Here is a 53,939-nt window from a genome sequence, read left to right on the forward strand (position 1 = left end):
ACTCTCCAGTATCTTGCACTCGGGCTCGACGCCTAACGCCCGAGCGCGCTCGCCGGCCTGCCCCAGCACCTGCTCGCCGGCCTGCTTGATCGACTTCTGCAACTCGGTCGCATCGAGAAACTCGGTGCCGCCCCAGCCGAACTGGGCCAGATCGACCACGTGGACCAGCTTGATCGACGAGCCGAAGATCTTGGCCAGCTTGCACGCCTCGTTCAACGCCAGGTTGGAGGTATCGCTGTCGTCCACGGGAACAAAGATTCTCTGGTACATGATGTTCCACTCCTATGAAAGAGGGCATGTCCTCAGTCTATCAAATCCTGCCGGCCTGCGTTTGACAGCCGCCGGCTTTGTTTGACATAAATGCCATGTCGCACTCGGAGAGCCCATATGGCCCGCATCGAACTGGCCCTGCCGGAACGCTTCGTATTCGAGACCTGTCTCGATGTCGGCATCGGCGACATCAACTACGCCGGCCACCTCGGCAACGACGCCATGCTGCGCCTGGCTCACGAGGCCAGGATACGGTTGCTGAAACACCTGGGCTATCCGCACGAATTGCAGGTCGAGGGACTGGGCCTGGTGGTGGCCGACATCGCCGCCTGCTACAAGGCGGAGGCCTTTCACGGCGACAGACTGCGCTTCCGGATCGGCATCGCCGACCCCAGCCGCCACGGACTGGATCTGATTTATCAGGCAGTCGATGACAACAGCGGTACAGAAGTGGCAAGATTGAAAACAGGTATCGTCTTTTTCGACTACCGGATACGCAAGATCGCCCATATGCCGGAAGCCTTTTCCGGGAAGCTCAGCCAATAGCAAACAAGGAATGGCGCCATGAGACACTACCCGCCCAACAGCCCGGAGGCGATGGCCAGACTCCTGGCCATGTTCATGATCACCGATGGCAACATGGATCCGCGCGAACTGGAGTTGCTGGAAAAACTGCATGTCTACCATTTGATCAATCTGCCTCGCAAACAGTTCTCCCAGGTGTTCCGAGACCTGTGCAACGACATTTCCGACGAGGCCGGCGACGACGGTTCGATCCGCCTGCTCGACCGCGAACGGATAGACAATCTGCTGGCCGAGGTGACCGACCGCCGCAAACGCATCCTGACCTGCGTGCTGGCGATGGACATCAGCAAGTCGGACGGCACCATCAGCGACAGCGAAATGGCGCTGCTGAGCCATATGATGAAGAGCTGGGGCGTCACGCTGGACGACCTGGCGCGGGAATTCACCCGCTAATTTCCCGGGCGGCCCGTAGCCGGCGCCGCCCTTTCGATCACTCACAATCCCGTACCACAGCCTATCCCGATGACTACCCGCTTTACCGGCACCGAACGCTATATCGCCACCGACGATCTGATGATGGCCGTCAACGCCTCCATCGCCCTGCAACGCCCGCTGCTGATCAAGGGCGAACCGGGCACCGGCAAGACCATGCTGGCCGAAGAAGTGGCCGCCAGCCTTGGTCGGGAATTGATCATCTGGCCGATCAAATCCACCACCAAGGCTCAGCACGGCCTGTACGAATACGACGCGGTATCGCGGCTGCGCGACTCGCAGCTGGGCGACGCCAAGGTGCACGACATCGCCAACTACATCGTCAAGGGCAAGCTGTGGCAGGCCTTCGAGGCCGACACGGCGCCGGTGTTGCTGATAGATGAGATAGACAAGGCTGACATCGAATTCCCCAACGACCTGCTGCGCGAACTGGACCAGATGGAATTCTTCGTCCACGAGACCCAGCAGTTCGTCCGGGCGCGCCAGCGCCCCATCATCATCATCACTTCCAACAACGAGAAGGAGCTGCCGGATGCCTTCCTGCGCCGCTGCTTCTTCCATTACATCCGCTTTCCCGAGCCGGAGACGATGCAGGCCATCGTCGACGTGCACTTTCCCGACATCCGCCAGCAGCTGGTCAAGCAGGCGCTGGAAGTGTTCTTCTCCATCCGCGAGCTGCCCGGCCTGAAAAAGAAACCTACCACCTCGGAACTGCTGGACTGGCTGAAACTGCTGGTCGGCGAGGCGGTCGCGCCGGATGAGCTGGCCGCTCGCCATGCGCAGAGCGCGCCGCCGCCGCTGGCCGGCGCGCTGCTGAAAAACGAGCAGGACCTGCAGTTGTTCGAGCGGCTGATGCAGATGGCGCGGCTGCGCCGGGGCTGACGTGGGCGATGAATGGGTCGACCGCTTCGCCGCCCACCTGACGGTGGCCGGCCGCAGCCCGCACACGCTGGCCGCCTACCGCGCCGATCTCGCGCTGCTGCAGGACTTGCTGCAAGCGGTGCCGCTGCGCGACGCCGGCGCGACCGATCTGCGCAAGGCGCTGGCCCGGCTGCACGCCCAGGGCCTGGGCAGCCGCAGCCTGGCGCGGCGACTGTCCTCCTGGCGCAGCTTCTACCACTGGCTGCAGCAGGGCCTGCTGCGCGACGACAATCCCGCCGCCGGCCTGCGCCCGCCCAAGCGCGACAAGCTGCTGCCAAAGGCGCTGCCGGTCGACGGCGCCGCCGCGCTGCTGGACCGGATCGACGGAGACGGCGAACTGGACGTCCGCGACCGCGCGCTGTTCGAGCTGGTCTACAGCTGCGGCCTGCGGCTGTCGGAAACGGTGGGTTTGAATCTTCAGGATGTCGACTTTTCCGATCAGCTGCTGCGCATACATGGCAAGGGCGGCAAGACCAGACTGGTCCCGATAGGCGCCGAGGCGGCGCTCAGGCTGCGGCAGTGGCTGGCGTTGAGGCAGGCGTCCACCGACGAGGCCGCGCTGTTCACCGGCCGCCATGGCAGGCGACTGGGCGGGCGCCAGGTGGAAAAGCGGCTGCGCGACTGGGCGATCAAGACCGGTGCCGATCAGCATGTGCATCCGCACATGCTGCGCCACTCCTTCGCCTCGCACCTGCTGCAGTCGTCGGGCGATCTGCGCGCGGTGCAGGAGCTGCTCGGCCACGCCAATCTGTCCAGCACCCAGATCTACACCGCGCTGGATTTCCAGCACCTGGCCAAGGTGTACGACAACGCCCATCCGCGGGCGCGCAAGGGGCGCAAACCCGATGACGAGGACTAGGCCGCCCTGACGTGGCCCTGGATTCGCTCGATCAGCCGCGACAGGGCCTCCGCCGCGGCCTGCTCCCGCACCTGCTGGCGGTCGCCGGCGAAACGGCAGCTCCAGGCCTCGGTCTGGCCGCCCGGATGGGCGATGGCCAGCCAGACCAGGCCCACCGGCTTCTCCGGCGTGCCGCCGTCCGGTCCGGCGATGCCGGACACCGCCACCGCCCAGTCGGCGTCGGCCAGCGCCTGGCCGCCGGCCGCCATCTCGTGCACGACCAGCTCGCTGACCGCCCCGTGGTTCATCAACGACGACGCCTGCACGCCGAGCAACTGCTGCTTGGCCTGATTGCCGTAGCTGACCACGCCGTGGCTGAACCAGGCGGAGCTGCCCGGCACATCGGTGATCGCCGCGGCGATCAGCCCGCCGGTGCACGATTCGGCGGTCGCCACGCTCTCGCCGCGCGACAGCAAGGCCGCGCCCAGATCGGCGGCCAGTTGCCTGTTATTTGACATGGCGCTCCCTGTAATGTCGGATCAGACCGTTGGTAGAACTGTCGTGCGCCAGCTCGCTGGCATCGCCGGTCAGCTCGGGCAGGATGCGCCGCGCCAGCTGCTTGCCGTACTCGACGCCCCATTGGTCGAATGAATTGATGCCCCAGATCACACCCTGCACGAATACCTTGTGCTCGTACAGCGCCATCAGCATGCCCATGCTGTAAGGCGTCACCTTGTCCAACGCCAGCGTGTTGGACGGCTGATTGCCGGGAAACAGCTTCTGCGGCAGCAGCATGTCCAGCTCCTCGCCCGACAGCCGACTCAGCTCCTGCATCACCTCGGCCTCGCTCTTGCCTCGCATCAGCGCCTCGGTCTGCGCCAGGCAATTGGCCACCAGCACCTCATGCTGGCTGGCCAGCGGATAATGGCTGTTCAGCGGCAGGATGAAGTCGCACGGCACCAGCCGGGTGCCCTGATGCAGCAGCTGGAAGAAGGCGTGCTGGCTGTTGGCTCCCTCCTCGCCCCAGATCACCGGACCGGTATCGAAATCCAGCGCCTCGCCCAGCCGTCCCACCCGCTTGCCGTTGGACTCCATGTCCAGCTGCTGGATATGGGCCGGCAATCGGCGCAAACCGTGATCGTACGGCATGATGGCATGAGTATGCGCCCGGTAGAAGGTGTTGTACCAGATGCCGATCAGCGCCAGCAGCACCGGCATATTGGCGGCGAACGGCGTCTCGAAGAAATGGCGGTCCATCGCGTGGCCGCCGTCGAGGAAGGCGCGGAAATGGTCGTAGCCGATGGCCAGCATCACCGGCAGGCCAATCGCCGACCACACCGAGTAGCGGCCGCCGACCCAGTCCCAAAAGCCGAACATGTGCTTGGGATCGATGCCGAAAGCCCGGACCGCCGGCTCATTGGTCGACACCGCGACGAAATGGCGGGCGATGTCGGCCTCCCCGCCCGCTTGCAGAAACCAGCCGCGCGCCGCCTGGGCGTTCAGCAGGGTCTCCGGCGTGGTGAACGATTTGGAGGCGACGATGAACAGCGTGCTGGCCGGATCCAGCCCTTCCAGCGTGCGCGCCAGGTGCTGGCCGTCGACATTGGACACGAAATGGACGTTCAGCCGCCGGTCGGCGTAGGCCGACAGCGCCTCCTTCACCACCAGCGGCCCCAGGTCGGAACCGCCGATGCCCAGATTGACCACGTCGCGTATCGGCTGGCCGGTGAAACCGAGCCAGCGTCCGTCGCGCACTTGCTCGCTGAAATCCTTGAGCCGGGCCAGCACCCGATGGACGTCGGCGACCGCGTCGCGGCCGTCGACGCTCAGCCGCGCGTCGGCCGGCAGCCGCAGCGCCGTGTGCAGCGCCGCCCGCCCCTCGCTGACGTTGATGTGCGCGCCGGTGCGCATTTTCTCCATCCAGCCGGCGAGATCGGCCACCCGGGCCAGCTCGAACAGCAGCTCCAGCGTGCGCTCGGTGATGCGGTTCTTCGAATAGTCGAGCAGCAGGCCGTCCAGCTCCAGCGAAAAACGCTGGAAGCGCTGCGGATCGAGATCGAACAGCTCGCGCATGTGCATATGGCGCGTCGCGCGCTGATGTTGGTGCAGCTTGGACCAGATCTGGGTGGAATTGATGTCGGTGTGGCGTTGAGAAACCATGTTTCCTGCCAAGAGGGATGAGGTGAACGCCGAAAAGGGCCGCCCGGATCCGGCCGGCCCTGCCGTCGCGACGATGGCCGCGCTTGTCGCTTCTTACAACTTCAGGAAGTGCTCGCGGTAATAGCGCATTTCCTCTATCGATTCCATGATGTCGGCCAGCGCCTCGTGCTTGCCGCGCTTGACCACGCCTTTGGCCACTTCCGGCTTCCAGCGCTTGCACAGCTCCTTCAGCGTGGAGACGTCCAGGTTGCGGTAATGGAAATAGGCTTCCAGCCTGGGCATCCAGCGCGCCATGAATCGGCGGTCCTGATGAATGGTGTTGCCGCACATCGGGCTGCCGCGCTCCGGCACGTGCTGCGCCATGAAGTCCAGCAGCCGCTGCTCGGCCTCGGCCTCGTTGACGGCCGAGTTCTTCACCTTCTCGATCAGGCCGCTCTTGCCGTGGGTGTTCTTGTTCCAGTCGTCCATGCCGTCGAGGACGGCGTCGGACTGGTGGATCACCAGCACGGGGGATTCGGCCACCACGTTCAGGTTGCTGTCGGTGACAATCATCGCCACTTCGATGATGCGGTCGCTGTCCGGACTCAGCCCCGTCATCTCCATGTCGAGCCAGATGAGGTTATTGGTATCTTGTGCCATACTAGTCAATCTTTGGAAAACCCTGCCATTTTCCTTCATTGCCGCCCGCGCGGCAAACCCGATACCTGCACGGACACCCATGACTGAAGCATTCTCCCTGCTATTCGCCGCCGCGCTGACGCTGACGCTGTGCCTGAAGCTGTGGCTGGGCTGGCGACACATCCGCCACATCGGCCGCCACCGCGACCAGGTGCCGGCCGATTTTCGCGACAGCATCACCGCGGAACAGCACCGTCACGCCGCCGATTACACCATAGCCAAAACCCGGCTGGGTCTGCTGGGCACCTGGGTGGACACCGCGCTGATCGCCGTCCTCACTTTCGGTGGCGGCCTGCAATGGCTGGCCGAACGCTGCATGCAATGGCTCCCGCAGCCGCTGCCGTCCGGCGTCGCGCTGATCGCCGCCGTCGCCGTCGTCTCCAGCCTGGTGTCGCTGCCGCTGACGCTGTACGGCACCTTCGGCATCGAGAGCCGCTTCGGCTTCAACAAGACCACCGTGGGCCTGTATCTCGTCGACCAGCTGAAGGGCATCGCGCTCGGCGTGGCGATCGGCCTGCCGCTGATCGCGCTGATCCTGTGGCTGATGGACGCGTCCGGCCCGCTGTGGTGGTTGTGGGTATGGCTGGTCTGGTCCGCCTTCCAGCTGTTGATGGTGGCGCTGTATCCGACGCTGATCGCGCCGCTGTACAACAAGTTCAAGCCACTGGAAGACCAGGCGCTGAAGGCCAGGATCGAAGCCTTGCTGCAGCGCGCCGGCTTTCAGAGCCAGGGCGTGTTCGTGATGGACGGCTCGCGCCGATCCAGCCACGGCAACGCCTATTTCACCGGCTTCGGCGACACCAAGCGCATCGTGTTCTTCGACACGCTGCTGTCCCAGCTGAGCCACGCCGAAATCGAAGCGGTGCTGGCCCACGAACTCGGTCATTTCAAGCGCCGCCACATCGTCAAGCGCATCGCGGTGATCTTCGTCCTGTCGCTGGCGCTGCTGTGGCTGCTGGGGCAGTTGCTGCATGCGCCGTGGTTCTACGCTGGACTCGGCGTCGCCGCGCCCAGCACCGCGATGGCGCTGATCCTGTTCTTCACCGCGGCGCCGGCCTTCGCCTTCCCGCTGACGCCGCTGTCCAGCCGCCTGTCCCGCGTGCATGAATACGAGGCCGACGATTTCGCGTCCGAGCAGACCCGCGCCGACGACCTGATCGCCGCGCTGGTCAAACTGTACCGCGACAACGCGTCCACGCTGACGCCCGACCCCATCCATTCGACTTTCTACGATTCGCACCCGCCCGCCACGCTGCGCATCCAACACCTGAAAGGAAACCGAGCATGAATCTGCTGGAACTGTCCTGCACCCCGCAACACGGCCGGGACCCGCTGGCCGACAACACCGTCACCCAGCTGCTGTCCGGCCTGCCCGGCTGGCAGGTCGACGGCATCGAGCTGAACAAGACCTACCATTTCGCCAACTACCACGAGACGATGGCCTTCGTGAACGCGCTGGCCTGGATCGCCCATCGCGAAGACCATCATCCGGACATGTCGGTGCATTACAACCGCGCGGTGGTGAACTTCAGCACCCATGACGCCGGCGGCCTGACCCTCAACGACTTCATCTGCGCGGCCAAGACCGAAGCGCTGATGCGCCGCCCATGACCGCCAGCACCGGACAGATCATCCGCAGCCACGGCCGCCGCTTCATCGTCGAAGCCGCCGATGGCCGCGTTTACGATTGCACCACCCGCGGCAAGCGCGTCGACTACGCCTGCGGCGACCATGTCGACATCCTGATCCAGAACCAGGAACAGGCGGTGATAGAACGCGCGCAAGAGCGCCGCAGCCTGCTCTACCGCCAGGACGACTGGAAAACCAAGGTGATCGCCGCCAACGTCAGCCGCATCCTGTTCGTGGTCGCCGCCGTGCCCAGCCCCAACGAGGAGTTGCTGGGCCGCTGCCTGATCGCCGCCGAGGCCGGCGACATCGAACCCATCATCGTCGTCAACAAGTCCGATCTGCCGGAAACCGCGCCGCTGCTGAAAAAACTGCAGCTGTACGCCGATTTGGGCTACCAGTTGCTGGTCCTGTCGGCCAAGCAGGACTTCTCGCCGCTGCGGCCGCTGCTCAGCGGCCATACCAGCGTGCTGGTCGGCCAGTCCGGCATGGGCAAGTCCACGCTGACCAATGCGCTGCTGCCGGACGCCAACGCCCGTATCGGCGACATCTCCACCGCGCTGGATTCCGGCCGTCACACCACCACCCACGCCGCGCTCTACCATCTGGACGAGGACAGTCATCTGATCGACTCGCCCGGCTTGCAGGAGTTTGGCTTAAAACACTTGCAAGCAGCTGATTTGATCCGTTATTTTCCGGAAATGCGCCAGTATATCGGCCAGTGTCGCTTCCATAACTGTTCGCATTGCGTCGAGCCGAATTGTGCGATTATGGCCGCAGCGGACAAAGGCGGCATCGCACGGCATCGGCTAAGCTTGTTACAGAGGCTGACGCATGAACTGACGCCGGCTAGATTGTAAATAAGAAAGCACACACTCTTTATTTACTTTTCATGGCTGCCTGAATATGCTGTAACAAAAGGGATCAAGCATCACGCAAGCATAAAACTTCAAAATTCAACTGAGGAGCCAGCATCATGACGAAACGGATTGCGCTTGTCACAGGCGGCATGGGCGGTATCGGAACCGCCATCTGCAGGGCCCTGGCCGAAGCGGGACACGTGGTGGTGACCACCTACAGCCGGCCCGGCCGCGAGCAGGCCTGGCATGCCGACATGAAGGGGCTGGGTTTCAACGACATTCACAGTTATCTGTGCGACGTCACCGACTTCGCCGCCTGCCAGGAAGTGACGGCCCGGATCGCCAAGAACATCGGCCCGGTCGGCATCCTGGTCAACAATGCCGGCATCACCCGCGACGCCAGCTTCAGGAAGCAGAGCAAGGACGATTGGGACGCGGTGATCCGCACCAATCTGGACTCGGTGTTCAATATGACCAAGCCGGTGCTGGACGGCATGCTGGACTCCGGCTTCGGCCGCATCGTCAACATCTCGTCGATCAATGGCCAGAAGGGTCAGTTCGGTCAGACCAATTACTCGGCGGCCAAGGCCGGGATGCACGGCTTCACGATGGCGCTGGCCCAGGAAGTCGCCAAAAAGGGCGTGACGGTCAACACCATCTCCCCCGGCTACATCGCCACCGAGATGGTGATGGCGGTGCCGGAAGACGTCCGCAACAAGATCATCGCCCAGATTCCGGTCGGCCGCCTCGGCAAGCCGGAGGAGATCGCGGCGCTGGTCGGCTTCCTCTGCTCCGACAGCGCCGGCTTCATCACCGGCAGCAATATCGCGATGAACGGCGGCCAACACATGATGTAATGCCTTCGGGCTCCCTCAGACTCCATTGACGCCGCCCCGCTCCGGGCGGCGTTTTCTTTTCGCCGAAGCCGTGTATGCTGTCAGGTCCACAATCCCGAAATATTGCGATACCGATGGCAGAACACCTGATCATAGAAGGCGCCAGCAAGGCGGAAAAATACCAGACACTGCTGCCGCAGGCCCACGCGCTGATTCAAGGCGAGACCGATCTCGTCGCCGCGCTGGCCAATCTGTCGGCCGCGCTGGCGACCACCTTCGACTGGCTGTGGACCGGCTTCTACCTGGTCAAGAACGAACAACTGGTGCTGGGGCCGTTCCAGGGGCCGATCGCCTGCACGCGCATTCCGCATGGCCGCGGCGTATGCGGCAGCGCCTGGGCGCAGAACCGCACCTTGCTGGTCGACGACGTCGACGCCTTCCCCGGCCATATCGCCTGCTCATCCAGCGCCCGTTCCGAAATCGTGGTGCCGATCCGCGACGCCGCCGGCAAGGTCGTGGCGGTGCTGGACGTGGACTCCGACCAGCTCGCGAGCTTCGACCAGACCGACGCCGACTATCTCGAGCGCATCGTCGCGCCGCTGGCGGCGCTGCTCCCCGCCGGCTGAGGCCCGTCCCCATGAAAAAAGCCCGGCTTGTCCGGGCTTTTTTTGCTCATGCGCTTCGCACCTTACTTCTGGATGTCCAGCAGCTCCACCTCGAAGTAGAGGTCGGTGTTCGGCGGGATCGCGCCCGGCGCGCCGCGGCTGCCGTAAGCGGTGGCCGCCGGGCAGAACAGCTTAGCCTTGCTGCCGACTGCCATCAAGCCGACGCCTTGCGTCCAGCACGGAATCACGCGGTTCAGCGGGAAACTGATCGGACCGCCGTTCTTGTACGAGCTGTCGAACTCCTTGCCGTCCTTGAAGGTGCCGCGATAGTTGACCTTGACGGTGTCGGTCGGCTTGGGCAGCGCGCCCTTGCCGGCGACGAGGGTCTCGATCCTGACGCCGGATGGCAGCGTCTTGGTGACAGGGGCGGCCTGGGCGGCCGCGCCGCCGGCCAGCAGGGCCAGCGCGACGATGATGCTGAGTCGGGACATGATTCTTTCCGTGGGTTGGATGAACGGCGGGCCGAAACGGCCCGCCGGTGCGAATACGGCGCTACTGTATGCTGCCGGACTCGGCAAGGTCTTCCAGCAGCCGCTCGGCGCCGGCGCCCGGCATCGTGAATGGCTCCAGCATCGGCAGCGGGGAATGACGCAGGATCAGCGAGGCGTTCAGCTTGTCCAGCGCCACCTCGGCCATGCTCCAGTTGGCGAACTTGCGCTGCTCGATCTCCTGGAAGGACAGCAGCGTCAGCGAGTGATGGCGGGCATCGTGGGCCAGCTTCAGATACAGGCGGTTGACATGGGCCCTGCTGCCTTCCAGCACCTGCATGAAGATGTCCTGGCTATAGCACAGCAGCCCGGTGATCCCCTGCGCCGGATTATTCCGCCTGGCGGCGCCGAGAATCTCATCGACCAGCGCCTTGCTGACCGGCTCCTGCGCCCTGCTACAATAAATCAGGCGAACCAGCATGGCCATGCCTCCGTTACGGTTTGTGCATCAGCGACAGGAATTCCCGACGCAGATTGGCATCGGTCAGGAACGATCCGCGCATGACGCTGTTGGTCATCTTGCTATTGCTGTCCTTGACGCCGCGCCAGTGCATGCAGAAGTGGTCGGCCTCCATCACGATGGCCAGGCCGTCCGGCTGCAACTTGCGCATCAGCAGATCGGCGATTTGCGACACCGCCTCCTCCTGGATCTGCGGGCGCGTCATCACCCAGTCTATCAGCCTGGCATACTTGGACAGGCCGATCAGATTGGAATTCTCGTTCGGCATCACGCCCACCCAGACGCGGCCGATGATGGGGCACAGATGATGCGAGCAGGCGCTGCGGACGGTGACCGGGCCGACGATCATCAGTTCGTTCAACCGTTCCACATTGGGAAACTCGGTGCTGGGCGGCATCTGCACATAGCGGCCGCGGAACACCTCGCGCAGAAACATCTTGGCCACCCGTCTGGCGGTATCCTGGGTGTTGTGATCGTTCTCGGTGTCGATCACCAGGCTTTCCAACACCCCCTTCAGCTTGGCCTGCACCTCGTCCTGCAAGGCCTCCAGCTCGCCGTCCTCGATGAAATCGGCGATATTGTCATTGGCGTGAAAACGGGCTCCCGCCTGCTGCAGGCGGTAACGAATCTTGTGAGAAACGGCTTCCTGCTGGTTCTGCTTGTCGATTTTGCTCATTGTTTATTACGTGTTCGCAAGAAAATGGAAATCATTCCGGGTATGTGACAACCGCGCGTGGCGGCTGCAAGAGCCTGGTCTGCCATCAACATGCCGGAAGCCTGACATGGTGCGCCGATGGTAGAACAGCCGGCAATTCGATGCAAACGCTAGCATCGCCGCCCTTCCCGCACCCGCGGGCATCGGGCGCAAACCATTAATGCTATATAATTGAAAGCGTCGCAGCAATACCTGACATTGACATTACCACAAGCAAAACTAAAGCGGCATTCCCCTTGCGAAGAATGCCGCTCCATCCTAAGAGCCTACGTTAGCCCACCAGCAGGCACTCCTCGCGCTTGGGCAGCGCGATCTGGTGGTCGCGACTGTACTGGTAATCATGGAACACGTGCTCGGCGCTGAGCAGCTGATAGCTGCCGTCGACGCGGCGGTGGGACGTGTCCTTCAACCTGTAGGCGTAATGGCCGCAGGTCCAGCAGTCGAAATTGCGCATATGGGTGCACAAACAGGTCTTTTCCCACACCGGCACGCGCTTGACCCCCGGATTTTCCGCCTGGGCCTTCTGGTAGGCCTCGATGTAGGAGCAGCTGCCCTTGGCGTCCAGCAGATAACCGTAGGCCTCGCAATTCGGCCGTATGCTGTCGCCGATGGCCGGGCAACTCTTGATCATCCGCATCGGATAGCCGGTCGGCGACAGCTGGTTGACCTCGATATCGTCCTCGCTGGCCTTGAAGTATTCCTGCTGCACTTTTTCCGGCAGGCCGCATTCGCGGGCCACGGTGAAGCGGGTCGCCACCTGCACCGCGCCGGCGCCGGCTTCCAGGAAGGCGGTCGCGTCGCTGCCGGTGAAGACGCCGCCGGCAGGAATCAGCGGGATGTCCAGCTGCTCGGCGCGCAGCCAGTCGCGAATCTCGGCGAAGATGGTGCCGAGATCGTACTGGGCCCAGTCCATGCCGAAGCCCAGGTGGCCGCCGGCCAACGGGCCTTCCACCACCACATAGTCGGGCTGGCGGCCGCTGCGGCCGTTTTTCTTCAGGAACAGCTGCAGCGCGCGCAGCGACGAAACGATGATGCCGAGCTTGGCGTCGTGAAAACGCGGATGGTCCTCGATCAGCGAGAACGAACCCAGGTGCAGGCCGGCCGCCAGCGTGATGCCGTCGATGCCGGCGTCCAGCGCCGCGCGCATCCGCGTCCGCAGCGTCTCCTTCGGCGCGTTCATCGTCAGTTTTTCCATGCAGTTGATGAATACCAGGCCATCGCCCTGCTTCTGCTGCATGGTGTTGCCGACGTGCAGGCGGGTCGCCTCTTCCAGCACGCCGAGGTCGAAGCGAACCACGGACTTGTCCGGGTTCTCGACATTGAATTTGTATTGGGCCAGCTTGCTCTTGACGAACTTGGTATTGAAACGGCGATCGGTCACCGTCGGCACCATCGCGTCGGAAATATGGCCGACGCCGCCCAGCCGCGCGGCTTCCAGCGCCAGTTGCGCGGTGGAAATATCGACGCCCATGCCGCCAATGACGACAGGCACCAGTTCATGCTTACCCAGCTTCAGGCGAAAATCATCAACACACTTCATCGTGACGGGTCTCTCCGTATAACTGGGCCGAATTATCACCTGCGGAACGATGGAAATCCATATTTTTAGAGTTTTTGCTCATGCCCGCGCCAAACGCGCCAAACTATCTCGCCAACACCTCCCTCACCCGCCTGCGCAGCGCCGGCAGCAACTCGGTTTCGAACCAGCGGTTGCGCGCCAGCCACATCTGATTGCGCGGACTCGGATGCGGCAGCGGAATCACGGCCGGCCAATACTCGCGCCAGGCCGCCACCGTCTCCGTCAGCGTGCGCTTGCGCGCAGGCAGGTGGCAGGCCTGCGCGTAAGCGCCCACCGCCAGCACCAGCTCCACCCGTTCAAGCAGCGGCAGCAGGCGCGGATGCCACAGCCGGCGGCATTCCGGCCTGGGCGGCAAATCGCCGTTCGGCCCGGTGCCGGGGTAACAGAAACCCATAGGCACGATGGCGAAGCAGGCCGGATCGTAAAACGTATCGACATCGATGCCCAACCACTCTCTCAAACGCTTGCCGCTGGCGTCATCCCAGGGCACTCCGCTCTCGTGCACCTTGCGTCCCGGCGCCTGGCCGGCCAGCAGAATGCGGGAGGCGGCGGCGGCCCGGAACACCGGCCGGGGCCCGCAGGGCAATGACGCCTCGCAGGCCCGGCAGTCCGCGATCTCCGTCAGCAAGACCTCCAGCACGCTCATTCGACGGCGCCGTCCAACCATTCCCGCCAGGCCGGCGCCTCGTCGTCGCTCCACGCCGCGCCATCCAGCATCAGGCCGCAGGCGCCGGTGATCATCGCCGCGCGCGCCAGCGCCACGCCCCCCGCCATCGGCGCGGCGACGATCAAGGGCAGATGGGTCCGCCTGCGCAGACTGGCCAAACCGCCGACGTCCAGGCTGACGGACTGGCCGTCGCCGCCGCATTCGCACAACACGATCTGGTGATTGCCGCCGAGCGCGACATGTTCCGCCGCGGCCAGCCACTCGTCCAGGGTCAGACGATTGTCCCGCTGCAAGATGACAGCTTTATTGATGCGGCCGACTTCCCGCAACAATTCGACATTGCCAAGCGATTGCGGCGGCAGCAGCAGCGCCTCCGTCTGCCGCTCCAGGTGCGCGTCCAACAGGCGGACGTCGCGCAATTCGGCCACGGCGTCCAGGCCGGCCTCGCCGGCGACGTCGTGCAGGCGGTCCAGCTCGGACACGCCCAGGGTCCGGTAATGGTAGGGACTGGCGTGGCTGCGTCCGCCGCCGGCGTACAACAGCTTGCCGCCGGCCGCCGCGACCTGGCGCGCGACGGCGCGCAGCGCGTCCTCGCTCCAGTCCTGCGCGCTGCCGCCCAGCCATGCCGTCCCGCCGGCGCCAAACACCGCCCGCCCCATTCTGACCCGCGTGTCCTGCGGCTGCGCCGCCCTCGACACGATGCGGTAATCGCCGACCACTCTCAGCGCGCGCTCGACGCCGGCCATCGATTCGAACGAGGCCGCGTCCATTCCCCTCTCCTCGCCCACCGCGCCGATCACCGTGCGCTCGATGCCGCGGGACACGTGGGCTGCCAGGCCGGCTCCCTCTATTCTGGACACCACGTCCCGCACTTCGGCCTCGCTCGCGCGAGCACTCATCACGACAATCATCTATCAGTCTCCTTGCCCTCGAGCGCCGAGGACACGTTCCGGCGCAGGCGGTCGGCCAGCCGCCGGGCAAGGCGGGTCAGCGGCGACGGCTGCGCCCAGAAGCGGCGCGCCCGCATTTTCGCCAGCCTTGCCCAGCGCCATGGCAGCGAACCCCGCAACCGTTCGAACACCCAGGCGCGCAAGCGGCCGAAACGCTGATACCAGCGCACGAACCACGGCACCGACATCAGCGCCGGCCGGGTCAGCGTGAACAGCCAGGCGGCCAGCGCGGTGCCGCCTACCTTGGCCAGCAGGATCACCGCCAGGCCCAGCAGCGCATGGCCCTGCTCGATCAGGAACAGCGCCGCCAGCTTGACCGGCAGCAAGGCCAGCGCCGGCACCAGGAACAGGGCCAGCGCCGTCTTCGGCTGACGACTCGCCACCCAGCTCTCCAGCGCGGCGAACGGCGGCCAGCGCCCAAGCCTGGCCAGCGCCGCGGCCAGCTCGTCCCACGCGTACTCTTCAAAAACGATGATGGCCGCCAGCAGCAGCGCCAGCGGCCAGGCCATCGCCCGTCGCGCGCGCAGCCATGGCGACGCCCGCATGTCAGCCTTTCCCATGGCTATCGCTCAGGTGCGGGTCAGGTCCAGCCACTTGGCGACGTGGCTGGGTCGGTATTGCCGCATCCAGTCGAGCAGCGCCGGCAGCTCCCGCTCGATGCGGAACAGGTCCAGATTGCCCTTGGGAACGAAACCCTCGCCGACCGCGTGTTCCACCAGCGCCCGCAACGGCCGGTAGAAATCGCCGGCGTCGAGCACGCCTACCGGCTTGTTGTGCACCGACAGCTGCGCCCAGGTCAGGATCTCGAACAATTCGTCGAAGGTGCCGAAACCGCCCGGCAGCGCGATGAAGCCGTCGGACAGCTGCGCCATCATGGCCTTGCGCTGATGCATGGTTTCGGTGACATGCAGCTCGCTCAGTCCCATATGGGCCACTTCCTTGGCTTTCAGGAACTCCGGAATCACGCCGATCACCCGGCCGCCGGCTGCGAGCGCCGCGTCGGCGGCCACGCCCATCAAACCCACCTTGCCGGCGCCGTAGACCAGGGTGATGCCCTGTTCGGCCAGCGTGCGGCCGAAATCCCGCGCGGCGGCCTCGTACTCGGGCCGCGTCCCCTTGTTGGAACCGCAGAACAGACAGATCGATTTCATTTTGTTTATCCGTTTCAAAAAATAAGAGCCTGCTCATGATCCTTTTATCAGCGCCCCGGGGCCGTTTCTGCAAATGGCCGCTGCCGGGAAAAGATCGCGAGCAGGCTCCAGGGGCCGGAAGATCCCGGCCCCGGATCATGCCGGACGGCTCACAACACCGCCGTCGGGTAGGAGCCCAGCACCTTGACGAAGGAGGTGCGTTCGGACAGCCCCTTCAGCGCGCGCTGCACGTTTTCGTCCTGGCGGTGGCCTTCCAGGTCGATGAAGAACACGTAGTCCCACAAGCCGGCCCGGGACGGCCGCGATTCGAACTTGCTCATCGACACGCCGTTGGCCGCCACCGGCTCCAGCAACTGATGCACCGCGCCCGGCCGGTTCGGCGCCGACACCACGATGGAGGTCTTGTCCTGGCTGGTGGCGCCGACGTCCTGCAGGCCCAGCACCAGGAAGCGGGTGGTGTTGTTCGGCTCGTCCTCGACGTTTTCCGCCAGTTTCAGCAGGCCGTAGCGCTCGGCCGCGGCCTGGCCGGCGATGGCGGCGGCCGATTCGTCCTCGGCCGCCAGCCGCGCCGCTTCGGCGTTGCTGGCCACCGATACCCGTTCGACATCGGCGGGCAGGTTCTTGTTCAACCACTCATGGCATTGCGCCAGCGCCTGGGCGTGGGCGTAGACGCGGCGGATGCCGTCCAGGCCCTCGGTCTGGCGCAGCAGATGGTGGTGAATGCGCAGCACCACCTCGCCGCAGATCTTCAGCGGCGAGGTGACCATCAGGTCCAGCGTCCGGCCGACCGCGCCCTCGGTGGAGTTCTCCACCGGCGCCACCACGTAGTCCAGCGCGCGCGACTCGACCAGGCGGAACGCTTCGTCCACCGAGGAACAGGCGACGGTGCGGGCGGCGTGGCCGAAATGCTTGATCGTGGCCAGCTGGCTGAACGTGCCCTCCGGCCCCAGATAGGCGATGGACAGCGGCTTTTCCAGGGCCAGGCACTCGGACATCACTTCGCGGAACAAGCGGGCGATGGACTCGCTCGGCAGCGGCCCCGGGTTTAAGTCCTTCAGGCGGCGCAGCACATGGGCCTCGCGCTCCGGGCGGTAGATGACGCCGCCGCCCTTGATCTCGCCGATCTCGCGGGCGTGGCTCGCGCGTCGATTCAGCAGGTTGAGGATTTCGACGTCGATGGCGTCGATGGCGTCTCGGTGTTGCTTCAGCAGGTGTTCCATCGTCACAGGCTTCGGTCTTTCATGCAGGCTGGAGTTAGCCTTAGTTTCCGCGAGAACACCATCCGTCGCAAGCCTTGTCGCGCCGCAGCAAGGCCGGCGGTCAGCCGCGCGGCAGCCGCTCCAGCAGTTCGAGGATGTGATCGGCGGCTTGCAGCGGCCGCTCCAGCGGAAATAGATGGCTGCCGGGATGGTATTCGACCTGGATGCCGAACTGTCGGCGCATGAAGCGGATGTCGGCCCCGCCCAGCACGTCGGACGCCTCGCCGGCGATGACGGCCGCCGGCACTTTCAACCCTCCCTTGTGGCGCGGGAAGTCGTGCGGCAGCGTCGCATAGATGTCGTGCTCGACCTGGGGGCGGAACTTCAGCCGTCGCCCGCCATGGCCGTCTTCCTGCGTGCCGAGTTCGGCATAGTCGGCCAGGCAGTCCGGATCGAAGCGCGCGAACATGGTCTTGCGGGCGAAATAGTCGCGCGCCATCGCCGCCGAGGCCCAGTTGTCCCGCCGCTTCAGCGAGTTGCCGCCGGGCGTCACCCGCTGGATGAAGCCGAAGCGCTTGGCCAGCCAGATGCCGAACGAGCGCGACGGCCCCATCAACGGCGAATCGAGAATGACGATGGCGCGAAACAGCTCGGGCCGCTTCAGAGCGGCGTAGAACATCAGGAAGCCGCCCAGCGAATGGCCGACGCCGACCACCGGGCCGGCGTAATTCCGCTCGATGTAGGCGATGCTCTCGTCCACCAGATGCGGCCAGCAATCGGTCACCGGATAGGCCGGATCGTGGCCTATGGTGTCCAGAAAGCCGACCTGGTGATGCTCGCCCAGCCGCGACAGCAGCTTGCGATAGACCGACGCCGGAAAGCTGTTGGCGTGGGCGAAATGGATGGTTTCCCTCATAAATCCCTCTGAAAACCGGCTCAAAGTCCTTGAGCGGGCTTGATATACTCATTCTTATTTTTCACAAGCCGGGCGCTGTCGCCGTCCCGGTGGCGGGGCTATACTGGCCCCCTGGCGCGCATCGCCGTTTGCCGGATCGTGCCATTTGATGCATATTGCATCACGATTCGGCGGCACGGAACCGATGCCGAGACCGCCGCGTCAGAACCCTATCGCCAACCCCAGAACAGAGTCTGCAAGTGCAAGCATACCTCAACTCCCTTTACCGCTCGGCCTGGCGCTGGCTGGCGGCGCTCGTCGCCTGCCTGAGCATCGCCCTGCCCGCCCACGCGGTCAATCAGGACGACCTGCTGCCGCCGGAGAAAGCCTTCGCCGCCCAGGTCAGCCGCGACGGCGACAAGCTGCAGCTGACGCTGGACGTCGCGCCCGGCTACTACCTGTACCGCAACCGCATCCACATCAGCACCGTGCCGGCCGATCTGGCGGGCAAGCCGGAACTGCCGGCCGGCCAGGAAAAGTCCGACCCCTATTTCGGCAAGCAGACCATCTACCACGGCAAACAGCTGATCACCATCCCGCTAACCGCCGGCGCGCCGGCCGACTTCCGGCTGGACGTGAAGCTGCAGGGCTGTGCCGAGGCCGGCGTCTGCTATCCGCCTTACACCCACAAGCTGCAAGTCGGCGGCGCCGGCGGCAAGCTGGGCGCGTGGACGGGAGGCGCCGACGCCGCGGGAAAAGCGTCGGCCGGTAACAGCGAGTTGGCCGGCCGCGGGTGGCTGGCCACACTGGGCACTTTTCTGCTGGCGGGACTGGGCATGGCGTTCACCGCCTGCATGTATCCGCTGCTGCCCATCGTTTCATCGCTGATTGCCGGCCAGGGCGCCACCATCACCCGTCGCCGCGGTTTTCTGCTGTCGCTGTTGTATGTGCAGGGCCTGGCGCTGACCTATACCGCCGTCGGCGTCGTCGCCGGCCTGACCGGTTCGCTGCTGACCGTCTGGCTGCAGCAGCCGGCCGTGGTGCTGTCCGCCAGCGCGCTGATGGTGGTGTTCGCGCTGTCGATGTTCGACTTGTTCACGATCCAGCTGCCCAACAGCCTGCAGTCGCGGCTGGCCGACACCTCCAACCGCCTGTCCGGCGGCAAGGCGGTCACCGTGTTCCTGATGGGCGCGCTGTCGGCGCTGATCGTAGGCCCGTGCGTCGCGCCGCCGCTGGCGCTGGCGCTCGGCTATATCGGCAGCACCGGCGACGCCGCCCTCGGCGGCGCGGCGCTGTACGCGATGGCGCTGGGCCTGGGTCTGCCGCTGATCGTCATCGGCACCTTCGGCGGCCATGTGCTGCCGCGCGCCGGCAACTGGATGAAGGCGGTCAAGTCAGTGTTCGGCGTGGTGATGCTGGGCCTGGCCATCTGGCTGGCCACGCCCTTCCTGCCGGCGTCGCTGGTGATGCTGCTGTGGGCGGCGCTGCTGATAGGCGCGGCGGTCTTCCTCGGCGCCTTCGACAGCCTGTCCGCCGGCTCCGGCGCGCGCGCGCGCCTCGGCAAGGCGCTGGGCCTGCTGCTGTTCCTGCTCGGTGGCGCGCAGCTGCTGGGCCTGCTGTCCGGCGCCGACAATCCGCGCTATCCGCTGAAGCTGATCGCCGCCAGCAACGCCGACGCGCACGCCCAGCAGAACTTCCAGCCGGTCGGCTCGATCGCCGAGCTGGACGCGAAGCTGGCCGAGGCCAAGGCCGCCGGCAAGCCGCTGCTGTTGGACTTCTACGCCGACTGGTGCATCGCCTGCAAGGAAATGGAGGCGGAAGTGTTCCCGCAGCCGCAGGTGGCTGCGCAGATGCAGCGCTTCGCGCTGCTGCGCGCCGACGTCACCGCCAACAAGGCCGAGCATCAGGCGCTGCTGAAGCGCTTCGGCCTGTTCGGCCCGCCAGGCATCATCCTGTTCGACCCGCAGTCCCGCGAAGCCGGACGCGTCGTCGGCTACACGCCGGCCGCCGCATTTGCCGGCGAACTGGGCAAGGTGGCAAACTAGCGCCGTATCCGGCCGGCGCCATCGCGCCGGCCGCCATTTCCGCCACCTAGAACGGATGCCTCCATGCCTCCCCTGCCCAACGCTTTTTCCAATGTCAGCATACTCGGCGTCTTCCGCGTCGCCATTCTGGCGCTGCTGGTGGTCTCCTGCCTGAAAGTGCTGCAGCCCTTTCTCGGCGCGCTGACCTGGGCCGCCATCATCGCCATCTCGGCCTGGCCGCTCTATTGCCGGCTGAAGCTGCGGCTGCACGGACGTCACAAGCTGGCGGCGCTGTTGATCGTGCTGGCGCTGTCCGCTGCGCTGGCCATTCCGATCGGCCTGATGGCGCTGACGCTGGCCGACACGCTGCCGCACCTGGCCAATCTGGCGCACGATCTGACCAGCTTCCGGCTGCCTGACGCGCCGGCCTGGCTGGTCAATCTGCCGGTGGTCGGCGACAGCCTGCAAAAGCTGTGGCAGAGCACCCAGGCCGACCTGCCCGGCTTCTTCGAGAAAATCCGTCCGGCGATCAATCAGGCGGCGTTGTGGCTGTTGTCCGGCGGCGCCAATCTGGGTCTGAGCCTGCTGGAAATCGTGCTGGCGATCGCCGTCGCCGGCCTGCTGCTGATCAACGGCGACAAGCTGTGGGAGCTGGTGGAGCGCATCGTGATCAAGCTGGGCGGCGAAACCGCCAGCGAGCTGCCGGAAGTGATCGCGCGGACGATACGCAGCGTCACCACCGGCGTCGTCGGCACGGCGCTGGCGCAGACCATCTTGTGCGTGATCGGCCTGTTGATCGCCGGCGTGCCCGGCGCGCTGGTGCTGGGCTTCGTCTGCTTCATCGTCGCCGTCGCCCAGCTGCCGACGCTGATCGTCTGGCTGCCGGCCGCCGCCTGGGTGTTCTACACCGGCCACACCGGCCTGGGCGTCTTCCTGCTGATCTGGGGCTTCCTGCTGATCAACACCATAGACAACGTCCTGAAACCGCTGTTGATCAGCCAGGGCGCGCAGATGCCGTTGTCGGTGATCTTCCTCGGCGTGATCGGCGGCCTGATCGCCTGGGGCGTGATCGGCCTGTTCATCGGCCCGACGCTGCTGGCGGTGGGCCTGACCATGCTGCGCCACTGGCTGGAGCAGGACGACAACGAGGAGCTGGCCTGCGAGGGCGAGCAAGGCTGAGTCCACCAGGTGCGGCCAGGCAAAACGAAAGCCCCCTGACGGGGGCTTTTTTCATCGCGCCGGCTCAATCGTCCGGACACAGGACTTTCCAGTCCGCGCCCTCGTCCACCTCCAGGTGGCAGGCCAGCCGCCACGGCTCCGCCTCGCGCCACTCCTCGCTGGCCGCCAGCGCGGCGTCTATCGCGCCGGCGCGCAACAGCACATTCCTCTCCTTGCGTCCAAGCCGCTGCGGCGGGGCCATGCCGGCTATCCTGACCCTGCAAGTACCGCAGGTGCCCTGGCCGCAGCGCCAGTGCAGCGGCACGTCGGCCAGCCGGGCGACGTCGAGCAGATTGTCGCCGGCCATCGCCTCGGTCTCGTTCAGCAAGGCGCCGTTCTCGGCGACGAAGCGGATACGGCTCATTGCCCGTCCAGCGGCAGGTAGCGCAGCTCGTCGCCCGGCGCCACCGTCTGGCCCGCCTCCAGCCAGGCCAGGCCGTCGGCCCAGGCGCAGGAGGTCAGCGCGCCGGAGCTTTGCTGCGGATACAGTTGCAGCGTCCAGCCGTCGTCGCCGGCCACCCTGCGCACGCGCAGAAACTCGCTGCGCCGCGGATCGGGACGCGTCCATTCGAAACCGGCCCGGTGCCGCGCCGGCGGCGCCTCGTCCGTCCGCAGGCCCATGCGCAGCTGCATAAAGGGCCGGATCAGCGTCTGCAAGGTGACGAAGCCGGACACCGGGTTGCCCGGCAGGCCGATGAAGTCGGCCTCGCCGACGCGGCCGAAAGCCAGCGGCTTGCCCGGCTTGATCGCCACCTGCCACAAGGTCAGCTCGCCCTCGGCCTCGACCGCCGCGCGCACATGATCCTCCTCGCCGACCGACACGCCGCCGCAGGTGACGATGACGTCGGCCACCGCGGCGGCGTCGCGCAGCAGCTGCCGCGTCGGTTCCAGCGCGTCGCCGACCTGGCCGAGGTCTATCACCTCGCAGCCCAGCCGCTGCAAGGCCGGCTGCAGCCAATAGCGGTTGGAATTGTAGATCTGCCCCGGCGCCAGCGGCCGGCCGGGCTCGACCAGCTCGTCGCCGGTGAAGAACACCGCCACCCTCAAGGCCGGCAGCACCGGCAGCGTGGTCAGGCCGATCGAGGCGGCCAGACCCAGGTCGGCCGGCGACAGGCGGCGGCCGGCGGCGATGACGCATTGGCCGCGGGCGATGTCCTCGCCGCGCGGACGGATGTTCTGCCCCGGCCGCGGCGCGGCGGAAAAGCTCACCAGGCCGGCGTCGTCCACCGTCGCCTGCTCCTGCATCACCACCGCGTCGGCGCCAGCGGGTATCGGCGCGCCGGTGAAGATGCGCGCGACGCTGCCCGGCTGCAACGGCTGCGGGTCCGAACCCGCCGGAATCCGCTGCGACACCGGCAGCGGCCCGCCCAGCTCCGCGCAGCGCACGGCGTAGCCGTCCATCGCGCTGTTCGGATGCGGCGGCACGTCGATGCCGGCCTCCACCGGCTCGGCCAGCACCCGGCCGGCGGCCTGCGGCAGCGCCACGGTTTGGCGCAGGGTCAGCGGCCTGGCGCGCGCTTGCAGCCAGTCGCGCGCCTCTTGATAGCTCAGCATGGCGAAACGTCCTGTTGATGGGCGGGTCCCGCCCGCCCGACAAGCCCCCATCATAGCACGGCCCAGCATGAGAAAAGCCCGCCGGGCCATGCCGGGCGGGCTTTTGCAGACCAGGTCGCCGCTTCAGCGCGACTTGACGAAGGGCACGCCTATCGCCTTCGGCGCCAGCGCGCGGCCGACGAAGCCGGCCAGCAACAGCACAGTCAGCACGTAAGGGATCACCGCGATCGCCTGCGACGGAATCTGGCCGATCACCGGCAGCGCCACGCCCTCCAGACGGATCTGGATCGCGTCGGCGAAGGCGAACAGCAGGCAGCCAATCACCGCCGGCACCGGACGCCACTTGCCGAAGATCAGCGCGGCCAGCGCCAGAAAGCCCTTGCCCGCCGTCATTTCCTTGATGAAGCTGCCGGTCTGGTAGACGGACAGATAGGTGCCGGCCATGCCGCACAGGATGCCGCCCCAGAACAGCGCGGTATAGCGCACTCTGGCCACCGAGATGCCGGCGGTGTCGGCCGCGTGCGGATTTTCGCCGACGGCGCGCAGGCGCAGGCCGAAACGGGTCTTGTACAGCACCCAGGTGACCAGCGGGATGACGACCAGCACCGTCAGGTAGACCAGGATGCTGTGGCCCGATATCAGCTTGCTGTAGACCAGGCCCAGCACCGGCACGTCGCGCACGGCGTCGGCGAACGGCAGCGTGATCTCGTGAAAGCGGCCCTCGTCCGGCAGCTGCGGCGAGTTGCCGCCCTGCTGGAACCAGGCCAGGCCCAGCACCGGCGTGATGCCGGAAGCGATGGTGTTGATCGCCATGCCGGAAATCAGCTGGTTGCCGTTGTAGGTGACCGATACGAACGCGTGCACCATGGCCAGCGACACGGCGGCCATCATGCCGGCCAACAGGCCGATCCACGGGTTGTGGGTCAGATAGGCCGCCGCCGCGGAGGCGAAGGCCGCCGCCAGCATCTTGCCTTCCAGGCTGATGTCCACCACGCCGGAGCGCTCGGAGAACATGCCGGCCAGCGCCGCCAGCACCAGCGGCGTGGCCACGCGCACGGTGGAATCGAGAAGACTGAAGAACATTTCCATTTACTTGTCCTTGCGCTTGAACAGGCCGGCGATGAACGGCTCGAACAGGTTTTCCAGCGCGCCGCAGAACAGGATGATCAGGCCCTGGATGAACAGGATCATCTCGCGGGTGATCATCGGTTTCTCGAACGACAGGTCCGAGCCGCCCTGGGTCAGCGCGCCGAACAGCAGCGCCGACAGGATGATGCCGACCGGATGGTTGCGGCCCATCAGCGCCACGGCGATGCCGACGAAGCCGACGCCGTTGGTGAACAGCACGTTCATCCGGTGCGAGGAGCCCAACAGGTCGTTGACCGACGACAGGCCGGCCAGCGCGCCCGATACGCACATCGCGACGATGATGACGCGGCTGACGCTCATGCCGGCGTAGCCGGCGGCGTGCTCGTTGGTGCCGACGGTGCGCAATTCGAAGCCCCAGCGGCTGTGCCAGACGATCAGGTAGAACAGGCCGGCGGCCAACAGCGCGAACACGAAGCACAGGTTCAGCGGCGAGCTGGGCAGGCCGGAGAACAGCTCGTGCGCCTGCGGAATCCAGCCGCTCTGGCCGAACAAGCGGGTCGTCGGGTTCTGCGAGCCGGCTTCGATCAACTGGTGGCTGATCAGGTACAACATCAACGAATAGGCGATGAAGTTGAACATGATGGTGGTCACCACGATGTGGCTGCCGCGCTTGGCCTGCAGATAGGCCGGGACATAGGCCCAGGCCGCGCCGAAGCCCATCGCCGCCAGCATCGCCAGCGGAATCAGCACATAGGACGGCAGCACGTGGTCGAAGCCCAGCATCACCAGCGTTACGCCCAGGCCGGCCAGATAGGCCTGGCCCTCGCCGCCGATATTGAACAGGCCGGCGTGGAAGGCGGTGGCGACGGCGAGGCCGGCGAAGATGAAGCTGGTGGTGTAGAACAGCGTGTAGCCTATGCCCTCGCCGTAGCCGAAGGCGCCGTGGATCAGCAGCTTAAGGCATTCCCACGGATTCTCGCCAATCATCCAGGTGACGAAGCCCGTCACCAGCAAGGCGGCCAGCAGGTTGAGCGCCGGCAGCACGGTCAGCTGCGCCCAACGCGGCAAGGTGGATGGTTGTCCGAATTTCAATGCTTGTGCCCCCCCATCAGCAGGCCGAGGGAAATGGTATCGGCATCCTTGGCCGCCACTTCGCCGGTAATCTGCCCGCCCGCCATCACCAGGATGCGGTCGGCCAGCGCCAGGATTTCTTCCAGTTCCACCGAGACCAGCAAGATGGCCTTGCCCTGGTCGCGCAGCTCGACGAGCCGCTTGTGGATGAACTCGATCGCGCCGATGTCGACGCCGCGCGTCGGCTGGCCGATCAACAGCAGGTCCGGATCAGCGTGGATCTCGCGCGCCAGCACCACTTTCTGCTGGTTGCCGCCGGACAACAGGCCCACGCGCAGCAGCGGATTGCCCGGACGGATGTCGAACTGGGCGATGAAGTCGCGGGTGCGCTCCACCAGCTTCTTGCGCGAATACAGCGGGCCGCGGCTCAGCGACTTGTCATCGTGGTAGCCCAGTATCGCGTTCTCGAACGTCGAGAAGGCCTTGACCAGGCCCTCGCGCGAGCGGTCCTCCGGCACGTGGCCGATGCCGCGCTGGCGGTAGACGGCAGCGCGCGGCGTGTGGCGGCACGGCAGCTTCAGCAGGTCCTCGCCCTTGTAGACGATGCTGCCGGCGCTGGGGTCGCGCATGCCGGCCAGCACCTCCAGCAATTCGGACTGGCCGTTGCCGGACACGCCGGCGACGCCGACGATCTCGCCGGCTCTGACCTGGAAGTTCAGATTGTCGAGCAGCTTGACCTGGCGCGCGTCTATCAACGTCAGGCCGCTGACGTCGAGCACGGCGGCGCCGGGCTTGCAGTCGGCCTTGTCCACCTTCAGCGACACCTTGCGGCCCACCATCAGGTCGGCCAGCTTTTCCTTGTCGACGTCGCAGGTGCGGACATTGTCCACCACGGTGCCGGCGCGCATCACGCTGACGTTGTCGGTGATGTCCATCACCTCGCGCAGCTTGTGCGTGATCAGGATCACCGTCTTGCCCTGCGCCTTCAAGGAACGCAGGATGTGGAACAGGTGGTCGGCCTCCTGCGGCGTCAACACCGCGGTCGGCTCGTCCAGGATCAACACGTCGGCGCCGCGGTACAGCGCTTTCAGGATTTCCACCCGCTGTTGCAGGCCGACACCCAGGTCGCTGATCAGCGCGTCCGGGTCCACCTCCAGCGAGTAGCTGTCGTTCAACTGCTTCAGATGCTCGCGGGCCTCGTCCATGCCGCCCTTGAGCAGCCGGCCGCCTTCGGCGCCCAGCACGATGTTCTCCAGCACGGTGAAGGTTTCCACCAGCATGAAGTGCTGATGCACCATGCCTATCCCCAGGCGGATCGCTTCCTGGCTGTTGCGGATGCGCGCATCCCTGCCGTTGACGCGGATGGTGCCGCTGTCGGCGTGGTAATAGCCGTACAGAATGCTCATCAACGTCGATTTACCGGCGCCGTTCTCGCCGATGATGCCGTGGATGCTTCCCTTCGGCACGCTCATCGTCACGTCGCGGTTGGCCTTGACCGCACCAAAACTCTTGTTGATGCCGGCCAGCTCAATGGCAAACTCGGTCATGCTTGATATGTTCCCGATTCTTCTTCGATTCGTGTTTCCCCGGCGGCATGAACAAACAGCCGCGATGATGGATCACCGCGGCTGTGCCCCACTTTCCGGGGAAGTCGCTGCCGGTTTATTGCACCGGGCAGCTGTTGTTGGCGCGGTAGTCGACCACCTTGATCTTGCCGGCCATGATCTCGGTCTTGGCCTCGTTGATCTTCTTCTCCATATCCGGCGTGATCTGCGGACGGTTGTACTTGTCCAGCGCCCAGTCGACGCCGTGTTCCTTCAGGCCCAGCACCTTCACGCCGGACTTCCAGGAACCGTCCTTGGCTTCCTTGAAGGTGTTGTAGACGGCGACGTCCACTTTTTTCACCATCGAGGTCAGCACCGAGCCCGGGTACAGGTAGTTCTGGTTGCTGTCGACGCCGATGGAGAACTTGCCGGCGTTCTTGGCGGCTTGCAGCACGCCCAGGCCGGTGCCGCCGGCGGCGACGAAGATCACGTCGGCGCCGCGGTCAAACTGGCTCTTGGCCAGCTCGGTGCCGCGCGCCGGGTCGTTGAAGGCCTGCGGGGTGGTGCCGGTCATGTTCTGCAGCACCACGACGTTCTTGTTGGCGTACTTGGCGCCCTGGGCGTAGCCGCAGCCGAAGGCGCGGATCATCGGGATGTCCATGCCGCCGATGTAGCCGACTTTGCCGGTCTTGGACTTCAGCGCCGCGGCCATGCCGGTCAGGAAGCTGCCTTCCTGCTCCTTGAACACGATGCTCTGCACGTTCGGGCCCTTGGCCACGGCGTCGATCAGCGTGAATTTGACCTTGGGGAACTCCTTGGCCACGGTTTCCACCGCTTGGGCGAAGTTGAAACCGACGGCGACGACGATGTCGGTGTCGCGGCCGGCCATCTTGCGCAGCAGCTGTTCCTTCTGCGCGTCGGACGAGATCTGGCCGTCGCGGTAGCTGACCTTGAAGTCCTTCTTGAAACGCTCTGCGCCGTTGTAGGCGGCTTCGCTGAAGCTCTTGTCAAACTTGCCGGCCTGATCGTAGATCACGGCCGGAGTGAAGTCCTTGGCGCAGGCGGCTGCGGACAGGACCGCGGCGGCGACTGCGAAGCTGAGTCGTTTCAGTTGAATGGTCATCTCTATAACTCTTGGTTGAGTTGGGTCAACGCGCATGGCTCCATGCAGGCGCGGCGATTGCAACAGCGCGGACTTGAATGGTGACAGCTTGGCTTGCGAGCGGCATGTAACCTGCCGACTACAGCTCCAGGTGTACCGAAGCGGTCTGGACCGCCTCCTGCGCAATGCAAAAACCGGCTGCAGACACCACTTTGTCGTTCTTCTGAGCGCGGCGAATTGTAATGAGCGTTAACCTGGCTGTAAACAATTTCCTCTCGACTTTGAAATACCATGTCGCAAACATTTCTTCGCGTGAAAATATTGATTCGCCTGCAAGCCGCGCCAGCGCTGGATTACGCAAATGGCATTCCGCACTCATCATGACAGTCGTCAAACAGATTGATCCAACACAAAACTTAACGGCTATATCCAAAGCAGCGTGCAAGCCCTACAATTCCGCCCTGCCCTAGACCTCCGTTTCCATGCTGCAAATACTCTATCGGGACGATCGCCTGATCGCCATCCACAAGCCCGCCGGCCTGCTGGTGCACCGCACCGTGCTGGACCGCCACGAAACCCGCTTCGCCGTCCAGTTGCTGCGCGACCAGATCGGACAACGCGTCTATCCGGTGCACCGGCTGGACAAGGGCACCTCGGGTGCGCTGCTGTTCGCGCTGGACAAGGACGCCGGCCGCGAGATGAGCTGGCAGTTCGAGCGCCAGCAGGTGGACAAGCGCTACCTGGCGGTGGTGCGCGGCCATACCGACGACGCCGGACATATCGACCACCCGCTGAACCGCCGCCCCGACGATCTGGAATGGATAGGCGAGACGATGGAAACCGCGCCGCAGCCTGCCGTCACCGACTACCGCACGCTGGCCCGCGCAGAGCTGCCCATCATGGTGGAACGCTACCCCACGAGCCGCTACAGCCTGCTGGAGCTGACGCCGCAGACCGGCCGCCGCCACCAGCTGCGCCGCCACCTGAAGCATATCGCCCATCCCATCATCGGCGATTCCACCTACGGCAAGGGCCGCCACAACCGGATGTTCGCCGACGAGCTGGACTGCCGCCGCATGCTGCTGGCCTGCGTCGAAATGCGGCTGACGCTGCCGGACGGCGGCCCGCTGCTGCTGCGCTGCCCGCTGGAGCGAGACTTCTCCGCGCTGTTGTCGCGCCTGGGCTGGCTCGACGCCGTCGGCGCCGCCGGAATCGAATCAACCATCTGAAAGAACAAGACCGATGCTCAGCTACCGCCACGCCTTTCACGCCGGCAACCACGCCGACGTGCTCAAGCACCTGATCGAGATCGAGCTGCTGAACTACCTGGGCCAGAAGGACAAGCCCTACTGGTATATCGACACCCACGCCGGCGCCGGCGCCTATTCGCTGACCGAGGGCTACGCCGCCAAGAACGCCGAGTACGAAAGCGGCATCGCCCGGCTGTGGCGGCGCGACGATCTGCCGGAGGCGGTGCGCCAGTATGTGGACGTGGTCAAGCGGATGAATCCGGACGGCGAGCTGAAGTTCTACCCCGGCTCGCCGTGGTGCGCGGCCGACGTGATGCCGGAAAGCGACAAGCTGCGCCTGTTCGAGCTGCACCCCAGCGACGCGCAGATCCTGCAGCAGAATTTCGAGGGCAGTGGCCGCCGGGTGCAAATCCAGCAGGCCAGCGGCTTCGACGGCATCAAGGCCGTGCTGCCGCCGCCGCCGCGCCGCGCGCTGGTGTTGATCGACCCGCCCTACGAGGACAAGCGCGACTACCAGAACGTGGTCGCCGCGCTGAAAGAAGGGCTGAAGCGCTTCGCCACCGGCGTCTACGCCGTGTGGTATCCGTGCCTGCAGCGGGCGGAAATGAAGGAAATGCTGCCGGAGTTGAAGAAGCTGCCTGCCAAGAACTGGCTGCGCGCCGAGTTGCAGGTGCAAGGCCCGTCGGCCGATGGTTTCGGCATGCACGGCAGCGGCATGTTCATCGTCAACGCGCCGTGGACGCTGCCGCAAACGCTGCAACAGGTGCTGCCCTATCTGGTGGAACACCTGGGCCAGGACGCCAAGGCCGGCTTCGTGCTGGAAACCGGTGGCGATCTGTAAAGCCCGCCCTACCGAGACAAGCGCCCGTTCAGGGCGCTTTTTTTACGCCCCGGGCGTTCCGCCCTCCCGCTTCCTCTCCCGCCCATCGCTTCATTTGAAGTATTTTCATGTGAAATAAAATTACATGACAAACGACTCTTCAAATGAATAATGCCAATTGCATTTCAACGAAAAAGGCTGCCATGCTATAGCCGGAAGGCGGCGGAATCAGCCACCGTCCGGCCAAACACGGGCATCGAAGACCGCGCCGCCGCCAATCCGCCGGAGCAAGGCCTCCGACGACGCTACACCCACAGACAGGAGCCGCCATGAGCAGATTGCCGTTCAACCAGGGCCAGCCGGCCTTCATCCCGCTGAGCACCTTCCAACGCTACCCCGAGGCCGAGATGGTGGAACGCTCCCGCGCCTTCTACGCCGACATCCGCCGCCGCAAGACCGTGCGCGAATTCACCGCCCAGCCGGCCCCCCGCGAAGTGATAGAGAACGCGCTGCTCGCCGCCGGCACCGCGCCGTCCGGCGCCAATCACCAGCCCTGGCATTTCGTCGTCGTCGAGGATCCGGCGCTGAAACGGCAGATACGCGAAGGCGCCGAGGCCGAGGAGCGCGAATTCTATACACACCGCGCGCCGCAGGAATGGAAGGACGCGCTGGCCCCGCTGGGCACCGACGCCGACAAGCCCTTCCTGGAAACCGCGCCCTATCTGATCGCCATCTTCGGCCAGAAAAAGACCGTGCTGGCCGACGGCGGCGAGATCAAGAACTACTATGTGCCGGAGTCGGTGTCGATCGCCGCCGGCTTCCTGATCGCCGCATTGCACCATGCCGGCCTCGCCACGCTGACGCACACGCCCAGCCCGATGAACTTCCTGAACCAGCTGCTGGACCGTCCCGCCCACGAGAAACCCTACATCCTGCTGGTGGTCGGCTATCCGGCCGCCGATTGCATGGTACCCAATATCGGCAAGAAGCCGCTGGACGAGATCGTCAGCTTCCGTTGAGGAGGCGGTCTAGCGTCCGTTTGCGAACGCCGATCGCAGAAAGTCGGCGACAAGCGCCGGCGACTGTTCGCGACCGACCGGGTCCCCGCCTATGGTGACGCCCCTGCTCAGACACGTCCGGGTCGCCTGCCGCGCCTCCTCTCCGGACACGACGCCGCTGCCGGCGACCATGGAGAAACGGCCCGAGTCCAGATCGTACGCGCCATGGCACAGCCTGGCGCTGGTCGCGCTCGGCACCGCACGCAACGGCGTGAACCGGTCGAAGGCATGGTAGGCGTCGGGATAGACCTTGACCGTCACCGGCGCGCCCTTCGCCTTCAGGCCGTCGGCATAGTCGATGCAGGGCGCGGCGGGCGTGTAGTCGTCCTTGCCGCCAAGCAGCATCAGCACCGGCGCGCCGTCCAGATGGTTCGAGTCGTAGTGGATGCCGCAGCTGGGATAGAAGGCGACATGCGCGGCAAAACGCAGGCCATCGTCGATGACGCCCTTTCGGAAGGGCTCAAGCGACGAATAGAGGGCGGCGACGCCTCCGCGCGAGAACCCCATCACCGCGATCCGCCTGGCGTCGATCGCCGGGTGCGTCGCCAGCAGCCGCAAGGCGGCGTAGCCGTCCGCGATATCGGCCGCCATCGACAAGCGCGTCTGGTCCTTCTCGGTCTCCGCGATGTTCCGCCCGGAAAAGCTGTCGACGACGAAACTGGCATAGCCTAGCGCGTTCATCCGTTCCGCCCACATCCACTCCCCCGGATTGATGCCCAGGCTGCCGTGAAGAATGACGACGGCGGGAACCGGGCCTTTCGCCTGTTTGGGCAGCGACAGCATGCCGGTCACCACGGCCTTGTCGGCGGGCGCGCGCCGGACAAAGTCGATGATTTGCCGCGGCGTGACCGACTCGAACGCGACCGCGCCGACCCGGCCGTCGGCCAGGCTCGCCACCGGCGCGCCCGAGACCGTGATTGACGAAGAGGCGCGGGCATGGCCGCCCGCGATGGCGCAGACTGTCAATCCGATGGCAAGCGCGCGGTTCAGGATGGCCGGCATTGTCGATGACTCCCCTTGTTTGGAAACCTTGGATTGGAAGACGCGCCTCCGGGTGCATCTAGTTTTAGCGAATCCATATTACGATCTTTCCATTGCGGCCGCCCCGCGAGACGCGCGCCGGACCGCACAAGCCCGACGCATCATGATATGCTGCGCGCCCCGGCACCGCATCCGACCGACCACCCAATGGCCAAACTGTTTTTCCGATACGCCGCGATGAACAGCGGCAAAAGCACCCAGCTGCTGCAGATCGCCAACAACTACGAATCGATGGGCAAGGCGGTGGCGCTGTACACCAGCGCCATCGACGACCGCTACGGCGTCGGCATGATCACCTCCCGGCTCAACATCCAGCGCGAATCCGCCACCTTCGACGCCGGCTTCGACTTCCTGGCGCAGGACTACGGCGACACCGCCTGCATCCTGGTGGACGAGGCGCAGTTCATGACGCCGGCACAGGTACAGCAGCTGCACCGGCTGGCCCACACCCGCAACATTCCGGTGATCTGCTTCGGCCTGCGCACCGACTTCCAGGGCCACCCGTTTTCCGGCTCGGCCTGGCTGCTGTCGCTGGCCGAGGACGTCGAGGAAATCAAGACCATCTGCCAGTGCGGCCGCAAGGCGACGATGCACATCCGCATCGACGGCGCCGGCCGCCGCGTCAAGGAAGGCCCTCAGGTGGAGATAGGCGGCGAGGCGCGCTACCGCGCCGTGTGCGGCAACTGTTTCCACGCCGACTGAGGCCGCCGCGTCAACGCCGGGGCCGGCGATGCCAGCCCGCCGTCACACCGCCGCCACGTAAGCCCGCAGGCGGTGGCCGTCCGGATCCAGCGCGACAAAGGTACGGCCAAAATCCATTTCGGTGATCGGCTGGACAATGCGCAGCCCCTGCGCCCGCCAACTGTCGAAACAAGCCTCCAACGCGGCGGCATCGTCCAGCCGCACGGCCAGCTCTCCTCCTCCGCCCATCGCCTCGGCGCCCGGCTCCGCCGCCTCGCGCGACCACAGCCCCAGACGCATGCCCGACGCGAAACGGAACATCGCGAAGGTCGGCGTCTCCGCCAGCGGCGCCAGATCGAACAGCCGGGAATAGAAGCGCGCGCTTTGCGATGCCTGCTCGACATACAGAATGACAAGATCGGGATATTGCATGGTGGTTCTCCTGGTTGATGCCGCTTTGCTGCGACAGGTCCCCATGCTAATCGGCACTGCTGTCAGTTTCTGTCAGTAGCGATCATCCGGCAATCATGACAACATGATCCCGCCATCCACCCATGGCGCCACCCAGCATACCAACAAAGGATTCAAGCGATGCCCTACGTCAACGTACAGATCACCGCCGGCGCGACCCGCGAACAAAAAGCCGAACTGGTGAAGGACATCAGCGCGTCGCTGGTCCGCCATCTGGGCAAGAAGCCCGAGCACATCCATATCGTGATCCAGGAAATCCTCGAAGAAAACTGGGGCTACGCCGGCCAGCTGGTGGACGACTGGAAGCGCGGCGGCGCTCAGTGAGGTCGGCATGCGACATCACCACCGCCGCATAGACGGCGACCCGGCCCGCCCCTGCCTGGTCTTCCTGCACGAAGGACTGGGCTGCGACACGATGTGGGGCGGCTTTCCCGACCGGTTGTGCCAAGCCACGGGGCTGGCCGGCCTGGTGTACGACCGCCAGGGCTACGGCCGCTCCGAGCCGCTGGCGCGGCCGCGCACGATACACTATCTGCACGAATACGCGCTGCGCGAGCTGCCGGCGGTGCTGGCGGCCTGCCTGCCCGACCGCGACTACATCCTGATCGGCCATTCCGACGGCGGCAGCATCGCGCTATTGCACGCGGCGGAACAGCCGGCGCGGCTGAAGGGCGCGATCACCGTCGCCGCCCACGTCTTCGTCGAAGACGCCACGCTCGCCGGCGTGCGCACGGCGGTCGACGCCTGGCGGGCCGGCAAGCTCGACGGCCTGCTCAAATACCACGGCGACAAGGCCGAGACGCTGTTCCACGCCTGGTCCGACACCTGGCTGAGTCCCGCCTTCGCCCACTGGAGCATCGAATACGCGCTGCCGTCCATAGCCTGCCCGCTGCTGGCGCTGCAAGGCGCCGACGACCAGTACGGCAGCGCCGCCCAACTGGACGCCATCGCCGGCCAAACGCGGAACGGCCGACAAACGACATTGCCGCGCTGCGGCCACAGCCCGCATCTGGAGGCGCCGCAAGCCACGCAACAGGCGATGGCGGACTTCATCGCCGGGCTTTGCGGCCCCTGACCCACCCCGCACAAGACGGAAAACCGATGCTGTTCGACGCCATGCCCACGCTGGACCACCCCGACGCCGTTCTGCGGCCGCTGTACCCGGACGACATCCTGAGCTGGTACGACTACCTGACGCTGCCGCAGGTGTTCGAACACACCAGTTGGAACCTGCAGGCCCCGTCCGAGCTGGAAGACTACGCCTGGCAGCCTGAGCGCTTCACCGATTCCAGCGCCCTGCGCTTCGCCATCGCCGATCGGGGCAGCGACCGCCTGCTCGGTACCGCCGGCTTCCATACCGTCGCCCCGGTCAACGCCAGCGCCGAAATCACCTACGACCTGAGCCCGTCCGCCTGGGGCCGAAAGCTCGCGGCGGCCGCCTGCGCCGCCCTGCTCGACTGGGGCCACGGCCATGCCGGCCTGATCCGCATCCAGGCGACGGTGCTGCCGGAAAACGTCCGCTCGATACACGTGCTGGAAGGCAGCGGCTTCCAGCGCGAGGGCCTGATGCGCAGCTATCGCAAGGTGCGCGGCCCGTCGCGCGACTTCTGGATGTACAGCCATATCAAAAATTAGGAGAAACCGATGATCCAGCTGGCCCGGCAGGACCAGGAAATCGAGCGCTGCTTCGCCGTGATGCGGCAACTGCGGCCGCATCTGCGGGCCGACGCCTTCGTCGCTGCGGTGCGCGCGCAGATGGCCGAGGGCTATCAACTGGCCTTCCTGCAAGACGGCGACGCCATCGCCTGCGTGGCCGGCTTCCGTCTGCAGCGCACGCTGATCGCCGGCCGCAGCCTGTATGTCGACGACCTGGCCACCGACGAGGCCGCGCGCTCGCACGGCCACGGCGCGGCGATGATGGCCTGGCTGCGCCGGCTGGCGCTGGCCGAGGGCTGCGGCGAAATCCATCTGGACTCCGGCGTGCAACGCCACCGCGCCCACCGCTTCTACCTGAACCGCGATATGGACATCGTCGCCCATCACTTCTCGGAGCGGCTGACCGATGGCTGATGCGATAAACATCGTGCCGTACCAGCCTGGCTGGGCCGGCGAGTTCGCCGTCCTGGCCGAGCAGCTCGGCGCCGCGCTCGGCGGCCTGGCCCTGCGCATCGACCATATCGGCTCCACCTCGGTGCCCGGCCTGGCGGCCAAGGACGTGATCGACGTCCAGCTGACGGTCGCCGAGCTGGACGATGAAGCCGTCGCCGGCGGCCTGCTCGCCGTCGGCTTCGAGCTCAAGCCGTTCGACCGCGACCATCTGCCGCCGGGAGGCGACGATGCGCCGGCGCAATGGCGCAAACTGTTCTTCCGCGAGAAGACGGGCCAGCGCCGCGCCCACATCCACGTGCGACGGGCCGGCAGCACCAACCAGCGCTACGCGCTGCTGTTCCGCGACTATCTTCGCGCCCAGCCGGCGACGGCGGCGGCCTATGGCGAGCTGAAACGGCGGCTGGCGGCCGGCCTGGCCGACCCGGACAGCTACCCGGACGTCAAGGATCCGGCGGTGGATCTGATCTATCTGGCGGCCGAGCAATGGGCGGCGCATACCGGCTGGCGGCAATAGGGACGCGCGGCAGCCGGCGATGAACGCTGCTGACAGAAACTGACCATCGCGTCGATTAAGGTTTGTCATCCGCGGCGGAATCCGCCGTCGCGGACTCTCTACGACAAAGACAAGGAAACCCGATGAAACGCGCCATCACCATCCTTACCGAAGGCTTTTCCGACTGGGAAACCGCGCTGCTCAACGCCTCGGCTCGCTGCTATTACGGCTTCGACGTGCGCTACGCCGCGCCCGGCGGCAAGCCGCTCACTTCCGCCGGCGGATTGATGGTCACGCCGCATCTGGCGATAGACGCGATCGAGCTTGAGTCGCTGGACCTGCTGGTCGTCTGCGGCGGCACCATCTGGCAGACCCCCGAGGCGCCGGACCTCTCGGACCTGCTGGCCGCCGCCCGGGCCCGCGGCGTCGTCGTCGCCGGGATTTGCGACGGCACCCGCACGCTGGCGCAGGCCGGCGTGCTCAACGAGGTGCGCCACACCTCCAATTCGGCGGACAATCTGGCACTGCCCGGCTATGCCGGCGCCGCCCGCTACCAGGACGTCCCCCACGCGGTCGGAGACCAGGGCGTCGTCACCGCGCCCGGCACCGCGCCGGTCAGCTTCATGGCGGAAATCCTGACCGCGCTGGACATCGGCGGCGCCGACCTCGACGCCTACCTGGCGATGCACGCCGCCGAACACCGCAGCAGACGCTGAGCCCCGGGCGTCAGGGCGCGTCCGCGGCGATGCCCAACAGCTGCCGCCACTCCTTCAACAGGGACTGGCGGCGGCGCGGATAGCGCTCGTCCAGGCTGTCGCAGCGCCCTATCCTGTCGCAGCGGAAATGGCGGAAATCCTGGCGCAGTTCGCACCAGGCCGCCAGCACCTGCGTCTTCTCGAAAAAACCCAGCGCGAACGGCCATACCACCCGCTGGCTGTCGCCGCCGTCGGCGTCCCGGTAGCGCAGGGCCAGCTTGGACTGGCGGCGTATGGCGTCGCGCAGCGCGGCCATGTCCACCGCGATGGCCGGCGCCGCTGCCGGTCCCACCAGCAGCGTCTCGTCATCCAGCCGCCGCCGCAGATCGTCCGGCAGCACCGCCGCCACCTTGGCCAGCGCGTTGCCGGCGGCGCCGGCCAGCCGGGCGTCCGCCCGCTTCTCCACCCAGCGCATGCCCAGCACCAGCGCCTCTATTTCCTCCTCGGCGAACATCAGCGGCGGCAACAGGAAACCCGGTCGCAGCTGATAGCCTATGCCCGCCTCTCCGGCGATGTCGGCGCCCTGCAGCTGCAGGCTGGCGATGTCGCGATAGACGGTGCGCACGCTGATCTCCAGCGCGTCGGCCAGCGCCTGCGCCGTCACCGGGCGGCGATGCCGGCGCAGCAACTGCAACAGCGCCAGCAGGCGTTCGGAGCGCGCCATCGCTCAGCTCAGCGCCGGATAGCCGCCCAAGCCGTCCGGCCAGGCGGTCAGCACCTCGAAGCCGTCGTCGGTGACGGCAACCATATGCTCCCACTGCGCCGACCACGAGCCGTCCTGGGTCACCACCGTCCAGCCGTCGCCCAGCTGCCGCGTGCCCGCCTTGCCGGCGTTGATCATCGGCTCGATGGTGAACACCATGCCCGGTTTCAGCTTCAGGCCGGCGCCGCGACGGCCGTAGTGCAGCACCTCCGGCTCCTCGTGATAGACCCGGCCGATGCCGTGGCCGCAGTATTCGCGCACCACGCTGAAGCCGGCGGCCTCGGTCACGTTCTGGATCGCGTGGCCGACATCGCCCAGCGTGGCGCCGGGACGGACCGCCAGGATGCCTGCGCGGGTGGCGTCGTAGCAGGTCTCGACCAGCCGCCGCGCCTCCGGCGACGGCGTGCCGGCATAGAACATCCGGCTGCTGTCGCCATGCCAGCCGTCCTTGATCACCGCCACGTCGATGTTGACGATATCGCCGTCGCGCAAGACCTGGGTCTGGGACGGTATGCCGTGGCACACCACCTGATTGACCGACGAGCAGATCGCCTTCGGATAGCCGTAATAACCGACATTGGCCGCCTTGGCGCGCTGCACCTTGACGATGTATTCGTGACAACGCGCGTCGAGCTCCTCGGTGCTGACGCCGGGCTTCACATGCTCGCCTATCATCGCCAGCAGCTCCGCCACCAGTTTTCCCGCCTCGCGCGCCTTGGCCACCTCGGCCGGCGACTTGATCACCACCTTGCTCATCGCGCCGCCTCCTCCGCCCGTCGTTGAATGTCCAGCCCGCTCCCGTCCTGCCCGGCGCGCAGCAGCAGCTGGCAGATCTCGCTGTAGCGCATGTCCGGATTCAGCTCGGCCAGCATGCCGATGCGCAGCCAGTGTTCGGCCTGGGAGTTGATCGAGCGGCTCAGCGCCTCGCTGGCCGCGCGCAGATTGTCATGCATCTGCTCGGAAATCTTGACGATGCCCATAAGCGGCTCCGATATACGTTTAATATATGAAACGTATAACAATTGACGAAAACTGGCAAGCGCGCCGTGCGCTGTCTCCGATTGCCAACAGCCGGCCGGGCCTGATCCGGCGCGGCTCCGACGTTCTTTCCGCGTATCCTGGCCCCGATGCGGCGCCGGCTTTCTTGCAATTCCGTTTGATATTGTACAGAATCAAATCATGGACAAGGACACACCCAAACAACACGGCGGCAAGCGCTCCGGCGCCGGCCGAAAATCGGTCTTCGGCGGCGACAGGACGGTGGCCCTGCGCGTGCCGGAACCGCTGAAGCCCATCCTGCAGCAGTGGCTGGACGACTACCGCAGCTGGCGCACCGCGGACAGCGCGCAGGCATCCGACTTTCGCACGCTGGGCGCCCAGCTCAGCGAGCTGTCGCTGCCGCTGTTCGCCGGCAGCGTGCCGGCCGGCTCGCCGGTGCCGGCGGACGATCTGAAAGAGGCCGACATCGACCTCAACACCCATCTGGTCAGCCGTCCCGGCGATACCTTCATGGTCACGGTGAAGGGCGATTCGATGCAGGGCGCCGGCATACACGACGGCGACCTGCTGCTGGTGGAGCGTGGCCGCGAACCGCGCAACGGTAAGGTGGTGGTGGCCGCGCTGAACGGCGAATTGACGGTGAAACGGCTGGAGCGCGGCCCGAACGGCCTGCGGCTGCTGCCGGAAAACCCGGCCTATCGGCCGATAGACGTGCCGGAAGATGCCTCGTTTCATATCTGGGGCGTGGTGACCAGCGTCATCCACAAAGTGGACTAGCCAGCGAGGGAGACAGCGATGGGACAGCAAAACGACAGCATCAAGATGAAATTCAACGACTGGAAGCGCTTGCCGCGCCCCTACCGCGCGATGATAGCCGGCCAGCCGCAAGTGCTGGTCAGCCGTCCCGGGCGCGACTACTTCATGCCGGTGCAATTCGTCTGAGCGGCCGCTGGCGACCAGCGGCGCGGACGCCCCGCTCCGACTCCGGACTCTGGCAAGAACTCCGGCGGCGGGAGACGTTTCGCGGACCGCGGCTGGCGTTGCCCCCGTCGCCCGGCGGAAGCCGGCCGCGGCGCGATAAAGCCCCGGCACAACGGCTCAGTGCTTGCTGAGCCCGAAGAAGTTGCGGATCCGGTCCACCAGCTCGCCGCGGCGCGGCGCGCTGCCTGCGGCGTCCTGCCAATCGTCCGGCATGCGGTTGCGCCTTTCCTCCAGCCGCTCGGCCAGTATCGCCGAAATGGCTTCGGCCAACTCCTTGCGCGACTCCAATATCGACTGGAAGGCCTCCTTGTCCAGCCGCAGGCACTCCACATTGGAGCGGGCGATCACCGTCCCCGAACGCGACTCGCCGGTCATCAGCCCCATTTCGCCGAAGAAGCTGCCGGCCTTCAGCACGTCGACCAGCTTGCGCTCGCCGTCCGGCAGCGCCACCCACACCTCCACCTCGCCGGACAACATGATGTACAACCAGTGCGCCACCGATCCCTGGTGCATGATGATGTCCCCGGTGACGAAGGGCGTGAACTTCAGCTGATCGGCCAGAATCACCATCTCCTCGTCGTTCAATCCGGACAACAGCTCCACCCGGCGCAGCGCCTGCACCCGCTCCTCCAGGTGCTTCTTCATCCGCGCCTCCATGTACTTCTCGTTCTCCTTGATCGTCAGCACATTGTAGTGGGGCGACGCCATGCGCAGATTGTGCCGGCGCAACGCGGCGTCGATATGGGTGCGCACGATGGAATCGGTCAGGTCGTCGGCCGCCAGATTGGTCAGCCAGTAACGGACGGCGTAACGGCTGTAGCCGTTTTCGAAACCCATCAGGATGCAGTTGGGCTCCGGCGTCAACGCCACGCCGGGCAGCTGCGCCTCGCGCAGCGACTTCTCCACCACCGAGATGATCTGGGTAGGCAGCGTGTCCCAGCTGATGCTGAACCACACCCAGCGCCGCCATTGTTGCGGGCAGCCGTGGCGCTTGCCGAGGATGGCGAAGTGGTTCTTCATCAGCACGCTGTTCGGGATCACCAGCGTTTCCCAATTGCGCGTCTCCACCGTGGTGGCGCGCCAGTTGATCTCCACCACCCGGCCAACCAGGTCGCCGACCTTGATCCACTCACCGATCTCGACCGAATTGTCGAACTGCAGCGACAACCCGGCCAGGATATTGCCCAGCGTGTCCTGCATCGAGAAAGCCAGCACGGCGGTGATGACGGCGGAGGTGGTGACGATGTGGCTCAGATCCAGGCCGGCCAGCCGCAGCAGCACCAGCCCCCAGCCGACGTAGCCTATCGTGACCAGGATGTCTTCGAGAATGCGGGGCGGATGCAGCCGCAGCAGCGGCATCAGCAAGCGGAACAGCAGCATCGCCCACAGCCGGATCAGCGCCAGCCCCATCACGATCAGCGCCGTCTGCCGGACGATCTCGCCGGCGCCGGCCTGGCTGCTGAAGTTGACCACCAGCAAGGCCGCCAACGCGATCAGCAAGGTGCGCAGCGTCCGTTTGCGGCTATCCGACCGCAGCAGATAAAGCAAGGCCGCGAACGCGGCGGTCACGCCGACGGAAACCGTCAGCGAGCCATACCATACTGCCGGAATGAGTTGCTCCAGCCAGCCTACCCCGGGGGTGGACGCCATGCCTGCTCCGCCATGGTTTTTGCTCTATTCATAGCTCACGGCGGCAGATAAAAAAAATCCCTCCCGTGAGGGAGGGGTGCAAGGTATCGGGGAAGTGTAAGATCCGCGGCCGAGCTGGCCGACAGAAATTACAGAGCCCTGTTTTACCAAAACAGGACACCATTTGATGTTAACAACAGTTCCCGGTTTCCGGTATGAGTATATCTACTTACCCAATTTTGCCATCAGAATATCTTCAATGATTTCAGGACCTTGCTCACGTCGAATCTCATCGAACAAATGGCCCGCCTCCGGCCAGGTGCGTTTCAGCAGACCCAGCCACTGCTTCAGCCGCGCCACCGGGTAGCGGTTCTCGCCGGACTTGTCGCGGCATTGGCCAAAAAAGTCCAGCACCCACGGCAACATGTCGTTCCAGGACATCGGCTCGGCGGGCCCGCCGCCGGCGATGCGCCGCGCCAGATCCGGACAAGCCACCAGGCCGCGGCCTATCATCACCGTGTCGCAGCCGCTGTCGGCGCGGATCGCGCGATAGTCGTCCAGCGTCCAGACCTCGCCATTGGCCGTCACCGGTATCGCCACCGCCTCGCGGATGCGGGCGATCCAGTCCCAGTGGGCCGGCGGCCTATACCCCTCCACCTTGGTGCGCCCGTGCACCGTCAGTTCGGCGGCGCCGGCGCTGGCGATGGCCTGCGCGCACTCCAGCGCCCGGCTCTTGTCCTCGTAGCCCAAGCGCATCTTGGCGGTGACCGGCGTGGCCGCCGGCACCGCGCGCCGCACCGCGCCGACGATCTCGTGCAGCAGCTCCGGCTCGTTCAGCAACACCGCGCCGCCGCGATGGCGGTTGACAGTCGGCGCCGGACAGCCGAAATTCAGATCAACGCCGGGCGCGCCGAGACTGGCCGCCTTGGCGCCGTTTTCGGCCAGGCAGGCCGCGTCCGACCCCAGCAGCTGCACCCGGACCGGCACGCCGGCGCGGGTTTTGCCGGCGTTCGCCAGCTCAGGCGCCAGCCGCATGAAGGTGCGCGTGGGCAGCAGCACCGAGGTGACGCGCACGAACTCGGTGACGCACAGATCGATGCCGCCGATGCGGCTCAACACGTCCCGCATCACATCGTCAACCAGCCCTTCCATCGGGGCAAGCACCAGCTTCATTGTCTAACCTGCTGAAAAAGGGCGTTATTGTAACGCAGCGCGGATCAAATACATGAGGAGATTGTCGATGAGCGCCAACCTCACCATCGCCACGCCGGAATCGGTCGGCAGCTGGCTGCCGCTGTTCACCGCCTACCTCGCCTTCTACCAGGTGAGCCAGCCCCCCGAGGCCTGCCTGGAATATCTGGGCGAGCGGCTGCGCCGGCGCCAGGCCGTGGCCTTCCTGGCTAGCATCGGCAATCGCCCGCAAGGCTTCGCTCTGATGTACACCGGCTTCTCCTCGCTGGCGTTGCAGCCCTGCTGGGTGCTGCACGACCTGTTCGTGGCGCCGGAGGCTCGCAGCCAGGGCATAGGCGCCCAGCTGATAGAACGCTGCCAGCAGTATGCGCGCGATCTCGGCGGCGGGCAGATCATGCTGCAAACCGCCCACGACAATCAGCGCGCGCAACAATTGTACGAGCGGCTGGGCTTCGTGCAGGACAAGGCTTTCCACGTTTACTACTGGAGCAGCGGCGCTTCTTGACGCTGCCGGCCGGCTGCGGCATTCTCGGCGCCCGTTCCCATCCGCACAGGAAGCCTGAATGCCGTCTCCCGGAATCTACCAGCATTTCCGCAACCGCCAGCGCTATCAGGTGCTGGGCATCGCCAAGCATTCGGAAACCCATGAACCGATGGTGATGTATCGCGCGCTGTACGGCGACTACGGCCTGTGGGTCCGGCCGGCGGCGATGTTCGACGAGATGGTGGAACACGAGGGGGCGCAGGTACCGCGCTTCACGCTGATCCAGCCGCTATAGACCACAGACCGATGCGCCTTTACCGCACCGACGCCTTCCCGCTGCCGCTGCCGACCGGACACCGCTTTCCGGCCGAGAAATACCGGCTGCTGGCGGAACGGGTGGCCGCCTGGGCCGCGCCGTGGATGGAAGTCGCCCCGGCGGCCACGCCGTACGAACTGACGCGCGCCCACGATCCGGCCTATGTCGCCGCGGTGGAGGACGGCTCGCTGGACGCGCGCTCGCAGCGCGAGATCGGCCTGCCGTGGTCGCTAGAGCTGGCCGAGCGCAGCCGCCGCTCGGTCGGCGCCACCATCGCCGCCAGCCGCTCTGCGCTGCAGCACGGTTGCGGCGTCAATCTGGCCGGCGGCACCCATCACGCCGGCCGCGACGGCGGCGCCGGCTTTTGCGTGTTCAACGACATCGCCGTCGCCGCCTTGCTGATGCTGGACGAGGCACGCGCCCGCCGCATCCTGGTGGTGGACCTGGACGTGCATCAGGGCGACGGCACCGCGGCCATCGCCGCCGGCGAGCCGCGCATCTTCACCTTCTCGATGCACGGCGAGCGCAATTTTCCGTTTCGGCGCGTCGCCGGCTCGCTGGACATCGATCTGCCCGACGGCACCGGCGACGCGGTCTATCTGGACGCCTTGCGGGACGCGCTGCCGCGAGCTTTCGCCGCCGCGCGGCCCGACCTGGTGTTCTACCTGGCCGGCGCCGACCCCTACCGCGGCGACCGGCTGGGCCGGCTGGCGCTGTCGTTCGCAGGACTGGCGGCACGGGACCGCTTGGTGATGGAGGCCTGCCGGCGCCACGACGCCGCGCTGGTGCTGACGATGGCCGGCGGCTACGCCGATCCCATCGCCGACACCGTGACAATCCAGGCCGAAACCGTCAGACTGGCCTGTCAGCTGTTCGGCGACGCCGCGCTCGGCCCGGCGGCGGCGCGGCACGGTTAACCCTACACGGAGGAATCATGGAAAAAGCGATTTTGGGCGGCGGCTGCTTCTGGTGCCTGGAGGCGGCCTTCTCCGGCCTGAAGGGCGTGCGGCGCGTGGTCTCCGGCTACTGCGGCGGCCATGTCGACAATCCAGACTACCGGGCGGTCTGCGCCGGCGTCACCGGCCACGTCGAAGTGGTGGAGGTCGAATACGATCCGGCCATCGTCGATTACGCCACGCTGCTGCAAGTCTTCTTCGCCGTGCACGATCCGACGACGCTGGACCGCCAGGGCCACGACGTCGGCAGCCAATACGCGTCGGTCATCTTCCACTTGAATGAGGTCCAGCGCGAAATCGCCGCCGGCACCGTCGCCGAGCTGGAACGGGAACAGGTGTTCGCCGACCCCATCGTCACCCGGCTCGCGCCGGCGCCGCGCTTCTATCCGGCCGAAGACTACCACCAGGACTATTACCGCCAGAACGCGCAGCAAAACTACTGCCAGCTGGTGATCTCGCCGAAGCTGGCCAAGATCCGGCGAAAATTTTCCCACCTGCTGCAGAACCCAGAGGCGCAAAGCTGAATGCGGCCGGTATAATGTTCGGCCGCCCCGCGGCACGAACCATATACTCGCACCCATCGAAACCAGAAGCATGCCAGACGTTGAAGTGCCCCGCCCCTCTCCTCTTCGCGCGCTCAAGACCCATCTGCAGTTGCTGCGCGCCTCCACCCCGCGCAGCAAATGGCTGGGCGCCCTGTGCTGGCTGCTGGCTTTCGGCCTGCTGCTGGCCCATGCGTTGCTGCAGGATCTGCGCCAGCAACGCCAGGCCTTCCACCAGGCGACCGAGCTGCTGCTGCAAAACAGCAGCCACCGGCTGCGCGGCAGCGAACTGCTGCAGGCCGAGGCGGCCGACATCGCCGCCCGCGCCCGCGACGACGGCCAGGAGCGCATCCGCGCGCTGGCGCTCACGGCCACGCGAAACCAGCCGCAGCTCTATTTCATCGGCTACCAGCCGCTGGTCGGCCAGGAACAGCGGGCGGATTTCGAAGCGCGGCTGTCGCAACGGCTGGGCAAGCGCTACACCCTCCTCGACTACCTGCACGGCCAGCACAACGACTGGCGCGACCCGGCCGCCTGGCGCCCGGCCCCGCCGCGCTCGCGCTACCTGCCGCTGAGCATGGCCGAGCCTGGCCTGGGCTCGACCGACTGGCGCGAAATGGGCCTGGATCTGCTGAACGACAGCGTATTGTCCTCGTCGATCAACCGGGCGCTTGGCCATCTGCAGGCCTCGTCGCCGACGCTGCGGCTGCGCAATGGCGAGTTCGGCATCGCGCTGTTCCAGACCGTCTACCGCATCGCGCCGCCGTCGCCGGTGCCCATGGTGCGCATCGAGCAGGCCGCCGGCGTGGTGATGCAGGTGCTGTACCTGAAACCGCTGCTGGCCCTGCCGCCGTCGCTGGCCGGACGCTACTCGCTGCAATTGCTGCGCCGGGACGGCGACGCCGCGCCGCTGCGCCTGGCCGTCGAGCGCGATGGCGGCCGGCTGGCCCGGCTGCTGCCGCGGCTCAGCCATCGCGGCGCGCTGTCGTCGCTGCCCTACGACCTGGTGCTGGAGCGGCAGCTGCAGTTCGAGCGCCTATCCGCCGCCGAGCTGGCGCTGTGCATGCTGTTCGCGCTGGTTCCGGCCTATCTGCTGTGGATGGCGCTGTCGCTGCTGGAATACAACCGCCAGGCGCGCGAGCAGATACAGGACGACATCTTCCGCGAACGCGAATACGCCAGCGTGGCGCTGCGCGGCATCGGCGACGCGGTCATCAGCGTCGACACCCGCCAGATCATCCAGTACCTGAATCCGGCGGCGGAAACGCTGCTGGGCCTGCCCGCCGCCCAGGCGCTGCAGCGCCGGCTGCAGCAGGTGGCGCCGCTGCACTACGAGTTCTCGCGCCAGCCGACGCAGGATCCGATGGAGCAGGCTATCGCCAGCCGGCAAGTGGTCCACCTGGCGCAGAACTGCTACCTGAAGCGCCATAGCGGCGAGAAATTGCTGGTGGAGGGCTCGGTGGCGCCGTTGCTCGGCCGCAACGGCCAGCTGATCGGCGCAGTGCTCACCTTCCGCGACACCGCGCCGATACGCCGTCGCATGCTGGCCGCGCTGGAAGCCAGCGAAACCCGGCTGCGCCAGCACGAAATGGAACTGGCGCGGGTGGCTCGCATCAATACAATGGGGGAGATGGCCTCCGGCATCGCCCACGAAATCAACCAGCCGCTGTCGGCCATCATGAGCTACTGTCAGGCCGGCCTCAGCCTGCTGGACGACGACGAGATCGACATGGCCATGCTGCGCCGCGCGCTGACCTCGTCGGTCAAGCAAGCGGACCGCGCCGGCCGCATCATCCACCGGCTGCGCGAATTCGTCACCAGAAAGAACCAGCAACTGGCGCCGGTACAGTTGAATCAGGCTGTACACAACGCGCTGTCGCTGCTGGATTACGAATTGCAGGATCACGACATCCACATTGAGCAAAACTTCGCGCCCGAGTTGCCAGTGGTATACGCTGACACTATCCAGTTGGAACAAGTGGTGCTGAACCTGGCGCGCAACGCGGTGGAAGCCATGGAGCATACCCGGCCATGGGGGCGGCTGAACATCACCACCCGTAAACAAGGAGAGCGGGTGCAACTGATCATCAGCGACAACGGCAGCGGCATTCCGGCCGACAAGCTGGACCGGATTTTCGATCCCTTCTTCAGCACCAAGCCCAACGGCATGGGGCTGGGCCTGGCGATCTGCCAGACCGCGATCGAAGCTTTCGGCGGCAAGTTGAGCGCTGGCAACAAGCCCGGATCCGGCGCGGAGTTCATCATCGACCTGCCATGCGCGGCGCGCAGCATGGCCGTACCTTCCGGAGTAGAAGCCTGATGCAAAACACCACCCCTACCGTCTTCATCGTGGACGACGACACGGCGGTACTGGACTCCCTGGCCATGCTGATCACGGCCCAGGGCATGCGCACCGTCACCTATCCCAACGCGATGGAGTTTCTCGACGACTACCAGGGCAACCAGATCTGCTGCCTGGTGCTGGACATCCGCATGCCGCAGATCACCGGCCTGGCGTTGCAGGAACAGCTGCTGGAGCGCGGCATCCACATCCCCATCGTGTTCATCACCGGCCACGGCGACATCGAACAGTGCCGCCGGGCCTTCCAGAACGGCGCCAACGACTTCCTGACCAAGCCAATCGACCAGGCCCGGCTGATTTCCAGCCTGCGCAAGTGCATCCTGATCAGCATCCAGCAGCACCAGCAGGAAGAGGAAACCCAGGAAGTGATGACCCAGCTGTCGCGTATCAGCGGCCGCGAGCGCGAAGTGCTGGAACTGGTGGCCGACGGCCTGTCCAGCAAGGAGATCGCCCGCGAACTGGATTTGTCGCCGCGCACCATCGAAGTGCACCGCGCCAATCTGTTCAGCAAGCTGGGCGTGGATTCGCTGGCCGACTTGATCCGCTTCTACCTGAAAGCGCTGGAAGCCACAGGCAAAAAGCGCAACAAGGATATTTCCCTCACAGAAACGCCGCCGACCCAGTAGAATCGCCGCATGGAACGACTGTTCAAACATATTTGCCTGGTAGCCCGTCACAGCAAGCCCGGCATCACGCCGTCGCTGTTGCTGCTGGCCGACCACCTGGCCGCCGGCGGCGCCACGGTGCTGATCGACAAGGAAAGCGTGGGTCCGGACGAAGCCAACGGCCACGTACTGATAGACCGCAACGACATGGGCAAGCTGGCCGATCTGTGCATCGTGCTCGGCGGCGACGGCACCATGCTGTCGATAGCCCGCCTGCTGGCCCCGTACCGCGTGCCGCTGGTCGGCATCAACCAGGGCCGGCTGGGCTTCATGACCGACATCCCGCTGCACGAGATGCTCAGCTCGGTCGACGCCATCCTGCACGGCCAGTTCGTGCCGGAGGACCGCATCCTGTTGCAGGCAGCCGTCGTCCGGGAGGAAGCCGAGGTGGCCAGCGCGCTGGCCTTCAACGACGTGGTGTTCAGCCGCGGCGCGGTGGGCTCGATGATCGAGTTCGAAGTCTTCATCGACAACCAGTTCGTCTACAGCCAGCGCTCCGACGGCCTGATCGTGTCAACGCCCACCGGCTCCACCGCCTACTCGCTGGCCTCCGGCGGCCCCATCCTGCACCCGACGCTGCAGGCCATCGCGCTGGTGCCGATCTGCCCGCAGTCGCTGTCCAACCGCCCGATCGCCGTCAACGACTCCTGTGAAGTGGAGTTCATGCTGACCCGCGGCCTGGACGCGCGCGTGCACTTCGACGGCCAACTGCACTGCGACCTGATGGAAATGGACCGGGTGCTGATCCGTCGCTACCGCAACCCGCTGCGCATCCTTCACCCCGAGGGATACAACTACTACGACATGCTGCGCCACAAGCTGCACTGGGGCGAGCGCCTGATCTGAACGGAACAGACCACACCATGCTTCTCTCGCTGACCGTCAAGGATTTCGTCATCGTCGACAGCATCGCGCTGGACTTCGCCGCCGGCTTCACCGTGCTGACCGGCGAGACCGGCGCCGGCAAATCCATCATGCTGGACGCGCTAGGCCTGCTGCTGGGCGACCGCGCCGAGGGCGCCCAGGTGCGCGAAGGCGCCGAGCGCGCCGAAATCACCGCAGAATTCTCGCTGGAACGGCGTCCCGAAGTGGAAGCCTGGCTGGCCGGCAACGAGCTGGCCGGCGACGAGGGCGTGCTGCTGCTGCGCCGGCTGGTGGACCGCGGCGGCCGCTCCAAGAGCTTCGTCAACGGCCAGGCGGCCACGCTGGCGCAGCTGAAGCAGCTGGGCGAGTTCCTGGTCGACATCCACGGCCAGCACGCCCACCAGTCTCTGATGAAGAGCGAGACCCAGCGCCAGCTGCTGGACGCCTACGCCGGCTCCACCGCGCTGGCGCGCGACACCCACAAGGTGTGGCAGGAATGGCAGGCCGCGCGTCAGGCGCGCCAGGACGCCGAACGACTATCGCGCGAATCGGAAGTGGAGCGCGAACGGCTGACCTGGCAGATAGGCGAACTGAGCGAGCTGAACCTGCAGCCGGACGAATGGAACACGCTGAGCCAGAACCACACCCGTCTCTCCCACTCCGCCGAATTGGTGCAAAGCGCCGAGCTGGCGGTGGACATGCTGTCCGAACAGGACAACAGCTGTCTGACCCAGCTGGCCCACGTGCAGAACCGGCTGTCCAAGCTGGCCAACCTCGACCCCCGGCTTGCCGACACGCTCTCGCTGCTGGACTCGGTGGACGCCGAACTGCGCGAAGTGGTGTACAGCCTGCGCGACTACGCCAGCGACATCGACCAGGACCCGAGCCAATTGGCCGAGATGGAACGCCGGCTGGACCTCTTGATGAGCGCCGCGCGCAAATACCGCGTGCAGCCGGCCGACCTGGCCGACAAGCTGGCCGACTGGCAGCAGCAGCTGGCCGCGCTGGAGGCCAGCGTCGACGTCGAGGCGCTCAGCGTGGCCGAGGCCGCCAGCCTGGCCCGCTATCGCACGCTGGCCGAGGCGCTGTCCGGCAAGCGCCGCCAGGCCGCCAGCGAACTGTCCGAACGCATAGGCAAGGAAATGCAGCGGCTGGCGATGGGCGGCGCCCGCTTCGCCATCGAATTGTCGGCGCTGGCCGAGCCGGGCGCCCACGGCATGGAGTCGATAGAGTACCTGGTGGCGGCCAACGCCGGCACCAGCCTGCGCCCGCTGGCCAAGGTGGCCTCCGGCGGCGAACTGTCGCGTATCAGCCTGGCGATGCAGGTGGTGATCAGCCAGGTGGCCAGCGTGCCGACGCTGATCTTCGACGAAGTGGACGTCGGCATAGGCGGCCGGGTGGCCGAAGTGATAGGCCACATGCTGCGCGAACTGGGCCAACGCTATCAGGTGCTGTGCATCACCCACCTGCCGCAAGTGGCGTCCTGCGGCCGCCATCACTGGCAGGTCAGCAAGCGCGAACAGAAGGGCCAGGTGCTCAGCCGCATCGCACCACTGGACGCCGAACAGCGGGTGCTGGAAATCGCCCGCATGCTGGGCGGCGCCGAACTGACGCAGACCACGCGCGAGCACGCGGCCGAAATGCTGGCCGCCAACGCCGCCGCCCTCTAGTCAAAAGCGGCGATTCGCTATAGAATTGCGGGCTCTTACCGAATCGGGAAGCGTGGCAGAGTGGTTTAATGCAACGGTCTTGAAAACTGTTGCATCCCCCCTGAACGCCAGTAAATACAAGGGTCCATTTCCGCAATTCGGAAATCGTTTCCGCAACTAGACTGTTTGGAAGTGTGGCCGAGTGGTTTAAGGCACTGGTCTTGAAAACCAGCGATGGGAAACCATCCGTGGGTTCGAATCCCACCGCTTCCGCCAAAAAAATGGCCCAAGCATCTGCTTGGGCCATTGCCGTTTCTGACGCCTACCGTGTGGGTTTGACCTTCTGGCCAACCCGGAGATAGACCTTCTTGGTGATCTCCTTGTCTGTGTGGCCCAACAGTGCGCTGGCCGACTCCAGATCCTCGATCTCGCTGGCCGCCTTGGGCCGGATGTCACGAAACTGGAATGCCCTCACCCGCTCTGCCAGTGCCAGCCCCTCCGGCGTCTTTCCCTCTTCTGCCTTCTCCGCCGCGGCGGCGCGGGCAGTATCGAAGCGGCTGCGCAACGTCCACTGGTTCAGCGGCTGGCCGGCCGGCGTTGCGATCAGGAACAAACTGCGCACCTTGCGAGGGCGGGCACGGATCCGGTCCAACAGCAGGCCCAGCTCCGTCCGGCTGCCATCTGCCCGGTAAAGCTGGATGCTCAGCCTGGCGCGGGTCTTGTTCTGCTTGACCTCCAACGCACCATCCCTAACATCCGTCTCCCGCATTTTCAGCACGTCACCAGGTCGCTGGCCGGTCAAGTAGCTCAGGTCCATGGCATCCTGCAGCTCCTCGCAAGCCTGAGCGTAAACAGCGTCCCACACGTCCGCACTGGCATAAAAATCGCGCGGCGTCTCTTTGTTCTTCCTCACACCCCGGACCGGGTTCTCCCGCGACGTATAGCCCCACTCCCGCGCCATGTTGAACACGTGAGACAGCAGAGCGATTTCCCTGTTCGCGCGAACCCTGGCCGTCCGCTTGTCCCGATATTGCGCCACATGCTGAGGGGTAATCGCATCGACCGGCGCGGTATCAAACACCGGCCGGAGCTGACGCAAGCAAAGGAAATTCTCCCGCTGGGTCTTTGGCGCCTTGCCGGGGATCACTTCCTTTTCATAACGATCAAAAATAAAGCCCATACGGCCCGTTTCCACAGCCGCCGGCTTGCATTCAAACTCTGCCCATTTGCGCTTAGCCTCATTCAAAACGCTGCCCAGCGGAAACTCCTTACGCTGGCCGTCAGCGTCCCGGCCGTTGTAGTAATAGCCCACCCACACCTTGCCGTTCTTGAGCTTTCGCTGCCGCCTCAGCATTCTGGGAGGCAGGTCCCAGCCGGATTTTTTTCTCCGCATCGCCATTACCTCACGCGTCCCATATCAGGAACCCACCGCTCGGAACCAGGCAATCCACTCGGATTGATGCCGGACAACTTCAGCCTGGCGTACAGCCTGCCCACCACCGGCGCGCCGGCGCGGGTGGTGTGGTAGATCCAATGATTATTCTTCAACCAGTCCACTTGATCCTTGCGACGCGCGCCGCCTGTGATGGCAGCCAGTTCCTCCGGACTCAAGGTTTCACTGGAAATAGGCATTTCATACATCGACTCCATACCTCACCTCTCTCTTCAGCGGCTTCTGAAGCAACACACCGGCCGCGCCGCCGAACGACTCGACATAAGTCTGATGCGGCGGGAAAAACTGATAATCCACGGTGCAAGCCGGAATTTGGCCCCGTGATAGCGAAGTGCAGGCCTTGTTATCTGCGTTGTCATGGAATATCCCGCTTGATCTCCGGCGCCGCCGACAAGCCCAGCGCCTCCAGTTTGTTCAGGCTGATGGCCGTCATGTGGCCGATCCGCCGCCTATCGATGGTTTTCTCCACGTCGTCCAGCATCTCGCCCTTCCGTGTCGCAACCACGCCGCTGCCCAGCAGCTGGCTCTTGAAAATGCGGCCGGTCTTCACCGGCAGGCCATCGAACTTGGCACGCAAATGATTGGCGGTGGAGATATGGTCCATGATGTGGTTCGGCCGGATATACAGCAGCATGTCCACTTTGCCCTCGTCGTCCGGCGCCTCCTCCCAGGCATACGGGTGGTCGAAGCGGCGCGCGTCAAGCTCGGACAGGGCGATTTCCATGATGCGCACCCAAGGCAGGCGCGTGCCGTCGGTCTCGGATAGATGGCTGTTCATCTCCGCCAGCAGGTCCTCGATGAAATGCCCCTGGACGGCGTCGATCTCGGCGAACTCGCAGAGCAGATGCCAGGCGGCCAGGATGGCGGCGTAGTTCTCCATCATCCGGTTGCTCGTGGCGTCGCCATCGCCGGAACGGCTCTTCGCCTGGCAGAACCGCAGCATGGATTTGTGCAGGTCGCGGATACGCGCCGGCTCGGTGCCGGCCAAGAACTGCAGCCACGGCCAGACGGGAAACTGCGGCAGCTCGTGCGGGATCATCGGCCCCTGCCGTTCCACCGTCAGCTTGGAGCGGCAGACCTTGGACTGCAGGCTCTGGATATCCACCTCTTCGCCGGCCAGCAGCACCGGCGCGCACATCAGGTACGGCGTCAGCGCGGCGCCGATCCGGGTGAACTCGAAGCGGTATGTGCTCTGCAGCAGACCGTCGATGTCGGTCAAAATGCTCTTCGGCAGCTTGGAGAATTCATCCCAGCCCACCGGGTTGGTGGTATAGGACACCGACGCCCGCCGGCGGTGGTCGGTCTTCAGCATCTGCCCAGACAGCACTTGAAACGAAAAGCTGCGCTGCATGCCCTCCATCAACTTCGATTTGCCGGAGCCTTTGTCCGCCTGCATTTCGAAGTGCGGATAGAAGCCGATCAGCATCTTCAGGTGCGCGCCCAGCGCCCACACCATGGGGATGGCCGCGGCGTTGTGGGTGAACGTCTCCTGGTAGGCGGCAATCACCTGCCGCGCGGCCTGCTTACCGCCGCGGGGGAAGGACAGGTTGTGATACAGGCACTGCTTGGCCGGCTCGGTGAAATAGCAATCGTTGCCTTCCAGCGCTGCAAGCTCACCGCCGCGCCACGCCAGGCCGACGAAATTGACAACGTCGCGGGCGCCGATGTCGGCGGTGCGTTCCAGGATCGAAATCATTCGGGCGAACTCCTTGGGTTTCCAGATGTAGCCGAAGCGGCCGGCCCACCAATCCAATGAAAAAATCTTGTCGTCGGTGATCACCGCGCGCTGCAGCGTGCTGCCATGGCGCGGAACTTGGGCGCTCACGCCAAACACGGTTTCCGGCTGATTGTCCGGTGTGCCATTGATGGTTGCCGGATGGCTTTGAATGCGCAGACGGCTCAGACCGGCGATGCGAAAGCCGCACAGGTCGGCCATTTCCTCGCTACGGCGCTTGTTGCCGCCGTCGTCTTCGTGATCCTTGAACTCCTGCACGTACTGGGTGAAATCATCGGACTGGCGGAATCGCCAGTAGATGCTCCAGTCCAAGGGAGGCAGAAATATCCGGCGCCGGCCGTGGGCCTCGTCGGCGCTGCAGGCCGGATTGCCGGGGATCAACCAGGGTTCGATCTGCTTCAGCCGCGCGCCAAGCTCTCCGGCGCCGCCGTCCTGCAGCACATCGTTGATGTCCTGGCCCTCGTTCCAGTCCAGCATGTTGACGAATCGGTTGGCGATATCCATCGCCGTCAGTCGCTCGTTCAACCGCCAGGCGGCGGCCAAGCCTGGGCGTTTGCCGGTCTTCTCGTTCACCTTGTCGGTGTGGTCCAGCGCGATCAACACTTTCTTGCCGCGCAGGAACGAGAAGTCGATGGTGTCCACGTTGGCCACGCCGCGGACGGCATAGGCGGCGTAGCCCTCCGGCCAGTAGCAGCTCTCCACCGACAGCGCGTTGATCGGTGACTCCACGACGTAAATGGTGTGGGCGCGCTTCAGCCGGTTCAGATCGCTGTACCAGCCGTAGCCGCTTTTTTCGCCCTGGCATTGGGTTTTCACGCCGCCGTTCAGGTCCGGTTCCTGGTAGCGCATGTCCACGGCCACCACGCGCCCCGGGTTCAGCGTCCGGACGATGAAAGCCGCGGCCGCGCCGCCATGGCCGGGCTCGCCGGCCGGCACCTTGTTGGATGTCCAGTTGTTCCAGCCGATGGCCTTGTTCTTCAACGCCCGTACCAACACCTCCTCGGTGATACCTCGGCCGCGCAGGTATTCCAGCACGGGCTCGGTTTCCTGCAGGCATCGATCCGCAATCCACTCCTCCGTCGATCTGCGCACCGGCGCCGCCGGCGTGTCCGACGACGGTATCGGCAGGCCGAACCAATCCCCCAGCAGCCGGGC

62 protein-coding genes and 1 tRNA gene (2 of these 63 cut by a window edge) are annotated in these 53,939 nt (G+C 65.6%); 33 read left to right on the forward strand and 30 right to left on the reverse strand.

Annotation, left to right across the window (positions count from 1 at the left end; translation table 11 throughout):
* Window positions 1-270, reverse strand: partial view of a universal stress protein gene (locus CXB49_RS10130; protein WP_101708279.1) — the 5' portion only. The gene continues 180 nt to the left of window position 1, outside the view; the window shows 270 of its 450 coding nt (coding positions 1-270); it begins with the start codon at window positions 268-270; its stop codon lies off the left edge, out of view.
* A 117-nt stretch (window positions 271-387) separates the two neighbouring features.
* On the opposite strand from CXB49_RS10130, the gene CXB49_RS10135 reads away from it, so the two are divergent.
* From CXB49_RS10135 to xerC, 4 genes are all read left to right on the forward strand, one after another.
* Window positions 388-816 (forward strand): thioesterase family protein, encoded by a 429-nt coding sequence (locus CXB49_RS10135; protein ID WP_101708280.1) that lies wholly within the window; start codon window positions 388-390, stop codon window positions 814-816.
* 18 nt (window positions 817-834) lie between these two features.
* Window positions 835-1,248: a hypothetical protein gene (locus CXB49_RS10140; RefSeq protein ID WP_101708281.1), complete on the forward strand. Its 414-nt coding sequence runs from the start codon at window positions 835-837 to the stop codon at window positions 1,246-1,248.
* A gap of 69 nt (window positions 1,249-1,317) precedes the next feature.
* On the forward strand, window positions 1,318-2,169 hold the full coding sequence (locus CXB49_RS10145; protein ID WP_101708282.1) for a MoxR family ATPase: 852 nt from the start codon (window positions 1,318-1,320) through the stop codon (window positions 2,167-2,169).
* A gap of 1 nt (window position 2,170) precedes the next feature.
* Window positions 2,171-3,067, forward strand: coding sequence for a tyrosine recombinase XerC (gene xerC, locus CXB49_RS10150; protein ID WP_101708283.1), 897 nt, complete (start codon window positions 2,171-2,173; stop codon window positions 3,065-3,067).
* On the opposite strand, the gene CXB49_RS10155 is transcribed toward xerC, so the two are convergent.
* From CXB49_RS10155 to orn, 3 genes are all read right to left on the reverse strand, one after another.
* The gene (locus tag CXB49_RS10155; protein WP_101708284.1) at window positions 3,064-3,564 is read right to left on the reverse strand and encodes a CinA family protein; all 501 of its coding nucleotides are present in this window, start codon (window positions 3,562-3,564) and stop codon (window positions 3,064-3,066) included. The genes xerC and CXB49_RS10155 overlap by 4 nt on opposite strands.
* Complete coding sequence (gene pgi / locus CXB49_RS10160; RefSeq protein ID WP_101708285.1) at window positions 3,554-5,206, reverse strand: glucose-6-phosphate isomerase; 1,653 nt, start codon at window positions 5,204-5,206, stop codon at window positions 3,554-3,556. Before pgi ends, CXB49_RS10155 begins: the two co-directional genes overlap by 11 nt.
* Window positions 5,207-5,299: 93 nt before the next feature.
* Window positions 5,300-5,845: an oligoribonuclease gene (gene orn / locus CXB49_RS10165; protein WP_101708286.1), complete on the reverse strand. Its 546-nt coding sequence runs from the start codon at window positions 5,843-5,845 to the stop codon at window positions 5,300-5,302.
* A gap of 79 nt (window positions 5,846-5,924) precedes the next feature.
* On the opposite strand from orn, the gene CXB49_RS10170 reads away from it, so the two are divergent.
* From CXB49_RS10170 to CXB49_RS10190, 5 genes are all read left to right on the forward strand, one after another.
* Window positions 5,925-7,172 (forward strand): M48 family metallopeptidase, encoded by a 1,248-nt coding sequence (locus tag CXB49_RS10170; protein WP_101708287.1) that lies wholly within the window; start codon window positions 5,925-5,927, stop codon window positions 7,170-7,172.
* Window positions 7,169-7,495, forward strand: coding sequence for a 4a-hydroxytetrahydrobiopterin dehydratase (locus CXB49_RS10175; protein ID WP_101708288.1), 327 nt, complete (start codon window positions 7,169-7,171; stop codon window positions 7,493-7,495). Before CXB49_RS10170 ends, CXB49_RS10175 begins: the two co-directional genes overlap by 4 nt.
* Complete coding sequence (gene rsgA, locus CXB49_RS10180) at window positions 7,492-8,370, forward strand: ribosome small subunit-dependent GTPase A (RefSeq protein WP_101708289.1); 879 nt, start codon at window positions 7,492-7,494, stop codon at window positions 8,368-8,370. Before CXB49_RS10175 ends, rsgA begins: the two co-directional genes overlap by 4 nt.
* 116 nt (window positions 8,371-8,486) lie before the next feature.
* Window positions 8,487-9,227, forward strand: coding sequence for an acetoacetyl-CoA reductase (phbB, locus tag CXB49_RS10185; RefSeq protein WP_101708290.1), 741 nt, complete (start codon window positions 8,487-8,489; stop codon window positions 9,225-9,227).
* A gap of 113 nt (window positions 9,228-9,340) precedes the next feature.
* On the forward strand, window positions 9,341-9,832 hold the full coding sequence (locus CXB49_RS10190) for a GAF domain-containing protein (protein WP_101708291.1): 492 nt from the start codon (window positions 9,341-9,343) through the stop codon (window positions 9,830-9,832).
* A gap of 62 nt (window positions 9,833-9,894) precedes the next feature.
* On the opposite strand, the gene CXB49_RS10195 is transcribed toward CXB49_RS10190, so the two are convergent.
* From CXB49_RS10195 to CXB49_RS10240, 10 genes are all read right to left on the reverse strand, one after another.
* On the reverse strand, window positions 9,895-10,302 hold the full coding sequence (locus CXB49_RS10195) for an FKBP-type peptidyl-prolyl cis-trans isomerase (protein WP_101708292.1): 408 nt from the start codon (window positions 10,300-10,302) through the stop codon (window positions 9,895-9,897).
* Window positions 10,303-10,363: 61 nt separating this feature from the next.
* Entirely contained in the window at window positions 10,364-10,780 is a 417-nt protein-coding gene (locus CXB49_RS10200) for a BLUF domain-containing protein (RefSeq protein ID WP_101710672.1), read from the reverse strand.
* Window positions 10,781-10,793: 13 nt separating this feature from the next.
* Window positions 10,794-11,495 carry a GTP cyclohydrolase I gene (gene folE, locus CXB49_RS10205; protein WP_101708293.1) on the reverse strand — a complete coding sequence of 234 codons (702 nt, stop codon included), beginning with the start codon at window positions 11,493-11,495 and terminating at the stop codon, window positions 10,794-10,796.
* 310 nt (window positions 11,496-11,805) lie between these two features.
* Window positions 11,806-13,074 (reverse strand): nitronate monooxygenase, encoded by a 1,269-nt coding sequence (locus CXB49_RS10210; RefSeq protein ID WP_101708294.1) that lies wholly within the window; start codon window positions 13,072-13,074, stop codon window positions 11,806-11,808.
* Between the two features lie 103 nt (window positions 13,075-13,177).
* Complete coding sequence (locus CXB49_RS10215) at window positions 13,178-13,759, reverse strand: uracil-DNA glycosylase family protein (RefSeq protein ID WP_101708295.1); 582 nt, start codon at window positions 13,757-13,759, stop codon at window positions 13,178-13,180.
* The gene (locus CXB49_RS10220; RefSeq protein ID WP_101708296.1) at window positions 13,756-14,691 is read right to left on the reverse strand and encodes a 3-deoxy-7-phosphoheptulonate synthase; all 936 of its coding nucleotides are present in this window, start codon (window positions 14,689-14,691) and stop codon (window positions 13,756-13,758) included. The genes CXB49_RS10215 and CXB49_RS10220 overlap by 4 nt, the downstream gene beginning before the upstream one ends.
* On the reverse strand, window positions 14,688-15,290 hold the full coding sequence (locus CXB49_RS10225) for a hypothetical protein (RefSeq protein ID WP_199406822.1): 603 nt from the start codon (window positions 15,288-15,290) through the stop codon (window positions 14,688-14,690). Before CXB49_RS10225 ends, CXB49_RS10220 begins: the two co-directional genes overlap by 4 nt.
* Before the next feature lie 9 nt (window positions 15,291-15,299).
* Complete coding sequence (locus tag CXB49_RS10230; protein WP_101708297.1) at window positions 15,300-15,881, reverse strand: TIGR00730 family Rossman fold protein; 582 nt, start codon at window positions 15,879-15,881, stop codon at window positions 15,300-15,302.
* A gap of 149 nt (window positions 15,882-16,030) precedes the next feature.
* Window positions 16,031-17,101: a prephenate dehydratase gene (gene pheA / locus CXB49_RS10235; protein WP_101708298.1), complete on the reverse strand. Its 1,071-nt coding sequence runs from the start codon at window positions 17,099-17,101 to the stop codon at window positions 16,031-16,033.
* A gap of 100 nt (window positions 17,102-17,201) precedes the next feature.
* On the reverse strand, window positions 17,202-17,996 hold the full coding sequence (locus CXB49_RS10240) for an alpha/beta fold hydrolase (RefSeq protein WP_101708299.1): 795 nt from the start codon (window positions 17,994-17,996) through the stop codon (window positions 17,202-17,204).
* Window positions 17,997-18,235: 239 nt separating this feature from the next.
* Here CXB49_RS10240 and dsbD point away from each other — a divergent pair, with 239 nt between their 5' ends.
* Together dsbD and CXB49_RS10250 are read left to right on the forward strand one after the other, a co-directional pair.
* Window positions 18,236-20,020: a protein-disulfide reductase DsbD gene (gene dsbD / locus CXB49_RS10245; RefSeq protein WP_101708300.1), complete on the forward strand. Its 1,785-nt coding sequence runs from the start codon at window positions 18,236-18,238 to the stop codon at window positions 20,018-20,020.
* Window positions 20,021-20,083: 63 nt separating this feature from the next.
* Window positions 20,084-21,178, forward strand: a complete 1,095-nt coding sequence (locus CXB49_RS10250; protein ID WP_101708301.1) for an AI-2E family transporter — start codon at window positions 20,084-20,086, stop codon at window positions 21,176-21,178.
* Between the two features lie 64 nt (window positions 21,179-21,242).
* On the opposite strand, the gene CXB49_RS10255 is transcribed toward CXB49_RS10250, so the two are convergent.
* The 6 genes from CXB49_RS10255 to CXB49_RS10280 all read right to left on the reverse strand — a co-directional run bounded on the left by CXB49_RS10255 (window position 21,243) and on the right by CXB49_RS10280 (window position 27,598).
* Entirely contained in the window at window positions 21,243-21,581 is a 339-nt protein-coding gene (locus CXB49_RS10255; RefSeq protein WP_101708302.1) for a 2Fe-2S iron-sulfur cluster-binding protein, read from the reverse strand.
* Complete coding sequence (gene glp, locus CXB49_RS10260; RefSeq protein ID WP_101708303.1) at window positions 21,578-22,771, reverse strand: gephyrin-like molybdotransferase Glp; 1,194 nt, start codon at window positions 22,769-22,771, stop codon at window positions 21,578-21,580. The genes CXB49_RS10255 and glp overlap by 4 nt, the downstream gene beginning before the upstream one ends.
* 123 nt (window positions 22,772-22,894) lie before the next feature.
* Complete coding sequence (locus CXB49_RS10265; RefSeq protein WP_101708304.1) at window positions 22,895-23,860, reverse strand: ABC transporter permease; 966 nt, start codon at window positions 23,858-23,860, stop codon at window positions 22,895-22,897.
* Window positions 23,861-24,952, reverse strand: a complete 1,092-nt coding sequence (locus tag CXB49_RS10270) for an ABC transporter permease (protein WP_233493034.1) — start codon at window positions 24,950-24,952, stop codon at window positions 23,861-23,863.
* Window positions 24,949-26,478, reverse strand: a complete 1,530-nt coding sequence (locus tag CXB49_RS10275; RefSeq protein WP_101708305.1) for an ABC transporter ATP-binding protein — start codon at window positions 26,476-26,478, stop codon at window positions 24,949-24,951. Before CXB49_RS10275 ends, CXB49_RS10270 begins: the two co-directional genes overlap by 4 nt.
* 115 nt (window positions 26,479-26,593) lie before the next feature.
* Complete coding sequence (locus CXB49_RS10280; protein ID WP_199406823.1) at window positions 26,594-27,598, reverse strand: BMP family protein; 1,005 nt, start codon at window positions 27,596-27,598, stop codon at window positions 26,594-26,596.
* Between the two features lie 221 nt (window positions 27,599-27,819).
* Here CXB49_RS10280 and CXB49_RS23440 point away from each other — a divergent pair, with 221 nt between their 5' ends.
* The 4 genes from CXB49_RS23440 to CXB49_RS10295 all read left to right on the forward strand — a co-directional run bounded on the left by CXB49_RS23440 (window position 27,820) and on the right by CXB49_RS10295 (window position 30,666).
* Window positions 27,820-28,047 carry a hypothetical protein gene (locus CXB49_RS23440; protein WP_158300739.1) on the forward strand — a complete coding sequence of 76 codons (228 nt, stop codon included), beginning with the start codon at window positions 27,820-27,822 and terminating at the stop codon, window positions 28,045-28,047.
* Between the two features lie 12 nt (window positions 28,048-28,059).
* Window positions 28,060-28,806: a tRNA pseudouridine(65) synthase TruC gene (locus CXB49_RS10285; protein WP_101708306.1), complete on the forward strand. Its 747-nt coding sequence runs from the start codon at window positions 28,060-28,062 to the stop codon at window positions 28,804-28,806.
* Window positions 28,807-28,819: 13 nt separating this feature from the next.
* Window positions 28,820-29,668 carry a 23S rRNA (adenine(2030)-N(6))-methyltransferase RlmJ gene (locus tag CXB49_RS10290; protein ID WP_101708307.1) on the forward strand — a complete coding sequence of 283 codons (849 nt, stop codon included), beginning with the start codon at window positions 28,820-28,822 and terminating at the stop codon, window positions 29,666-29,668.
* Between the two features lie 308 nt (window positions 29,669-29,976).
* A complete protein-coding gene (locus CXB49_RS10295; protein WP_101708308.1) occupies window positions 29,977-30,666 on the forward strand; it encodes a nitroreductase family protein in 690 nt (229 codons plus the stop codon).
* Between the two features lie 9 nt (window positions 30,667-30,675).
* On the opposite strand, the gene CXB49_RS10300 is transcribed toward CXB49_RS10295, so the two are convergent.
* Window positions 30,676-31,707: a dienelactone hydrolase family protein gene (locus CXB49_RS10300; protein WP_101708309.1), complete on the reverse strand. Its 1,032-nt coding sequence runs from the start codon at window positions 31,705-31,707 to the stop codon at window positions 30,676-30,678.
* A gap of 186 nt (window positions 31,708-31,893) precedes the next feature.
* On the opposite strand from CXB49_RS10300, the gene CXB49_RS10305 reads away from it, so the two are divergent.
* Window positions 31,894-32,448, forward strand: coding sequence for a thymidine kinase (locus tag CXB49_RS10305; RefSeq protein WP_101708310.1), 555 nt, complete (start codon window positions 31,894-31,896; stop codon window positions 32,446-32,448).
* Between the two features lie 42 nt (window positions 32,449-32,490).
* Here CXB49_RS10305 and CXB49_RS10310 read toward each other — a convergent pair whose 3' ends face one another.
* On the reverse strand, window positions 32,491-32,859 hold the full coding sequence (locus CXB49_RS10310) for a VOC family protein (protein ID WP_101708311.1): 369 nt from the start codon (window positions 32,857-32,859) through the stop codon (window positions 32,491-32,493).
* Between the two features lie 150 nt (window positions 32,860-33,009).
* Between CXB49_RS10310 and CXB49_RS10315 the strand changes: the two genes are divergently transcribed.
* The 6 genes from CXB49_RS10315 to CXB49_RS10340 all read left to right on the forward strand — a co-directional run bounded on the left by CXB49_RS10315 (window position 33,010) and on the right by CXB49_RS10340 (window position 36,216).
* Window positions 33,010-33,222, forward strand: coding sequence for a 4-oxalocrotonate tautomerase family protein (locus tag CXB49_RS10315; protein ID WP_255409612.1), 213 nt, complete (start codon window positions 33,010-33,012; stop codon window positions 33,220-33,222).
* Window positions 33,223-33,229: 7 nt separating this feature from the next.
* Window positions 33,230-33,973 carry an alpha/beta fold hydrolase gene (locus tag CXB49_RS10320; protein WP_101708313.1) on the forward strand — a complete coding sequence of 248 codons (744 nt, stop codon included), beginning with the start codon at window positions 33,230-33,232 and terminating at the stop codon, window positions 33,971-33,973.
* 26 nt (window positions 33,974-33,999) lie between these two features.
* The gene (locus CXB49_RS10325; protein WP_101708314.1) at window positions 34,000-34,533 is read left to right on the forward strand and encodes a GNAT family N-acetyltransferase; all 534 of its coding nucleotides are present in this window, start codon (window positions 34,000-34,002) and stop codon (window positions 34,531-34,533) included.
* Between the two features lie 9 nt (window positions 34,534-34,542).
* Window positions 34,543-34,968, forward strand: coding sequence for a GNAT family N-acetyltransferase (locus CXB49_RS10330; protein WP_101708315.1), 426 nt, complete (start codon window positions 34,543-34,545; stop codon window positions 34,966-34,968).
* Window positions 34,961-35,521 (forward strand): GrpB family protein, encoded by a 561-nt coding sequence (locus CXB49_RS10335; protein ID WP_101708316.1) that lies wholly within the window; start codon window positions 34,961-34,963, stop codon window positions 35,519-35,521. The genes CXB49_RS10330 and CXB49_RS10335 overlap by 8 nt, the downstream gene beginning before the upstream one ends.
* Window positions 35,522-35,643: 122 nt before the next feature.
* Complete coding sequence (locus CXB49_RS10340; RefSeq protein WP_101708317.1) at window positions 35,644-36,216, forward strand: type 1 glutamine amidotransferase family protein; 573 nt, start codon at window positions 35,644-35,646, stop codon at window positions 36,214-36,216.
* Between the two features lie 10 nt (window positions 36,217-36,226).
* Here CXB49_RS10340 and CXB49_RS10345 read toward each other — a convergent pair whose 3' ends face one another.
* Genes CXB49_RS10345 through CXB49_RS10355 form a run of 3 tightly spaced genes read right to left on the reverse strand, consistent with a single transcriptional unit; the run spans window position 36,227 to window position 37,938 of the window.
* Complete coding sequence (locus tag CXB49_RS10345) at window positions 36,227-36,919, reverse strand: YafY family protein (protein WP_101708318.1); 693 nt, start codon at window positions 36,917-36,919, stop codon at window positions 36,227-36,229.
* A gap of 3 nt (window positions 36,920-36,922) precedes the next feature.
* Window positions 36,923-37,714 carry a type I methionyl aminopeptidase gene (map, locus tag CXB49_RS10350; RefSeq protein WP_101708319.1) on the reverse strand — a complete coding sequence of 264 codons (792 nt, stop codon included), beginning with the start codon at window positions 37,712-37,714 and terminating at the stop codon, window positions 36,923-36,925.
* Entirely contained in the window at window positions 37,711-37,938 is a 228-nt protein-coding gene (locus CXB49_RS10355) for a ParD-like family protein (protein ID WP_101708320.1), read from the reverse strand. Before CXB49_RS10355 ends, map begins: the two co-directional genes overlap by 4 nt.
* 199 nt (window positions 37,939-38,137) lie before the next feature.
* Between CXB49_RS10355 and CXB49_RS10360 the strand changes: the two genes are divergently transcribed.
* Window positions 38,138-38,734, forward strand: coding sequence for a LexA family transcriptional regulator (locus CXB49_RS10360; RefSeq protein WP_101708321.1), 597 nt, complete (start codon window positions 38,138-38,140; stop codon window positions 38,732-38,734).
* 18 nt (window positions 38,735-38,752) lie between these two features.
* The gene (locus tag CXB49_RS23950) at window positions 38,753-38,899 is read left to right on the forward strand and encodes a hypothetical protein (RefSeq protein ID WP_199406824.1); all 147 of its coding nucleotides are present in this window, start codon (window positions 38,753-38,755) and stop codon (window positions 38,897-38,899) included.
* A 156-nt stretch (window positions 38,900-39,055) separates the two neighbouring features.
* On the opposite strand, the gene CXB49_RS10365 is transcribed toward CXB49_RS23950, so the two are convergent.
* Together CXB49_RS10365 and CXB49_RS10370 are read right to left on the reverse strand one after the other, a co-directional pair.
* Window positions 39,056-40,588 (reverse strand): mechanosensitive ion channel family protein, encoded by a 1,533-nt coding sequence (locus CXB49_RS10365; protein ID WP_101708322.1) that lies wholly within the window; start codon window positions 40,586-40,588, stop codon window positions 39,056-39,058.
* A gap of 204 nt (window positions 40,589-40,792) precedes the next feature.
* Window positions 40,793-41,740, reverse strand: a complete 948-nt coding sequence (locus CXB49_RS10370; protein WP_101708323.1) for a tRNA-dihydrouridine synthase — start codon at window positions 41,738-41,740, stop codon at window positions 40,793-40,795.
* Window positions 41,741-41,807: 67 nt separating this feature from the next.
* Here CXB49_RS10370 and CXB49_RS10375 point away from each other — a divergent pair, with 67 nt between their 5' ends.
* The 9 genes from CXB49_RS10375 to CXB49_RS10415 all read left to right on the forward strand — a co-directional run bounded on the left by CXB49_RS10375 (window position 41,808) and on the right by CXB49_RS10415 (window position 49,872).
* Window positions 41,808-42,263 carry an N-acetyltransferase gene (locus CXB49_RS10375; RefSeq protein WP_158300740.1) on the forward strand — a complete coding sequence of 152 codons (456 nt, stop codon included), beginning with the start codon at window positions 41,808-41,810 and terminating at the stop codon, window positions 42,261-42,263.
* Between the two features lie 58 nt (window positions 42,264-42,321).
* Complete coding sequence (locus tag CXB49_RS10380) at window positions 42,322-42,537, forward strand: DUF1653 domain-containing protein (protein ID WP_101708325.1); 216 nt, start codon at window positions 42,322-42,324, stop codon at window positions 42,535-42,537.
* 11 nt (window positions 42,538-42,548) lie between these two features.
* Window positions 42,549-43,475, forward strand: a complete 927-nt coding sequence (locus CXB49_RS10385) for a histone deacetylase (RefSeq protein ID WP_101708326.1) — start codon at window positions 42,549-42,551, stop codon at window positions 43,473-43,475.
* A gap of 17 nt (window positions 43,476-43,492) precedes the next feature.
* Complete coding sequence (gene msrA / locus CXB49_RS10390) at window positions 43,493-44,038, forward strand: peptide-methionine (S)-S-oxide reductase MsrA (RefSeq protein ID WP_101708327.1); 546 nt, start codon at window positions 43,493-43,495, stop codon at window positions 44,036-44,038.
* Window positions 44,039-44,108: 70 nt separating this feature from the next.
* Complete coding sequence (locus CXB49_RS10395; RefSeq protein WP_158300741.1) at window positions 44,109-46,376, forward strand: ATP-binding protein; 2,268 nt, start codon at window positions 44,109-44,111, stop codon at window positions 46,374-46,376.
* Complete coding sequence (locus tag CXB49_RS10400; RefSeq protein WP_101708329.1) at window positions 46,376-47,044, forward strand: response regulator transcription factor; 669 nt, start codon at window positions 46,376-46,378, stop codon at window positions 47,042-47,044. Before CXB49_RS10395 ends, CXB49_RS10400 begins: the two co-directional genes overlap by 1 nt.
* A 9-nt stretch (window positions 47,045-47,053) precedes the next feature.
* Window positions 47,054-47,929 carry an NAD kinase gene (locus CXB49_RS10405; protein WP_101708330.1) on the forward strand — a complete coding sequence of 292 codons (876 nt, stop codon included), beginning with the start codon at window positions 47,054-47,056 and terminating at the stop codon, window positions 47,927-47,929.
* A gap of 17 nt (window positions 47,930-47,946) precedes the next feature.
* A complete protein-coding gene (gene recN / locus CXB49_RS10410; protein WP_101708331.1) occupies window positions 47,947-49,617 on the forward strand; it encodes a DNA repair protein RecN in 1,671 nt (556 codons plus the stop codon).
* Window positions 49,618-49,784: 167 nt separating this feature from the next.
* Window positions 49,785-49,872 (forward strand) — tRNA-Ser (locus CXB49_RS10415).
* 46 nt (window positions 49,873-49,918) lie between these two features.
* Here CXB49_RS10415 and CXB49_RS10420 read toward each other — a convergent pair.
* From CXB49_RS10420 to CXB49_RS10435, 3 genes are all read right to left on the reverse strand, one after another.
* Window positions 49,919-50,989, reverse strand: a complete 1,071-nt coding sequence (locus CXB49_RS10420; protein ID WP_101710675.1) for a tyrosine-type recombinase/integrase — start codon at window positions 50,987-50,989, stop codon at window positions 49,919-49,921.
* A gap of 5 nt (window positions 50,990-50,994) precedes the next feature.
* On the reverse strand, window positions 50,995-51,246 hold the full coding sequence (locus CXB49_RS10425; RefSeq protein WP_199406825.1) for a DUF4224 domain-containing protein: 252 nt from the start codon (window positions 51,244-51,246) through the stop codon (window positions 50,995-50,997).
* 158 nt (window positions 51,247-51,404) lie between these two features.
* Window positions 51,405-53,939, reverse strand: the 3' portion of a protein-coding gene (locus CXB49_RS10435; protein WP_199406826.1) for a toprim domain-containing protein. Its footprint extends 270 nt past the window's final position; only the last 2,535 of its 2,805 coding nucleotides appear in the window; its start codon lies off the right edge, out of view; its stop codon occupies window positions 51,405-51,407.

The organism is Chromobacterium sp. ATCC 53434 (assembly GCF_002848345.1).
Lineage (GTDB): Bacteria > Pseudomonadota > Gammaproteobacteria > Burkholderiales > Chromobacteriaceae > Chromobacterium.

Bases quoted from the DNA above. Each gene is read 5' to 3' on its own strand.
- CXB49_RS10135 (WP_101708280.1), top strand. From the start codon at position 388: ATGGCCCGCATCGAACTGGCCCTGCCGGAACGCTTCGTATTCGAGACC.
- CXB49_RS10140 (WP_101708281.1), top strand. From the start codon at position 835: ATGAGACACTACCCGCCCAACAGCCCGGAGGCGATGGCCAGACTCCTG.
- CXB49_RS10145 (WP_101708282.1), top strand. From the start codon at position 1,318: ATGACTACCCGCTTTACCGGCACCGAACGCTATATCGCCACCGACGAT.
- CXB49_RS10155 (WP_101708284.1), bottom strand. From the start codon at position 3,564: ATGTCAAATAACAGGCAACTGGCCGCCGATCTGGGCGCGGCCTTGCTG.
- pgi (WP_101708285.1), bottom strand. From the start codon at position 5,206: ATGGTTTCTCAACGCCACACCGACATCAATTCCACCCAGATCTGGTCC.
- orn (WP_101708286.1), bottom strand. From the start codon at position 5,845: ATGGCACAAGATACCAATAACCTCATCTGGCTCGACATGGAGATGACG.
- CXB49_RS10170 (WP_101708287.1), top strand. From the start codon at position 5,925: ATGACTGAAGCATTCTCCCTGCTATTCGCCGCCGCGCTGACGCTGACG.
- CXB49_RS10175 (WP_101708288.1), top strand. From the start codon at position 7,169: ATGAATCTGCTGGAACTGTCCTGCACCCCGCAACACGGCCGGGACCCG.
- rsgA (WP_101708289.1), top strand. From the start codon at position 7,492: ATGACCGCCAGCACCGGACAGATCATCCGCAGCCACGGCCGCCGCTTC.
- phbB (WP_101708290.1), top strand. From the start codon at position 8,487: ATGACGAAACGGATTGCGCTTGTCACAGGCGGCATGGGCGGTATCGGA.
- CXB49_RS10190 (WP_101708291.1), top strand. From the start codon at position 9,341: ATGGCAGAACACCTGATCATAGAAGGCGCCAGCAAGGCGGAAAAATAC.
- CXB49_RS10195 (WP_101708292.1), bottom strand. From the start codon at position 10,302: ATGTCCCGACTCAGCATCATCGTCGCGCTGGCCCTGCTGGCCGGCGGC.
- CXB49_RS10200 (WP_101710672.1), bottom strand. From the start codon at position 10,780: ATGCTGGTTCGCCTGATTTATTGTAGCAGGGCGCAGGAGCCGGTCAGC.
- folE (WP_101708293.1), bottom strand. From the start codon at position 11,495: ATGAGCAAAATCGACAAGCAGAACCAGCAGGAAGCCGTTTCTCACAAG.
- CXB49_RS10210 (WP_101708294.1), bottom strand. From the start codon at position 13,074: ATGAAGTGTGTTGATGATTTTCGCCTGAAGCTGGGTAAGCATGAACTG.
- CXB49_RS10215 (WP_101708295.1), bottom strand. From the start codon at position 13,759: ATGAGCGTGCTGGAGGTCTTGCTGACGGAGATCGCGGACTGCCGGGCC.
- CXB49_RS10220 (WP_101708296.1), bottom strand. From the start codon at position 14,691: ATGATTGTCGTGATGAGTGCTCGCGCGAGCGAGGCCGAAGTGCGGGAC.
- CXB49_RS10225 (WP_199406822.1), bottom strand. From the start codon at position 15,290: ATGGGAAAGGCTGACATGCGGGCGTCGCCATGGCTGCGCGCGCGACGG.
- CXB49_RS10230 (WP_101708297.1), bottom strand. From the start codon at position 15,881: ATGAAATCGATCTGTCTGTTCTGCGGTTCCAACAAGGGGACGCGGCCC.
- pheA (WP_101708298.1), bottom strand. From the start codon at position 17,101: ATGGAACACCTGCTGAAGCAACACCGAGACGCCATCGACGCCATCGAC.
- CXB49_RS10240 (WP_101708299.1), bottom strand. From the start codon at position 17,996: ATGAGGGAAACCATCCATTTCGCCCACGCCAACAGCTTTCCGGCGTCG.
- CXB49_RS10250 (WP_101708301.1), top strand. From the start codon at position 20,084: ATGCCTCCCCTGCCCAACGCTTTTTCCAATGTCAGCATACTCGGCGTC.
- CXB49_RS10255 (WP_101708302.1), bottom strand. From the start codon at position 21,581: ATGAGCCGTATCCGCTTCGTCGCCGAGAACGGCGCCTTGCTGAACGAG.
- glp (WP_101708303.1), bottom strand. From the start codon at position 22,771: ATGCTGAGCTATCAAGAGGCGCGCGACTGGCTGCAAGCGCGCGCCAGG.
- CXB49_RS10265 (WP_101708304.1), bottom strand. From the start codon at position 23,860: ATGGAAATGTTCTTCAGTCTTCTCGATTCCACCGTGCGCGTGGCCACG.
- CXB49_RS10275 (WP_101708305.1), bottom strand. From the start codon at position 26,478: ATGACCGAGTTTGCCATTGAGCTGGCCGGCATCAACAAGAGTTTTGGT.
- CXB49_RS10280 (WP_199406823.1), bottom strand. From the start codon at position 27,598: ATGACCATTCAACTGAAACGACTCAGCTTCGCAGTCGCCGCCGCGGTC.
- CXB49_RS23440 (WP_158300739.1), top strand. From the start codon at position 27,820: ATGAGCGTTAACCTGGCTGTAAACAATTTCCTCTCGACTTTGAAATAC.
- CXB49_RS10285 (WP_101708306.1), top strand. From the start codon at position 28,060: ATGCTGCAAATACTCTATCGGGACGATCGCCTGATCGCCATCCACAAG.
- CXB49_RS10290 (WP_101708307.1), top strand. From the start codon at position 28,820: ATGCTCAGCTACCGCCACGCCTTTCACGCCGGCAACCACGCCGACGTG.
- CXB49_RS10295 (WP_101708308.1), top strand. From the start codon at position 29,977: ATGAGCAGATTGCCGTTCAACCAGGGCCAGCCGGCCTTCATCCCGCTG.
- CXB49_RS10300 (WP_101708309.1), bottom strand. From the start codon at position 31,707: ATGCCGGCCATCCTGAACCGCGCGCTTGCCATCGGATTGACAGTCTGC.
- CXB49_RS10305 (WP_101708310.1), top strand. From the start codon at position 31,894: ATGGCCAAACTGTTTTTCCGATACGCCGCGATGAACAGCGGCAAAAGC.
- CXB49_RS10310 (WP_101708311.1), bottom strand. From the start codon at position 32,859: ATGCAATATCCCGATCTTGTCATTCTGTATGTCGAGCAGGCATCGCAA.
- CXB49_RS10320 (WP_101708313.1), top strand. From the start codon at position 33,230: ATGCGACATCACCACCGCCGCATAGACGGCGACCCGGCCCGCCCCTGC.
- CXB49_RS10325 (WP_101708314.1), top strand. From the start codon at position 34,000: ATGCTGTTCGACGCCATGCCCACGCTGGACCACCCCGACGCCGTTCTG.
- CXB49_RS10330 (WP_101708315.1), top strand. From the start codon at position 34,543: ATGATCCAGCTGGCCCGGCAGGACCAGGAAATCGAGCGCTGCTTCGCC.
- CXB49_RS10335 (WP_101708316.1), top strand. From the start codon at position 34,961: ATGGCTGATGCGATAAACATCGTGCCGTACCAGCCTGGCTGGGCCGGC.
- CXB49_RS10340 (WP_101708317.1), top strand. From the start codon at position 35,644: ATGAAACGCGCCATCACCATCCTTACCGAAGGCTTTTCCGACTGGGAA.
- CXB49_RS10345 (WP_101708318.1), bottom strand. From the start codon at position 36,919: ATGGCGCGCTCCGAACGCCTGCTGGCGCTGTTGCAGTTGCTGCGCCGG.
- map (WP_101708319.1), bottom strand. From the start codon at position 37,714: ATGAGCAAGGTGGTGATCAAGTCGCCGGCCGAGGTGGCCAAGGCGCGC.
- CXB49_RS10355 (WP_101708320.1), bottom strand. From the start codon at position 37,938: ATGGGCATCGTCAAGATTTCCGAGCAGATGCATGACAATCTGCGCGCG.
- CXB49_RS10360 (WP_101708321.1), top strand. From the start codon at position 38,138: ATGGACAAGGACACACCCAAACAACACGGCGGCAAGCGCTCCGGCGCC.
- CXB49_RS23950 (WP_199406824.1), top strand. From the start codon at position 38,753: ATGGGACAGCAAAACGACAGCATCAAGATGAAATTCAACGACTGGAAG.
- CXB49_RS10365 (WP_101708322.1), bottom strand. From the start codon at position 40,588: ATGGCGTCCACCCCCGGGGTAGGCTGGCTGGAGCAACTCATTCCGGCA.
- CXB49_RS10370 (WP_101708323.1), bottom strand. From the start codon at position 41,740: ATGAAGCTGGTGCTTGCCCCGATGGAAGGGCTGGTTGACGATGTGATG.
- CXB49_RS10375 (WP_158300740.1), top strand. From the start codon at position 41,808: ATGAGCGCCAACCTCACCATCGCCACGCCGGAATCGGTCGGCAGCTGG.
- CXB49_RS10380 (WP_101708325.1), top strand. From the start codon at position 42,322: ATGCCGTCTCCCGGAATCTACCAGCATTTCCGCAACCGCCAGCGCTAT.
- CXB49_RS10385 (WP_101708326.1), top strand. From the start codon at position 42,549: ATGCGCCTTTACCGCACCGACGCCTTCCCGCTGCCGCTGCCGACCGGA.
- msrA (WP_101708327.1), top strand. From the start codon at position 43,493: ATGGAAAAAGCGATTTTGGGCGGCGGCTGCTTCTGGTGCCTGGAGGCG.
- CXB49_RS10395 (WP_158300741.1), top strand. From the start codon at position 44,109: ATGCCAGACGTTGAAGTGCCCCGCCCCTCTCCTCTTCGCGCGCTCAAG.
- CXB49_RS10400 (WP_101708329.1), top strand. From the start codon at position 46,376: ATGCAAAACACCACCCCTACCGTCTTCATCGTGGACGACGACACGGCG.
- CXB49_RS10405 (WP_101708330.1), top strand. From the start codon at position 47,054: ATGGAACGACTGTTCAAACATATTTGCCTGGTAGCCCGTCACAGCAAG.
- recN (WP_101708331.1), top strand. From the start codon at position 47,947: ATGCTTCTCTCGCTGACCGTCAAGGATTTCGTCATCGTCGACAGCATC.
- CXB49_RS10420 (WP_101710675.1), bottom strand. From the start codon at position 50,989: ATGCGGAGAAAAAAATCCGGCTGGGACCTGCCTCCCAGAATGCTGAGG.
- CXB49_RS10425 (WP_199406825.1), bottom strand. From the start codon at position 51,246: ATGGAGTCGATGTATGAAATGCCTATTTCCAGTGAAACCTTGAGTCCG.